This is a genomic window from Arthrobacter sp. UC242_113 (genome assembly GCF_044054585.1).
GTDB lineage: Bacteria > Actinomycetota > Actinomycetes > Actinomycetales > Micrococcaceae > Arthrobacter.
On the sequence record NZ_CP171968.1, the window covers coordinates 2582301 to 2638447 of the forward strand.

The following is a 56147-nucleotide window of genomic DNA, read 5'->3' on the forward strand; positions in this document are numbered from 1 at the left end:
GCCGGAGCAGTTGCCCAGCGTGCCGTTGATCCACCGGCCCTCGGGGTCGGCCACGGTCTTGACCAGGTTCGAGCCGGCGACAGGCCCGGTCAGCTCGTAGCGGGTCCTGTTCAGGTAGCGGCGGTTCAGCGGCGCGCCCTGGACGTAATTCCATGGCATGTTCTTGTTCTTGCGCTCCAGCTCGACGACGGTCAGGCCGTGGGCGGCCGCACCCACCGCACGCATCTGCTCGGCCGGCATGCTGGCCGGGAACATGATGTTCTCGTTCGTGTATTCGTGGTTCGCGAACAGCAGAGCGCGGCGACCCTTGCTGCCGGGGATCTCGAGGATGTCCGAGTAGTCGTTGTTGTAGCCGAACTGTCGCTCCTGTGCTGCCGCGGTCTGGTTGCCCAGCTCAAACGCCGGGGCGTCCTTGAAGATCGGGTCGCCCCAGCGGATCACCGGCTGCCACGTGAAGCCCGCCGGCACCGTCACGGCGTCGACGTCGGACGCAATGGCGGGGATGGCGGTGAACTGGAGCTTGGACGCACCCGGGCCAAAACCGTTCTTCGCGGCGGCCGTCAGCCCGGTCCCGCCGTCGGCGACGGCCTTCTCGCCGGAGGTTACGGCACCGCCGAGTACGACGGCGAGGGCACCGGCGGCGCCGAAGCCCAGGGCGGCGCGGCGGGACAACGTGGTGGAGGCAATGTCGCGGAAGTAGCTGTTGGAGCTCGTGTTGCAGACGTCGCCCGCACAGGCGTTGTCGCACTTGAGCGCACAGGTGACAGGGCTGCGCTTGCCTTTGGTGTGGCCGAGCATGGGCAGCAGTGCGAACTTGCGTCCGGAGATTTCAGACATGGGAGAGAGACCTTCCAAGGGTTTAGATGCGGCACCGCCACCCTGTCAGCGAAAGCCAACCGGAAGCCGACACTCGGATGAAGATCCGGTGAACTCGGCATGCGGGTGAGGACGCGTCGGTGAAAAACCCGCAGGAGGTGAGGACGCGTCGGTGAAAAACCCGCAGGAGGTGAGGACGCGTCGGTGAAAAACCCGCAGGAGGTGAGGACGCGTTTGGGAAAAACCCGCAGGAGGTGAGGACGCGTTTGTTTGGGAGGTGGCTAGGCCGGGGCGGGGAGGTGTGCGTACGCGCGGCGGAGCCGGGCGAGCCACCATTCCCGGCGCTCGGAGGGGGCAGCGTACTGCTCAAGCAGCCCCTCGTCGGCGACGGCATCGCGCAGGGCGATGGCGCCGTCGTCGGCCACTAATGGTTCGGTAATCACGTCCGCGGCGAGCAGCGACACCGTTCCCAGCCCGCACGCATAGGGCAGTTCCGGCAGCACGCCAGCGAGCGCGAGCCCGGCCCGGATCCCCACGGACGTATCCAGGGCGGAACTCACGACGGCGGGCATCCCGGCCTGCGCCACCAACTCAAGTGCGCGCCGGACTCCCCCGAGCGGCGCCACCTTCACCACGAGGAGATCCGCCGCACCGGCCCGCGCCACTTTGAGGGGATCGTCTTCCTTGCGGACGCTTTCGTCGGCCGCGATCAGCACCGGCACGCCCGCCGCGCGGAGCCGCCGCCGCACCTCCGCCAGGCCATCGATCTCAGGCACGGGCTGCTCCGCGTACTCGAGCCCGACGTCGGACAGCCGGGTCAGCGCCTGAACGGCAGCCGGAACGTCCCAGCCGCCGTTGGCGTCAACGCGGATGGCAGCGTCCGGAAGCGCGGCGCGGACAGCAGCGACGCGGGCTGCGTCGTCGTCGAGCGTCTGGCCGCGTTCTGCCACCTTGACCTTGACGGCGTCCACGCGGCCGAACCGTCCCAGTATTTCCGGCACCCTGTCAGCCGCGATGGCGGGAACGGTCGCATTGACGGGGATGCTGGTCCGCAGCGGCTCCGGGAACCCGTGCCAGCCGGCCTCGATGGCGGAGGCCAGCCAGCGGGAGGCCTCGGCGTCGCCGTACTCGGGGAACGCGCCGAACTCGCCCCATCCCATTGGACCGCGGAGGAGCAGCGTTTCGCGTTCCAGGATCCCGCGGAACTTCACGCGCATGGGCAGAACCACCACGCGGGTGCTGTGCAGCAGTTCCTCGAGGGGCGGGTACGGGAGAGGCATGGATTCACTGTACCGGCGCGCCCGCCACCCTTCAGGGAGTCAAGCTGAGGGAACGGGTGCCTGTTCGTGCTCGACGGCGGCCGGAAGCTTGGTGCCCCCGACTCCGAAGCGCGCGATCACCGTGGTGCCCCGTCCGGGAGCGGACATCAGCTGGAGCGTGCCGCCGGCCTCGCCGATGGTGTCCTTCATGATGCGCAGGCCGAAGTGTCCTTCCGGCGACCCCTGGCTTTGGTCGAAGCCGCAGCCGTCGTCCTGGATGCGGATCTCCGAACGGTGGCCGTCCTGATGGAGGTGGAGCTCAGCCTTGGTCGCCCTGGAATGCTTGGCGGTGTTGGCCAGGGCCTCACGGGCCACCCGGTAGAACAGTGCCGCGCGGTCCCGGTCCAGCTCACACTGCTCCGGCAGGTCCAGCTCAAGGCTGATCCCGCGTTCCTCGAGCGGGTCACCGAGCCGGGCAAGCGCCCCGGGGAGGCCGAGGCGGTTCAGGTCCGGCGGGTACAGCTCGCTGGTCATGGCGCGCAGGCTGCGGACGTTGTCCTGCAGGATCCGCCGGGCGTCGGAGAACAGCGCACGCTGTCCCACCGGGCTGTGCAGTTCCTCGGACTCCATGACGTAGGACAGGCCCGAGAGCTCCTGGATCACTTCATCGTGCAGGTCCCGGGCAATGCGCTGGCGCTCGAGTTCGGAGGCTTCGATAGCACGGCGCAGCAGGCGGCTTCGGCCGGCTTCGTAAGCCTGGATCCTGCGTGCGAGCTGGACTGCCGGGAACAGCTGCGCTAGCTGCAGGACGGCAAGTGACAGCAGGAACGGCGGGGCCATGCCGAACAGAACGGCAGCCTGCTCCTGGCGGACACCATCGTCGTCGTAATAGCACTCAAAGATCAGTTTCTGCCCGTCGGGAGCCACGACGGGCACGTAGACCTCCACGAGCTCACCGTTTTCGACGTCGGGCGTGTTGACCTCGTCCTTCTGCGTCTCCAGGTTGGCGGGGACGTCCCCGCCGTCCAGGATTTCCTTGGCCTCGTGCGGCAGGTCGAAGGTCTTGCCGATCAGTTTGGGATCTTCAGAATAGACAATGCGCCCGTCCTTATCCCAGAGCCTGATCTCGAACACCGAGGTCTCCCCCATCCAGGGGCGGAGGCGCTCGTCGAGCCGCTCAACGGCGGTGGGGTCACCGGCCAGGACTTCCTTGTCCAGCAGCGGCCCCACCACGTTGTTGGCCAGGTGGTCGGTGGCTTCCTTGGAGTTCTCCAGCGCGTGGCGTTCAGCCTCGGACCAGATCCAGAAAGCCACCGGGGTGGTGACCACCACCAGGGCAACCAGCCCCATCAGCAGGAACCGCCGGACAGCCTTGAAAACCTCGGAATTGTGGTAGGCCGGCGATTCGAATGGGCGGAACAGAGCAGGTTTGCGGAGCGATGGCCTAGCCATTAGATGGCTGCTCGAGCATGCCGCGCCGGGACGCTTCCATGACCGATTCGAGCTGCGAGTGGGTTCCAAGCTTGGCGAAGATCGCCTTCACGTAGCCGCGGCAGGTGTTGAGGGAGATGTCCAGCTTGCTGGCCACTTCCTTCGATCCATGGCCACCGGCCATCAGCCGCAGCACATCCAGTTCCCGGGGCGTCAGGACGGGTCCGCCGGGCTCCACTTCGCGGACCACGGGCGCCGGAGCGGGGGTGGACATGCCCAGCTGGGCCACCAGCGAAGGGTGCACCACCATGTTGCCGGCCCGCGCATAGCGGAGGGTGTCCAGCAGGGTGGACAGCGATCCGCCCTTCGGCAGGAAGGCGCAGATGCCCATGGAGGCGGCGGTCCGCAGCGCTTCAGGCGTCGGGTCGCCGGTGAGCATGACAATCCGGGTGTTCGGGGCGTCAGCCAGGATGCGGGCGGCGGCGGTGAGGCCGTCGCCGTCGGGCAGGTGGAAGTCCATGATCACGACGTCGGGCTTGAGGGCGATGCTCTGCTCCACGCCGCTCTTGGCAGTGGTGGCAGAAGCGACGCTCCGCAGGTCGGGCTCGCGGTCGAGGGCTGCCGTCAGCAGTTCAGTGAACGTGCTGTGGTCGTCGATTGTCAGGATGCTGATTTCCCGGGTGATCTGGGAAGTTGCCGGTGTCTGGGCACCCGAATCTGTGAGGTCCATGTCATCCTCGCTGGCGGCTGTTGCCTGGAGCAGCCGGGCGTGCGCTTCCCGGAGCGGGCGTCCGGGGAGGCAGCCGATCTCCTGGTCCATGACCCGGCGGCAGCGCCCGTAGGCCCGCAGTGCTTCCATGTACTGCCCGGACTCTTCCAGGCCCAGGATCAAGGCGGTCCAGGCGCGCTCGTTGATGGGATCGTCCACGAGCAGTTCGCTGGCGAGGGCCACTGCGCGCTCCGGGTGTCCGACGGCGACGGCAGCTTCCGCGGCCCGTGCCTTGATGCTCGCAACGCGGGCTGAGTGGAGCGAACGCTCTTCCTCTGCCCAGCCGGCCAGCAGCTCATCGCCGAGCAGTGGCACGGATGCGATGCCGAGGGCCTTCTCGAGCAGCCGGAAGGATTCCTCTGGTGAGGCGTGCCCCGCCTGCTTCAGAAGATCATCGAACCGATCGAGGTCCAGGTCAACCATGGTGCGGTCGATCATGTAGCCGCCGGTGACGGTGCGGAGGGCTCCGCCCTTGCCGCTTCCGGGCTGAAGGTGGCGGCGGAGGACGCTGACGTAGCTTTCCAAAGTGGATAGTGCCTCGGACGGCGGCTGGCCATTCCACAAAACTTCGATCAGGTGGTTCTTGGAGACCGGGGTCCCCAGCTTGAGCAACAGGATTTCAAGGACCTGGCGGGGCTTGGGCCCACCAAGCTCGTGGGATCCGATCTCCACGCCGCCGCGGCGGACACGGAGCGGGCCCAGGATGTTGATGGACAACTTCGTCGTTGTTCCACCAGCGTCTTCCATTGAGTTCGGAAGGTACTCCTCGTCGTTAACTCTCCTGGCCCAACGAGTATCTTCTGCAACAGTTTGTACCATTTTGTGCACCTACTATCCCCATGAACTGCATTCCCCATGAATGGCTTGGATTCATACTTGTCACTCGGGCAAGTATGGGCACGAGTAGCGAGTACTCGAATTTCGGCTCGGCCACTACTTGGTTCCTTTCCCCTCAGGCGGGCCACCACCAGGTTGGGGTGACCCACGGCTCCCCTGGAACCTGTTGCCGGGAACGCAGCGCCGCCGCAGACACCAAGTTTTTCCCAAGAACCCGGGGCTAGATTCGAATTACCGCAGTAACAGCGGTGCTATTGCGATCCTCGTCCCCGGAGGACCGCCGAATCAGCGTGAAATGGGTGATCCGATGAGACAGACCATGGCCGGGCCGGGTACAACCAAGTATTCCGAGTACTCGGCGATGAGCGTCTTTGCCGGCGACCCCGGATTTCAAAAAAATTTTGCGTGGCCGGCCCTGCCCCGCGACGTGTTACGTGCATCACACGTCGGATTCGGCCGGGTGGTCCCATGAATACGGCCGGCGCGCTGCGCACGGAAGTCCACTCCGTCCGCTTCCGGCTGCTGGCCACGCTGCTCGTCTTCATGGCCGTGGGCCTGTTTGTCGCCGGCGCCGCCACCCACGCCGCCCAGCTGAACAGCCTCAATGACCGCGTCAATGCCGAGCTCCAGGTGCCGCGCAAGAACCTGGACGCACTGGCCAAGCGCGGCCAGCCCAATTCCGGCGCAGCTTATGCCTCCCTGAACAGCCTGTTTACAACTTATCTGCGCAGCGGTGCTCCCGGGGGTTACGTGTCGGTGATGACCGTGGTCCGCGGCAGGAACGTCATCCTGCCCCTTGGGGAGCAGCCGACCAAACTCAACACGGACGCCATCACCGACAACATGTGGGACTGGAGTGTGCCCCGTCAGACCGTGATGCGGGACATCGACCTCGACGGCCGGCAGGTCCGCCTGGCCATTACGTCGGTGTCCCTGCCGGGCGGCCGTCCAGACCAGGGCCTTCTGATTGTCTCGAGCGAGATCGGAGCCCAGCGCGCTGAGGTTTTCGCTTCGATGTGGACCTTCGCCCTGGCGTCCACCGCGACGCTCGCAATGACCGGACTGGTGGGCTACGTGGTCACCGGGCGGCTGCTGCGCCCCGTCCGGCGGCTCCGCGAGGCCACAGAGGCCACGACATTTGAGGACCTGACCAAGCGGGTGGAAGTGCCGGACAGCACCGACGACATCGCTCAGCTGGCCATGAACTTCAACCGAATGCTCGAACGGCTGGAGTCCGGGTCGGAGAACCAGCGCCGCTTCGTCCACGACGCCAGCCACGAACTGCGCACCCCCATGACGATCATCCGCGGCTACCTGGAACTGCTCCGCACCGGGGACCCCGACGACGTGGACCAGACCCGCGAGCTGCTCCTGGACGAGCTTGACCGGATGCAGGTGCTGGTGGATGACCTGCTGCTGCTTGCCCGCAGCGGCCGGCCCGACTTCGTGACGCCCGGCTGGGTGGAGGCGGATGACCTCCTCGAGGACGTCCTGAACCGCGTCAGGGTCCTTGGCGAGCGCCAGTGGCGGCTGGAGGCCAGGCCCGGCGGCCTGATCCGCGCTGACCGCCGCCGGCTCACCCAGGCGCTGGAGCAGCTCGCCGCCAACGCGGTCAACCACACCTCCGAGTCGGACCAGATATCCGTTGGCGGCGCCTGGGTGGAGGACGACGGCGGTACTCCCCAGGGCGGGCGGGCAGTAGTTGTGCGGGAGCTGGCAGCGCGCCACTCCGCGTCGAGGGTACTGGAAATTTGGGTCGCGGACACCGGCACTGGGATTCCGGCAGACGAGCATGAGCGCATATTCGAACGCTTCGGCAAGGGCAGCAACTCGGCAGCCATGGAAGGCTCGGGCCTGGGCCTGTCCATCGTCAAAGCCATCGCCGAGGCGCACGGCGGCACGGTGCTTCTGGAGTCGGAGGAGGGCAAAGGCAGCCGCTTCGCGCTCCGGATACCATCCGGCGGCACAGATGAGAGCGATGAAACGGATGGCTCCGTCGCTGCAGACGCCGGCGGCGACACCGAAGGTTTCGGCGCACAGGACGATCCGCGGCCCAAGAAGCGGCACCGCGGCGGCAAACCGAAGCTGGCCGGACCGGCGTCGGGCATTGAACTGGCCATCCGGACGGGAGGCACGCCTTGACGCGGATCCTGATCGCTGACGACGAGCCCCGCATTGCTGCCTTCCTCGCCAAAGGCCTCACAGCGGCCGGCTACACCACCACCCAGGTCTTCGACGGGGTGAAGGCGCTGGATTACGCGACGTCCGGGGAGTTCGACCTCCTCATCCTGGACATCACCATGCCGAGGATGGACGGCCTTACCGTCCTCAAGAACCTCCGGAACATGCACTCAACGATTCCGGTGATCGTGCTAACGGCGGCGGACAGCCTTGAGAGCACTGTGGCGGCGCTCGACGGCGGTGCGGATGACCACATGACCAAGCCCTTCCGGTTCGAGGAACTGCTCTCCCGCATCAAGCTCCGGCTCCGCGGCGCGCAGGTGGTTGCTTCCGCCCCGACGTTCGTCTGCGGCGACCTGTCCCTCGACGTGAACCTCCGCACGGCAGAGATCCGCGGCCGCGTGATCGACCTGTCCGCAAGGGAGTTCGTGATGGCGCGGACATTCATGGAGAACGCCGGCAAGGTGCTCAGCCGAGAGCAGCTTCTGAGCCGGGTGTGGGGCTACCACTTCGAGGGGTCGTCCAACGTGGTGGACGTATACGTACGGTACCTGCGGCACAAGCTGGGCGCGGACCGCATCCAGACCGTCCGGGGCGTGGGGTACCGTCTCGTGTGCCTTGGCGATGATGGCACGAACGGCCATAGCGGCCCCGTTCCAACCCCTTAACCGCGCTAAACCCGGCCCCGCCCGGCGATGAGAAGACTCTCATCCGCGTCTCATCACTGCCTCACCTTCACGCCTCACAGTGAAAGCACGAAGGAGGGCCGGCCAATGAAGAAGTGGTCGCTGCTGAGCATTCCGCTGGTGGGTTTCGCCGGAATAACTGTCTGGGCGCAGGCTGTTGTCGGGGCGCCAACCGGCCTGGGACCGGGCGTGATTGTTACCGAAGGGGCCCCCCGCCACTCGGTCCAGGAGCTCGAGGGATCCACCGGGAATCGGCGGCTGACGCCAGCCACCGACCCCGCTGCCACGCCCAGGACCACGTCACCGGCACTTAAGTCACCGGCACTTAAATCGGCTCCGCTGAGCGAAGCCACCCCCTCTCCGCTCTCCCCAAAAGCAGAGGAACCCGGCGTCGAGTTCGTGGAACCGGCCCAGGTCACTTCCCCGGCACCGGCACCCACCGACGATTCAGTGTCCTCGAGCCAGCTCGATGACAAAGGCGGTCTCTCCAGCAACAACGGCAGGAGTGGCAGCAGCAATGGCTAGGCGTACCCGGAGGCAATCCGCAGAAGCAGTTTCTCCCCGCAAGAAGGAGCCAGTGATGCATACGGAATTCCGCGATCTGTATGAACCCATCCCGCCGGAGCGGTGGGGGACGACGGTCGACGCAGCCTTTGGCGAGCCGACGACTGTGATGGTGGACGACTCCGAGCTCCATCAACAGGTCCTGGATATTATCCACAACGTGCTCGCCACGGCTGACCCGCGATCGGAGGTCCGGCGCCGGCTCCTGCGCCATTTGGCCGAGAACCCCGGGCACCCTGAACAGGCGCTGCTGGACCACCTGCGGGACCGGAACCGGCGCGGCGGACGTCCCGCACGCGCCGGCCGGGCTGCAACAGTGGATCCGCACGTCTAGCAGGTGAATAACGCAGCTCTGGCTGCCCCCACAGACCGGGTGCCCGCCGCGGCACGGGTACCCGACGCATGTCCGGCCCGGGTTGGTTCATCCGGGCCGGGCTTGTCCGGGCCCCGTCCCGTCCCAGGGCCGTCCGAGGACCGGTCCCGTACGGGGACCAGTCCCTCAGAAGAGCAGCAGCACGAAGCCCCCGACGGTGCTCAAGATGCCCACTCCAGTAAGGATCCAGCCGAGGACCAGCATGACGTTGTCGTGCTTGGGCGGTTTCAGGCCCCAGCGTGAAGGGTGGCAGAGGTCGTAATGGAGCTCCACCTGCGTGCCGGCCACGAGGCCCCGCGCAACGTCGGAGTCCACCAGGGTCTGGCGCGGGACGTTCTCCTGGTCGGTCCAGCGGAAGCCGGTGAAGCCGCCGGCGGTGTAGACCTCGCCCGTGGTCTTGGTCCAGGCGCAACGGCGCCGTTCGATAATGAGTCCCCACACGAGCAACGGCACGCCGGGGAGGAAGCCCACCCACGTCATCATTTCCAGGATGGGGCCAAGTACATCCGCGAGACCGCCCATGCACCAACTTTAGCGGTCAGCTGGCCTGCGTTTAGCCCCGGCACGCGCCCCGGTTCGTGCCCCGGTTTAGGGCGTCAGCTGCCGGTTTCCTCGGGATGCTCCCGGGCGCGCCTGGCCTCGGGGGTCTCGCCCTGCTGCGGGATGAAATCCGGGTCCAGCTTGGTGCTGAGGTCGGTTTCGCCGCGGCCAGTGTCGGGCTTTGATTCTGCGCCGCCGGGCTCGTCGGAAACAGTGCGGGTCTCGTCCGGGTTTTCGGTCATGCCCCCAACGTAATCCCCCTGCGCCATGGAGTCGAGCATCCGGGATGAACCTGCGAACAGGACGCAGTCACGCGTTGGACAGGCGGCTCGCAGCAAACTGTGACACCCTTGTTACGATGACTTTCCAGCTCAGGGACCCCCGCCGTAAGAAACAGGGCCGCCAGCAGCAGGGCCGTCAGAAGCCCCGCCGGCCTGCCGGACGGATGCGCCTCGCGGCGGGCACCGGCTTCCTCTTCACCGTGGCCACCCTGGCCTGCGCCACGGGGCTCGCGGCCACCTATTACTACTTCGTCCGCACCACGACGGGCCAGTTCATTGACGAGTCGGCCCTGGTGGAGGCCGTGGACATCCACGGGCCCGCGGGCAAGGTGACCACCCGGTTCCTGGACTGGCTGCCCACCATCTCCCTGGTGATGGCCGCCGTCGTCGTTCTTCTGGTAACGGTGATTCACCGCCGATGGCGGGCCGCGGGCATTGCCGTTGCGGCGTGCGTCGCGGCGAACATCGCAACTCAGGTGCTCAAGGACCTGCTGCCTGTACGGCCGGACCGGGGCGTGGAGACGCTGGAGCTGAACTCGCTGCCGTCCGGTCACACCACGCTGGCGGCGTCCGCGGCGGCGGCCGTGTTCCTGATGTCGTCCCCGCGGTGGCGGCCGCTGGCCGGCTTTGTCGGCGGCACTTTTGCGATCGCCTCGGGCATGTCCACACTCGTGAACCAGTGGCACAGGCCGGCGGATGTGGTGGCCGCATTCCTGCTGGTGGGCTGCTTCATGATCCCCGCGGGCTGGCTGATTCTCCGCAATGACGGCCACGAATGGAACGTCTGGGACGGCTTCGGCGGTCACTGGGGTTCGGCCCGGCTGTGGATCGGGCTGCCGATGGTGCTGGGGCTGGCCTCGGCTGCGGTGTCCGTCTACTCGCTGGTCATGATCGCCCCGGGCATCGGCCACGAGGCCAGTACCACCAACTACTTCTGGGCGGGCATCTCGCTGATCGTGATCGCCGGGTACCTGGCCACAGTGGCCACCACGTCGCTGTTCGCGTATGCGGTCCGACGCCGGAACTAACCGGGGCGCTGACCTCCCCTCCCCCTGTCCCCACCGCCCGCAACCTTTACAACCCCGGCCGGGGAGCCCACAATAAGTCGCACCACAGCCTCCACTGACTCAACAGTGCGCTGAAACTGTACCTGCGAAAGCAGAGGTGCGCGGACATGAACGACCAGACCGGGGCGGACAAGGCCCTGAAGGAAAAGCACCGGGCCATGTGGGCGCAGGGCGACTACCCGGCCCTCGCCGCCGAGCTCGTTGCGGATCTGGGCGCCATCCTGGTGGAGGCCTGCAACATCAAACCGCGCCAGCGCGTCCTGGATGTCGGCGCGGGCGCCGGCAATGCGGCCATCCCGGCGGCAATGATGGGTGCCAAGGTGGTGGCCAGCGACCTCACGCCGGAGATGTTCGACGCCGGCCGCCGGCAGGCTGCCGATCGCGGCGTAGAGCTCGAGTGGGTGGAGGCCGACGCCGAGAATCTCCCCTTTGCGGACGGCGAGTTCGACGTCGTCATGTCCTGCCTCGGCGCCATGTTCGCCCCGCACCACCAGGCGAGCGCCGACGAACTGGTGCGTGTCTGCAGGCCGGGCGGGACCATCGGGCTGCTGCACTGGACCCCGGAGGGCTTCATCGGCCAGATGTTCGCCGTCATGAAACCGTTCGCGCCGCCCCCTCCGCCCGGCGCGCAGCCTCCGCCGCTGTGGGGCAGTGAGGACCATGTCCGTGAGCTGTTCGGCGGCCGGCTGGGCGACATCCGGGCCCAGAAGCGAACTGTTGCTATCACGAGCTTCCGCCAGCCCGAAGACTTCCTGCACTATTTCAAGTCGCACTACGGCCCCACCATCTCCGTGTACAAGTCGCTGTCCGGCGACGACGGGAAAGCCAAGGCTCTGGACGATGCCCTCACGGAACTTGCCAGCACGTACATCGAAGCCCACGGCGATACGCCCGCGCAGATGGAATGGGAGTATCTGCTGCTCACGGCGAAGGCCAACACCAAGCCCCAGGAAACCGGGCTGTGACGGACTCCCCCGCCTCGCGCCGCGCCCTTGAGGTGGCCTCCATTCCGTCCTTCCAGAGGATCTCCGAGCACCTCAACCATTCCACCTACGCCCGCCGCAAACATCTTCCCGGCATCTGCGACTTCACCCTGGGCAACCCGCACCAGATGCCGCAGGACGCCTACGTGGATGCCCTCCGGGACGCGCTCCACCCGCACGACGACCAGTGGTTCGCGTACAAAACCAATGAGGTGGATGCCCGGGAGGCGGCCGCTGACTCGCTGAGCCGGCTGCTGGACGTTCCGTTCGAAGCCGAGGACCTGTACCTCACCACCGGCGGCTTCACTGCCATCGCCCTCGCGCTGAAGGCGGTGACCGATCCCGGCGACGAGGTCATCTACAGCCTGCCGCCCTGGTTCCTCTACGAACCGGTCGCTGTGGAGGCCGGACTGGTCCCGGTCAAGGTCCGGATCGACCTCGAGACCTTCGACCTCGATCTGCCCGCCATTGAAGCGGCCATCACGGAGCGGACCCGCGTGGTGATCATCAATTCGCCGAACAACCCCACCGGCAGGATCTACCCGCCCGAAGTCCTCCGCCAGCTGGCGACCCTCCTCGACGAGGCATCGGCGCGGATAGGGCGGCGGATCTACCTGGTGTCCGATGAGCCCTACAACAGGATCGTCTTCGACGGCGCCCGCTTCCACAGCCCCGCGGAGTTCTATCCCTACACCCTCCTGGCCTACTCCTACGGCAAGACCCACCTGGCGCCGGGCGAGCGGATCGGGTATCTGGCGCTGCCGCCGAGCATGCCGGACCGCAAGGAGCTCGGCGCCGCCGTCGAGGCGATGCAGCTGGCCATGGGCTGGATCTACCCCAACGCCGTGCTGCAGTACGCACTTCCGCGGCTGGAGACATTCACCATCGACGTCGGCCAGCTGCAGCAGAAGCGGGACCGGCTGGTCCAGGAATTGGGCGGGATGGGATACCGTCTCCGGCCGCCCGAAGGCACCTTCTACCTGTTCATCCATTCCCCCATTCACGACGACGAGGCCTTCACTGAGGCGCTCGGCCAGGAGGACGTCTTTGTGCTTCCGGGCGTCCTGTTCGAGACACCGGGGTTTTTCCGGATGTCCCTCACGGCCAGCGAGGACATGGTGGAGCGCAGCTTGCCCCACTTCCGGGCGGCCATCGAACGGGCGGGGCAGGACCGCCCGGAAGACGCCGAAATAAAGCTGCCCACAGGACTTATCCCCGTCATCCCCGCCAACCCAAGGAAACTGCTATGACCGTCTTGCGGACCACTCCGGAAAGTGAGGCGTCCGGCCTCACCGCCAAGATTTACGACGACGATATCCAGTCGCTGGGCTACGTCACCACGCACACCAAGACCATGGCGGTGAATCCGCAGGCGTACGAGGCGTTCGAGGCCCTTCTGGGCACCATCACGGCAGGCATGGACCCCCGCCGGTACGAGCTGGTCACCCTGGCGGCAGCAGCGGCCATCGGATCCACGCACTGCAGGCTGGCCCACGGACGCAAGGCCCTGAAGACCATTCCGGAGGCGGAGCTGCTGCGGATCGCCCGCGATTTTCGGAATGCCGGGTTGCCGCCAGCCGAAGTAGCCATGATGGAGTACGCAGAGAAGCTCAGCAGCAATGCTGCGGACATGACCAAGGCAGACGGCCTCAGGCTTCGCGAGCACGGCTTCAGCGACAAGGAAATCATGGACATCACGCTGGCGGCGGCGGCCCGGAACTACTTGAGCCGTTCCGTGCTGGCCCTCGGCGTCGAGCTCGACCGGCCTCCCACCTTGAGCTCGGAGCTGCAGGAAGCCCTCTTGGCTCCGCTGGGAACGCCCCGGGCCTAGCTGCATCACCGCCGACAGAGTTGCGGGCCAGCGGCCCCCAAAGGATTGGGGTCGCCGGCCCGGCACGTCAGGGGGGTGCAATGCCGGGCCGGCCAGCTGGCTGAACGACCACTCGCGGCTGTGGCTTCGGACCAGATGGAAAAAGAGTGCCAGCGGTTCCTAGGAAATTCCCGGTCAACCTTGGAGAATCCAGACCCCCCCACCCAAACGGCGGCTGCTCGCCGCCGCGCACTCCTAACGCGTTCTCCGGTTTGGGGGGACCTCACCCTCTTCGGCGGTCCAAGGTTCACCGGTAAATCCACCATGACCTGCAGCAACAATTGCCCCAGACGGCACTTCCCCTTCACACCGGGATGTTGCCGGCAACGCCGCCGGTCTCAGCGCATGCCGGAAGGGCCCGCGGGGCGGCGAAGGTGGAAGGTGAATAAGATGATGACCCCGGACCCGCACTCAGCCGGTGACAGCCACTGGCAGTCCCACACCCCCGAGAGGCTGCCTGCTCATCAGGCTGCCGGCGGCCCAGCAGCTCCTGACCCGGCCTGGGTCAGCCGCCGGCCAGCACAGCGCACTCCCCAAGGCGGCATACTGCAGCGCCAACTGATGCGGCTCATCGGCGAAATCCTCGGCGACGAAGATCTGAGGTCGGACCTCCGGTTGTCGCTGCTCAGGCACATCTCCGAGCATCCCGGACACCCCGAACAGGCAATGCTGGCGCATCTGCACGAGATCCAGGACGGAGGATGATGGCTGCCGGTTCCTGACTTCCCAAGAAGCAATTTTTCCCGGCGACCCCTTGGAGGATCCATGAAAACCAGAGCAGCCCTCGCGCTTTCCGTGGCCGGGATCCTCGTGACCGGATCCGCCGCTCTCGCCGTCAACACGCAGGTACTGAGCACTACGCCGTCCGGGACCGGCAACGCGAACAGCGTCCTCCTGCCCAGCAACTCAAGCAGCACCGCGGCACCCACCGCCGCCGTCGGCGCGAAAGTTACGTCGAACGTGGCGTCAGTGGTCGACGGCGGCAGCACAGTTCCCGCCCCCGCGAAGACCACCGCGTCGCCGGAATCCGGTCACGGCAAGGGCGGACGGCGGACGACGCCGTCCCCCTCCCCGTCGCCGTCGCCGTCGTCCGGGCCTCGCGACGATCGGAACGTTCGGGCCGGCACTGTTGCGGGCACGTCCGACGCCGGCCCTGCCGTGTCCCAGCCCGGCGGCACCTCCGGTTCCACGCCAGGCGGCACCGGCGCTGCCGGGGAACCCGCCGTTGTTCCCGTCCAGCCGGGCGGCGACAAGGGCGGCCTGCGGACCGCCCGGGAACCGGGCGATGACAAGGGCGGGCAGCGCAAGGCTTCCGAACCCAAGGAAGACAGCGGCGGCCACGGTTCGGATGACTGAAGGGTGAAAATCTTCCGGGCGAAAACCCCATGAGCGGGCCTTCTGCACTCACGCGGAAGGCCCGCCCACACGACTCGGCCCGTACCCGAAATCGGTCGCAATTCAGAACCGCCACGCCGTGGAATAGGAAACTCTTCCTTTGCTTATTCCACAAATCAACCTGTATCGTATTCATTTAGGTAGACCGAAACTCCTCTGGAGCCACCGCCTCCAGAGGCCTCGCCCTGCATCGCAGCGCGCCGGCCACTCCCGGCCCCTCAAAAAATCCCCAATCAACCCCAGCAATTCCCTGCTGTCCGGAACGCCCCGGTCAGCCCAGCTCCCGGCACCATTCTCAGGGGAGCACAACAGTGATGAAAGGCCGGCATTATGTTCGCCGACACCCGCACCACCTTGACCCGCCCTGAAACCCGTACCGCCGCAAACTCCGCACCCAGGTATCAACCCCAGCGCCGACCAGTCCCGGCCCGCCGCAACCGCGCCGCGCTGAGGACCCCCACGTCCCGCAAGCAGACCCTCCGGCTGTTGCTGCTGGGCGTCCTCTGCACCGCAGGCTGGCTCGCCTCCTTGCTGGTGGGGCACTTCGTGGAGTTCGGTCCGCTACTGCACCGCATCGGGCTTGCCGGACACATCCTCTCCCTGGTGCTGGCCTTCGGCACCATCCTCGTCGTGGACTGGCTGGGCCTGCTGTGGCTCATGGGCAAGGTGCACATGCATGCATCTCCCAAGCTGGAACGCGCAACAAAGCCGCTGATTTGGGGCGGCCTGGCGCTGCTGCTGGCATCGGGAGCGCTCATCCAGCCCGACATCACCAACCCGGTGACCGCCGTGAAACTCGGCTGTGTGCTCATCCTGATGCTGAACGGCCTGGGCATCGCGCCTGCCATGCACAAAATGTTCGCACTTCCGCGGGAAACACGCTTTAGCGAACTGGGCCGCCGGCTGCGCACCCGCCTGCTGATCGCACTCAGCATCTCGCAGGCGTGCTGGTGGACGGCCGTGCTGATCGGCCTCGTGAACAGCACACTCCGCCGCTGGACGGGGATGTAACCAGGTCCCCGGCGGCCGCCCTCCCCGCGCAGCCCGCCCATCTGACTCGCAGTTGTTGTCGTTTTCAGCCTCGAAAACGACAACAACTGCGAGTCAGTTGGGTATGAGGGCCGCGTCCGTGGCCGTCCCGAGGGCGCTGGTGCGGTGGATCCCGTGCAGCAGCCGCGGCAGTATGAGGGCAGCCACGATCGCGAGGCCCACCATCGGCAGCCAGGGCGTTCCCGGCCACCAGTGGTTCCGGTCCGTCAGATCCAGCAGCCAGCCCAGCAGTGCATTCCCCGCCAGCACGGCAACGCCGCCACAGGTGGCCGACAGCCCGTAATACGCTCCCCGCCCCGAGGCCGCCCCTGCCGGCGGGATGAACCGCGGGATCAGCGACAGGATGGTCGGCCTGAGGAGCATGTGGCCGAGGATCAGCGCGCCGACGATGCCCGCCATCAGCGCCACAGAGCCGGCCTCCGCAGGACCGGTCGGCACGGGCCCTCCAACTCCAGAACCTCCCGCCACAGAACCGCCGGCTTCCGCCTGGACGGACGTCAAAGCGGCGGCCGCCAAGGCAGCTGCCACCAGCAGGAAGCCGGCCGACATGGCCCGCCCCGGCCCCAGCCGCTGGCCGGCCGCCGCCACCGGCAGCTGCAGCACCAGTGTCAGCACGGAGGCGAGCAGGAACAGCATGGCCAGCCACGAACCGTCCAGCCCCCGCCGGTCCAGCTCCAGCGGGAACGCGAAGTAGAGCTGGTTGTAGGCCACCATGTTGGTGCTGGCGAGCAGGCAGAACGCCACGAAGCGCCGGTTCTTCAGGCACCCGAGCGCGCCGCGGGACTGGCCCGGCGCGGCTTCCGGTTCCCCCGCTCCCGCAGCCTTCGGCTTCCCGGGTGGCCCGGCGGGGAGGCGGAACCACAGCAGGACCGTCACTGCAACGAAGATGGCGATTCCGGCCGCCAGCGCCGCGTCAAAGCCCCACCCCAGCAGGGCGGCCCCGAGCAGCGGGCCGGCGAGGGCGCCCATCTCCCCCGTGATGGCCAGCCAGACGAACACCGAGCGCCGGCCCTTGCCCGGAGCCCGACCCTCCGTTTCGTCGGCATGGGCACGGTCCGCATGGGACAGCTGGGACTCCAAGGCCGGCGAGAACAGCGCACCTCCCGCGCCGGTGAGCACGGCGCCGAGGAGGAACAGCGTGAAGTCCGAAGCGGCCGCCAGGGTCGCGTATCCTGCGATGCGGACCAGGCAGCCGGCCAGGATCGCCCGCCGGGCACCCCACCGGTCGGCCAGCAGGCCGCCGAACAGGAACATCCCCTGCTGGCTGAAGGTGCGTGCGCCCAGGACAAGCCCGACGGCGGCAGCGTCCAGTCCGTAATCCCCGCCCATGGCGCCGGCCAGGAAGGGAATCACAGCGTAGAAGCCCAGATTGAACACCATCTGGGTGCCGAGCAGGATGCGCGTTTCAGGCAGGTATGTCTTCAAAACCAGGCGTCCTCAGGCGTCCGGCGCGCTGACGAGTTCCAGGGAACGCGAGGTACCGGGCCGGCCGGCGGCCACATTCGCGCCGAGCATCCGGTGGGCGCAGGCCGCCAAGTCACTGCAGGCCACCGGAGCAGCGCAGGCCGCCGGATGCGCGCGGGCCGCCGCCACCAGCTCCTGGCTGTGCCCGTGCCGGGGGTCGGCGAAGAACTCGGAGGTGCCAGCCAGTTCCACCAGGGCGCCCTGGTACAGCACTGCCACCCTGTGGCTCATGTACCGGATGACGTTCATGTCGTGCGAAATCATGATCAGCGAAAGACGGCGGTCCCGGTGCAGGCGCAGCAGCAGATCCAGGACCTTGCGCTGCGTGACGGCATCCAGCGCCGACGTCGCCTCGTCGCAGATCAGCACGGCCGGGTCCAGCAGCAGTGCCCGGGCGATCGTCAGCCGCTGCAGCTGGCCGCCCGAGCACTGGCTGGGGTACCGGTCCAGCAGGTCAGGGTCCAGCTCAACGTCCCGGACGGCCTGGTGGACCCGCTCCATGCGCCAGTCCGCCGTGCCCGTCCGCTGGCGGAGCAGCGGGGCTTCCAGGCTGGCGGACAGTCTCATCCGGGGGTCGAAGGCGTCGTGCGGTTCCTGGAAGACGAGCTGCACGTCGGTGCCGGGGACACCGCGACCGGCACTACCGCCGTCGGCCTTGCTGCCCCCTCCCGGCAGTGCCCGGGTGATGCTGCCGCGGTCCGGGGCCTCAACCTCCACCAGAAGCCGGGCCAGGGTGCTCTTCCCTGAGCCTGACTGGCCCAGGACGCCGAGAATCTCGCCTTCGCGGAGGCTCAGCGAGACGTCATCCAATGCTGGCCGGGCGCCGCGCCCCTTGGCGAACCGCTTGGTGACGCGCTCCAGCGCCAGGATGTCCCGGGACGGCGCGCGGCCGAGGGCCTCCCCTGCAACCACGATGCGGCGGCGGGTGAGGGCGCACGCCTCCAGCAGCTCCCTGGCACAAGCAGTTTGGGGTGCGCCGAGGACGGACCTGGCCGGGCCTTCCTCCTGGACGCGGCCGGCATCCATGACCACCACGCGGTCAGCAAACGCGGAGACGGTGGCGAGGTCGTGCGTGATGTAGAGGACGCCGAGCCCGTGCTGTCGCCGCTGCGTGTCGATCAGTTCCAGGATCTGCCGCTCCAGCACCTTGTCCAGCGCGGACGTGGGCTCGTCGGCGAGCAGCAGCTCGGGCTGGCCGGCCATGGCCACGGCCAGCATGGCCCGCTGCGCCATGCCGCCGGACAGCTGGTGCGGATACGCCCGGGCGACCCGCTCCGGGTCCTCGAACCCGGCGCTGGTGAGCAGTTCCAGGGCCTGTGCCCTGGCCTGGCGTCCGCGCAGACCGCGGTGCAGCTTCAGCGGTTCGGCCAGGTGGCTGCCAATGGTCATGCGGGCGTTGAACATCCGCTTGGGCTGCTGGTACAGCATCCCGATCCGGCCGCCCCGCAGACGGTTGAGCTCCGCGCCGCTGGCTGCAAGCAGGTCGGTGCCGCCCAGGGTGATGGACCCCGACGCGGCCCGGATCTGCGGCGGCAGCAGCCCCAGGACGGACAGCGCGGTCATCGTCTTTCCGCTTCCGGACGCCCCCACCAGCGCGACGAACTCGCCGGGCGCCACGGTGAGGCCGACGCCGGAAAGCACCGGACGGGCGGACGAGCCGGAGGAACTGCCGGAAGAACCCCCGGCGGACGCCCGCAGGCTGACGTGCAGGTCCTCGATGATCAGGCCCTCACGCATGGGTGGCCTCCGGTGCGGGGGCGGAAGCCAGCAGCAGCCGGCTGCTGGACATGCGCGCCAGGTGCTGGCCGATGAGCGTGACGCACAGCGCCACTGTGAAGATGACCAGGCCGGGCGCGAGGATGGTCATCGGCGACCTCACGGCGTACGGCTGGGCGGCGGCGAGCATTGATCCCCAGTCGGACTGCGGGGGCTGCACGCCCAGGCCCAGGTAGGACAGGGCGCCGACGCTGATCAGGAACTGCCCGAACCGGAGCGTGGCCTGTCCCAGCAGCGGCCCGGCCAGGTGCGGCAGGATGTGCCGCCGCACCGTGAACCAGGGCGAGCAGCCCAGCACGCGGGCCGCCTCGATGAAGCCGCGGGCGGAAACGTCATAGGCCAGTGCCCGGGCCAGCCGGGCGAAGGGCGTCCAGCCGGTGACGGTCAGGGCCAGCAGCAGGGACGGGTAACCTGCTCCCAGCGCGGCCACCAGGAACAGTGCCACCACCATCTCGGGCATGGCCAGCAGGATGTCGTTGGTGCGGGTGAAGAACTCGTCCAGCCACCCCCGGCGGCGGGCGCTAATCACGCCGATCGCGGTGCCGATGACGGCGGTGAGCACCGTGGCCAGGGCGGCGATGGTCAGGGAGAAGCGGCCGCCGTCGAGCAGCCTGCTGAGCGTGTCGCGGCCCAGGTGGTCGGTGCCCAGCCAGTGGGCCCGGGTGGGCGCGGACAGCCGGGAGGCGAGGTCCTGTTCGGCGGACGGATAGGGCGCGATCCAGCCGGCCAGGGCCACGGACAGCACCACGACGGCCAGCACGCAGGCGGCAAGCCGGACGTGCACGGGAAGTTTACGCATGCCGCATCCTCACTTGGGGGTTGAGGAGCCCGTGGACCAGGTCCGCAGCGGTGGTCAGCAGGACGGCCAGCCCGACGACCACCACCACTGCCCCCTGCGCCAGCGGAATGTCGCTGTTCAGGACGCCGTCGAACAGCAGCCGCCCCATCCCGGGGATCGCGAAGATGACCTCGACGATGACCGATCCGCCCAGCAGGCCCGCGAACCACACGGCCGCGAGCGTGGTGAGCGGCAGCAGGCCGTTGGGGATCACGTGCTTCCGCACGGTGTGGAAGTAGCTCAGTCCCCTGCCCCGTGCGGCGGTGACGTGGTCGGCGCCCAGCGCGTCGAGCATTCCCTCGCGCACCGCGGACGTGAAGTGGCTCGCCGGACGCAGGGCAAGGACCGTCACGGGCAGCACGGCCGACGTCGGGCCTTCCCACCCGGCGGACGGCAGCACGGACAGTTCGAGCGCGAAGACCAGTACCAGCATGGGCGCCAGCCAGTATTCCGGCATGGCGATGAACGCCTGGGAGACGGCGGTGATGGCCTTGTCCGCCGCCCGCCCCTCGTTCAGCGCGGCGGCAATGCCGAGGATCACCGCTATCACAGCCGCCACGGCCAGCGTCATGACCACGAGGCTAAGCGTGACCCAGAGGGCGGGCAGCACCTGCTCCACCACGGGCGTGCGGCTGGTGTAGGACAGGCCCATGTCGCCGCTCGCGAAGCGCCCCAGCCAGCGGAGGTACTGGGTCCACAGGGGATCCTGGAGCCCCAGCTGGGCGGTCAAGGCCTGGACGGCGGAATCATCGACGGCGTCACCCGCCACCCGCGAGCGGATGATCTTGCGCACCGGGTCGCCAGGGGTGACATACGGAATAAGGAACACCACGAAGGACGCCAGGAGAACGGCGACCACCAGGGCCGCCGTTCTCCTGGCGAGGAACAGCATCATGCCGGACCCTGTGCTTCGGGTTCGCGGTACGGGGACATCACGATCCGGACTTGGCCGTTTCGGCCCGGAGCACGTAGCGGGCCAGGGGGTCCTGGACGTGCGCCTGCAGGTCGGTGCGGACGGCGTCAGTGGCCTGCTCGTTGACCAGCCACACGTTCACGGCCTGGTCCTGGAGGATCCGTCCTGCCTCGGCGTACAGCTTGTACCGCTCCTTGGCGTCGGCCGTTGTGGCTGCCTGGGCGATCTTCTTGTCGTACTCCGCGTTGCAGAAGTGGCTGAGGTTGTAGGTGCCGTCGCAGGTGTAGTCCGCGGTGAGGAAGCCGATGGGGTCGGCGATGTCGATCAGCCGGTTGCGCTGGCTCAGCACCATGTCGTAGTTGCCGGACAGCAGGTCCGGTTCCACGGCGGCGTACTCCTTGGTGGTGATTTTCACCGGAACGCCCACGGCCTTCAGGTTCTCCTGGATGACGGTGGCCACGTCAGCGAACTCCGCACGCTCCACGATCGCGATGATCTCCAGCGGCCGGCCCGCGGTATAGCCGGCGGAGGCGAGCAGCTTCTTGGCGGCGTCGAGGTCCTGCTTCGGCGTCTGGGCACCCTCGATGGCCCAGGGCTCCGACGGCGCGAACGGACCGGTGGCCGGAACCGCAGCGCCTTCATAGACGCTGGCGGCCAAGGCGTCCAGATCGAGAGCCGAGCGTACCGCCTTGCGGAAGTCCACGTCGTCGAACGGGGCCTTGCCGTTGTTCATGTACAGCGTGGCGGTGCGCGGCGAATCCGCCTTGAGCACCTTGACGTTGGAGTCCGACTCCAGCGCGGCCAGGCCGGAGACGGGGATGGAGAGGGACACGTCCGCCTCGCCGGTCTGGACCTGCGCGGTGCGGGTGGCGCCGTCGGTGATGAACCGGATCTCGGCGCCGGCAAGCTGTACCTGCCCGCCCCAGTAGTTTTCGTTGCGGTCCAGGGTCAGGGACTGCTTCGGCTTCTCGGACACCGGCTTGAAGGGGCCGGTGCAGTGGCCGAAGGGATCGACGGCCTCGCCCTTGAAGGCGGCCGGGGACAGCACGCCGGTGTTGACGCTCGCCAGCCGGTAGGGAACCAGCGGGCTCTCGGTCGGAGTGGTCACGCGGACCGTGTTCTCGTCGAGGGCCTTGACCGCCTTGACCACCTTCGGGCTGAACGCGCGGGCGGGGACTTCGGCGTCAAGGACGTTCTGCAGCGAGGTCACCACCGCCTTGGCGTCCAGCGGGGCACCGTCCTGGAACTTGACGCCCTCGCGGATCTTAAAGTCCCACTCGAGGTCCGAGACCTGCTTCCACCCGGTAGCGAGCGACGGCACGATCTTCCCCTGCGCCTCGTCGTAGCGCGTCAGCGTCTCGAGGCACCCGGACAGGGACAGGATGTAGGCGGCGTCGCTCTCCAGGGCCCAGTCCGCCACCGGTGCGCGGAAGTTGTCGACGACGATCCGCTGGTCAGGGTCGGCCGCCTGGCTGGACTTGCCGGACTCGCCGCTGAAGCCGCAGGCGGACAGTGAGAGAAGCGCCACGAGCCCCACGGACACGGACAGCGGGAAAGAAGAGCGCAACGAAACCACCTAGATATGAGTGCCTGCGACGCTGCAGACGGAGTGAAACGGCAAGAACGGCCAAGCTGAGTGTAGGCTAACCTAACTTCTCCGCCAAAGCGGGCCGTCCCGCCGTCGTAATATATCAGCGCCCCGGATTGGCCCGGCGTCAGTAGTTCCGCCGGTGCCTGAGCTTGGGAAGCACGACGGCGAACACACCTGCCGCCGCGAACCCCAGCGCCCCGGTGGCCGTCACGCCGGCGCCGAGGGAGGCCACGGCCGTCACCGCGGAGAGGAGCACCGGCCCGCCGGTGGAGCCGGCGTCGGCCATGAACCGCCAGAGGCCCAGGAACTGCCCGCGGCCGCGGTCGGGCGAGAAGTCGGCGCCGAGCGTCATCACCAGGCCCGAGCTGATTCCGTTGCCGAAGCCGATCAGCAGGGCCGCCAGCAGCAGGCTGGTGAACCCGGCGGTGAGCGGGATCAGCACCAGCGCCACGCCCATGATCAGCGTGGACGGGATGGCCACCCACTGCCGCCCGCGCCGGTCCATCACCTTGCCCGCGGGATAAAAGACGAGCATGTCGATCGCCCCTGAGAGCCCGTAGACCAGCGAAGCGTGCGTGGGGTCGAGGCCCAGGTGGTCGGCCCACAGCGGAATCACCACCTGCCGGGAGGCGCGCAGGGCGCTGAGCAGCAGGATGCCCATCCCGGCAGTCAGGAAAACGCCCGCATGCGAGACGGCCACGCCGCGCAGGGTGGGCTCCGGTCCGGTCCTGCCGTCAGTTCCCTGCACCGACACCAGGTCGGGGACTGCCACGGCCAGGACGGCGGCCGCCGCCATGCCGGCCACGCCCACCCAGTACGCGCCGCTGATGCCAACGAATGCCATGGCGGCGGCGCCGATGAACGGGCCGATGAAGGTTCCGATGCGGTTCACGCCGCCCAGTGTGGACAGCGCACGGGCGCGGAATTCCACAGGAACCGCTTCGGTGAGGTACTTCTGCCGGGCCAGGCTGAAGACGGCTGCGGACAACCCGACGACGGCCATCGCCACCGCGAGCAGCCAGAGCCCATCGCTGATCACCAGCGACAGTCCGGCGGCCAACAGCGCGAGCGCCCCCGCTGCGGCCGCGCCCACGATGGACCAGCGTTCGCCGAACTTCAGGGTGATCATCGACGCCGGCAGGTTGAAGAACCACGAGCCCAGTCCCATGAGCGTGACGATCAGGGCGGCCACGGCAACGGATGCGCCCAGTTCACGGGCGGACAGCGCCACAACAGGCAGGATGGCGCCCTGGCCAACGCTGAACAGGAGGGCAGGGCCGAACGCCGGAACAGCAATGCCGCGAAGACTGAAGGGCGGCGGGCTGTTCGGAGTCATCACCTTTATCGTAGGCGGGGGCCGGGGCGGCACGCCGGAAACGCGGGCTCCACGAGGCCAGAATCACAACGATTTGATTTACATCCCGCCGGGACCTGAATCGGGCTTGGCGAAAGTACTAAGCGTGCTTAGCCTTGGATCAGGGCGAGGCGCGCGGACCCCAACTGGACATCAAGCATGGTTCCGAGACAACTGAACAGCCGCAGGAGTGATCATGGAAGTCTGGCCGGGCAGCGCGTATCCACTGGGTGCGACCTTTGACGGGATGGGGACGAACTTCGCGCTCTTCAGCGAGGCGGCCACCGCCGTCGAGCTGTGTTTGATAGCCGACGACGGCACCGAAACGCGCGTGGAGCTCCTCGAAGCCGACGGGTATGTCTGGCATTGCTACCTGCCCCAGATCCAGCCCGGGCAGAAGTACGGGTACCGAGTCCACGGGCCGTACGACCCCGCCAAGGGCCAGCGCTGCAACCCGAACAAGCTCCTCCTGGACCCGTACGCCAAGGCCATCGCCGGGCAGGTGCACTGGCACCAGGCGATGTTCTCCTACAACTTCGGCGATCCCTCCTCCCGCAACAACCAGGATTCGGCGCCGCACACCATGCTGGGCGTGGTGATCAACCCGTTCTTCGATTGGGCCGGGGACCGGCCGCCCCGGATCCCTTACCACCGTTCGGTCATCTACGAGGCGCACGTCAAGGGGCTCACCGAGCTGCACCCGGAGGTGCCCAAGGAGCAGCGCGGTACCTTTGCCGGCGTCGCCCATCCCGCCGTCATCGCGCACCTGCAGCGGCTGGGGATCACGGCAATCGAGCTGATGCCGGTGCACCAGTTCGTCAATGACGGGACCCTGCAGGAGAAGGGCCTCAGCAACTACTGGGGCTATAACACCATCGGCTTCTTTGCGCCGCAGAACACCTACAGCTCGATCGGCCAGATGGGCCAGCAGGTGCAGGACTTCAAGGCGATGGTCCGTTCGCTGCACCGCGCCGGCATCGAGGTCATCCTCGACGTCGTCTATAACCACACGGCGGAAGGCAACCACCTCGGGCCCACCATGAGCTTCAAGGGGATCGACAACGCCGCGTACTACCGCCTGGTGGAGGACGACAAGCAGTACTACGTCGACTACACCGGCACCGGAAATACCCTCAACGTGCGGCAGCCGCACTCCCTGCAGCTGCTGATGGATTCGCTGCGGTACTGGGTCACCGAGATGCACGTGGACGGGTTCCGTTTCGATCTCGCCGCCGCTTTGGCACGGGAATTTTACGACGTCGACCGGCTCTCCACGTTCTTTGAACTGGTGCAGCAGGACCCGATCGTGTCGCAGGTGAAGCTGATCGCGGAGCCGTGGGATGTCGGGCCCGGCGGCTACCAGGTGGGCAACTTCCCGCCGCAGTGGACGGAGTGGAACGGCAAGTACCGCGACACGGTCCGCGACTTCTGGCGCGGCGAGCCTGCCACGCTGGGCGAGTTCGCGTCCCGGCTGACCGGCTCCGCCGACCTGTACGAGCGGTCGGGGCGGCGGCCGGTGGCCTCGATCAACTTTGTCACGGCGCACGACGGCTTCACGCTGCGGGACCTGGTCTCGTACAACGAGAAGCACAACGAGGCCAACGGTGAGGGCAACCGCGACGGCGAATCGCACAACCGCTCGTGGAACTGCGGCGTCGAGGGGCCGACGGCGGATCCGAAGGTCCTGGCCCTGCGGGCCCGGCAGCAGCGGAACTTCATCGCCACCATGCTCCTCTCACAGGGCGTGCCGATGATCCTGCACGGCGACGAGATGGGCCGGACGCAGCAGGGGAACAACAACGTCTACTGCCAGGATTCCAAGCTCAGCTGGGTCAACTGGGACGCCATCGACATGCCGCTCATGGACTTCACCGCCGCGGTGAACCGGCTGCGCGCCAAGCACCCGACGTTCCGCCGCAGCACGTTCTTCGACGGCCGGCCGGTGCGGCGCGGCAAGGGCGAGAAGCTGCCCGACATCGTGTGGCTGAACGAGGACGGCATGGAAATGCTCCCCGAGGACTGGGGACGCGGCTTCGGCAGGACCATCGGCGTGTTCCTCAACGGCGACGGCATCCAGGGCCGGGACGACCGCGGCCGCCGGATCACGGACGTGAACTTCCTGCTGTACTTCAACGCGCACGACGACGACATCAAGTTCACGCTCCCGGCCGGTGAGTTCGCCGAGGCCTGGGACATGGTGATCAACACGGCCGGGACCGGCGTGGAGCGCGGGCCGATCGACGCCGGCTCGGTGCTGAAGGTGGCCGCCAAGTCCATGGCGGTCCTCCGCGCCCGCGACCTGACCCAGCCCCAACCCAACCTCTCCATTGCCCTCGGCCTGCAGTCCCCCGGCCCCGCGTAAAACCCTTCCTCACCTCCCGCCGCCCACACCCAAACCCTTCCTCACCTCCCGCCGCCCACACCCAAACCCTTCCTCACCTCCCGCCGGCCACCGGCCGACGCGGCACCAGGTCACGCGGAAATCACCCGGTGGAAACCGCCCGGCAATGTGGCGGCCCCATCCTGAAGATGCGCAAGTGGCGCAACAGGACCAAGGCGCTGACTGCGCTAGGACGGAGCCCGCCATGGCTGAACCGGCCGCGACCGACGGATCATTCGGGCGCATCATCGACTGCCGAAGCCTCTCCCCCGGCGACCTGGTGGAGGCGCGTTACAACGGCCGCCTTTATTACGAGGGAAAGGTGACGGAAACAGTTCCCGTGCTTGGCATGTTCTGGATCCTCGAAACCAGGACCGGCACCCGGAAGCTTCTGGACCCGCTGGCCGTGCAAGTGGTCCGTGTTGGCGGCGGCTGAGGGGACTGGACCCGTGCGCTAGGGAGTCAGTGATGTTTGCCACAGCTGAAATTGCTCGGTACTTTAGCCTCACAGCGATCTTTCGGGCGGCATTCAGGCAACTGGGGTCTCGCCGTCGTACTACGGATGATCAGCAGTACGAGCGTCTCTTCTGCACGGCCCTGCCGGACTCTTCGGAGCCTCCGCCCTGAGCCGCTCTGCCGCGTGCTGAAACCGCCGGGGCCGTCCCGGCGGCCGCTTCGTGTATTGGGGGACGCACACACTATGACCGCTGCATCTAAATGGGTCGCTGCGGGTTCGTCGGCAGCAGTTCTCGCCGGCGGCCTTTTTCTGGGAGTCCCGACAGCCGCCGCGGCACCCGGCGACGCCGCCTGCCAGCAGGCCTTCAACCAATACGAATCGGCACTCGGTGCCGCGGGCATCACCCAGGCAACCGTTGCCGATCTCGAGTCCGCAGTCGATGCGGCCGAAGCTGCGTACGTGCCCGTTCAACAGGTTGTTGACGACGCTGAGGCTGCCCTGGCCGCGGCCGAGGCGCAGCTCGCTGATGACGAGGCCGCCAAGGACGCCGCGGAAGAGGCACTGGAGGAAGCCCAGGAAACTGGTGATCCCGAGGCAATCGAGGCCGCGCAGATCGCCTATGAAACGGCGGACGAGGCTCGTGGAGACTCCAGGGACGCCGTGGAGCTGCGGGAGTCGGAGTTGAACGCGGCCACGGTTTCACCGGAGCTCATCCAGGCCCGGGACGCCCTGAATGCAGCGGTCGCCAACTTCGAAGCCCTGCTGGCAGCCGTCTCGCTCGACGAAGCTTCCGCCACCAGCCTCATGGGCCTTTTCGAGGGGTACCTGACGGCCTGCGACCCGGACTCGCCCGGCGTTGATCCCGTGGTGCCGCCGGTCACTCCCCCAGTGGTTCCGCCTGTCGCTCCCCCAGTCAACGCACCGGGAAGCACGCCGGTCAATGCGCCGGGGGGCACGCCGGGCAATGCACCGGGAAGCACGACGCCGGCAGTTGCCGGTGCGGTCAGTGCGACTCCCGCCGGGGGCGGCACGGGCGCTGTCGCAACGAACAAGGGCCTCAACGTACAGACCGCGGTCGAAGCCGAGCCGAACAATGACCCCGGACTTGCGCTCCTCGCCGGGCTCCTCGCGGCGGGAATTGCTGTTCCGGCAGCGGTCGCCAGGAGGTTGCGCCGCATGGAGCGCACCCGCAAGTAGGCACGTCACTTGGAAGCGCCCAAAACCTCCGGCCGGCACCGGCGTCCGCGCCGGCCCATCCGCTGGCGCTGGTTCGCTGTGCCCCCGGTCGCCGCCGCGGGCTTGGCAGCCGCCCTATTCCTGTCCCCGTCGAACGCTGTGGCCCCGAACGATGGCGGCAGCGCCGGCGTCGTGCCTTCCGCCGCTCAGTCGGCGGTGGCTGCTTCCCCGAGCACCCCCGCCGCCCGAAAGCCGCTGCGGCCGCTGGCCGCAACGCCGACAGCGGTGTCGATCGAGGCTGCCGATCTGGATGTTCGCGTCCTGCCGCTGACGCCCAGCGCGGACGAGATGGCTTCGGAGTCGCTGGTGCCGCCGCTGACCCTCGATGCCTACTGGCTGACCAGCTACGGCGTGCCCGGCACAGGGTCGACCAACACAACGTACATCGTGGGGCACAGCTGGGACGGCAGGGACGCCCCGTTCAACCGCCTCAGCGACGAGTCCCTCGTGGGCAAGGCGGTCACCGTGACCACGGCGACCGGCACACTGAAGTACGTCGTGGATTCCGTGACCATGCACGACAAAAACACGCTCAAGGACAGCGACATCTGGGACGTCGTGCCCAATCGGGTGGTGCTGATCAGCTGCTACACCGAGGACCCGTGGGGCAAAAACGTGGTGGTCGCGACCTCCCCAGCGCCGTAGGTTCCGGACGCGTCCTCAGCTTTCGCCGCGTCTAGCCGAACGCGTCCTCAGCTTTCTCCGCGTAACCCGATCAGCGGTGAGGAAGCGTCAGGGAACAACCGACGAGACGTGAGGAAGGGTCCGGGGAAAGGCGACGAAAGGTGAGGAAGGGTTTGGGTGGTGCCGCGCCGGGCTAGCCGACGTGGATGCCGGGGCGGCGGGCGGGGTCGGGCTCGTTTTCGCGGATGATCTCGCGGACCACAGGGGCGGTGTCGCCCCGGCCCAGGAGCAGGTAGCGCATCAGGTGGGCCAGCGGGTTGCCCTCGGCCCACTCGAAGTAGGCGTGCGGCCGGACCCCGGTGGCGTCGTGCAGGGCCAACAGGATCGCGGCGATGGCGTTGGGCGCGGCCGGGCTGGTGGCACGCAGGACGCGGTGCCCGGCCACCTCGACGCCGCGCACCGTGAGCACGTCACTGAAGCCCGACGGGTCCGTGACGTCGATCTCCAGGAACATCACGTCGGCCGTGCCGGGCACGGGGTTGTTCTCCCGCTGCGCCGCCTCCTTCTCCGCGTACTCCTTGGCGTCCCTGGCCTGCGGGCGGTTAGCGATGATGTTGATCCGCCCGTCGTAGTCAATCGTGTCCGTCACGAAGCGGCGCGCGGCCTCATCGAACTCGATCCGGTCCACCCGCAGCTCGGTGGTCCGCGAGACCCTGGACACCAGCGACACCACCACGATGCCCAGGATGAACAACCCGGAGATCGCCAGGCCGTCCGGCTTCTCGATTACGTTCTCCGCGAGGGCGTAGAGCATCACGAGGGTCAGGACGGTGAAGCCGACGGCGGCCCCGCGCTTCTTCTTGCGCGCGGCGGAGATGCTCACGGCCACCGCGCCGGAGACCATCATGAACAGGATCCCGGTGGCGTACGCGCCGGCCTGGGCGTTGACGTCGGCCTTGAAGCCGAGGGTGATGAGGATGCTGATGGCCGTGTACACCAGGACCACGGGCCGCACCGCTCGCGACCAGTCCGGCGCCATGCCGTAGGACGGCAGGTACCGGGGCACGATGTTGATCAGCCCTGCCATCGCGGAGGCGCCGGCAAACCACAGGATCAGGATGCTGCTGACGTCGTACACGGACCCGAAGCCGTTGCCGAGCCGCTCGTGCGCCAGGTATGCGAGCGCGCGGCCGTTCGCCGGCCCGCCCTCCTGGAACGCCTCGGCCGGGATCAGCACGGTGGTCACGAAGCTGCTGCCGATCAGGTACACGCTCATCACGACGGCCGCCGTCGTGAGGAGCTTGCGGGTATTCCGGATCCGGTTCCGCAGCGTCTCCTCCGGAGATGCCCCGGATGCCTTCACCAGGGGCATCATGCTGACGCCGGTTTCGAAGCCGGAGAGGCCCAGCACCAGGAGCGGGAACGCCAGGATCGCGGGCCCGGCGATGTTGCCAAAACCGCCGCCGAAGGAGCTGAGTTGCGCCATCCAGGGGGCGACGCCACCCGGCTGGGTGACGGCGTCGTAAATTCCGGTGCCAATGATGACTGCGTTCAACAGCAGAAAGACGCCTACCAGAGGAATGGCCACGGCCACCGCCTCGGAGAAGCCCAGCAGGAACACCCCGCCCAGGATCAGCAGCATCACCACGGTGATGGGGACGGCCTGGCCCTCCAGGAACGGCGGCAGGTACGGGTTCTCCAGCATGTGCACGGTGGCGTCCGCGGCGGACAGGGTGATGGTGATGATCCACGACGTCGCCACGAACCCGAGCAGCACCAGCACGAACACCTTGCCGCGCCAGAACGGCAGCAGGTTTTCGAGCATGGCCACGGAGCCCTGGCCGTGCGGGCTCTCGTGCGCCACCCGGCGGTACATCGGCAGCATGCCCAGCAGCGTCAGGGCCACGATCAGCAGCGTGGCCAGCGGCGACAGTGCCCCGGCGGCGAGCGCGGCGATGCCTGGGAGGTAGGACAGCGTGGAGAAGTAGTCCACGCCGGTCAGGCACATGACCTTCCACCAGCTCTGCTGGTGGCCGGTGCCCTCCGCGGATTCCGGCCCCACCGGCTGGTGCACCTTGTGCTCCAGCAGCCAGCGTGTGAACGCGCCGCCGGGGCCGTTCTCCCGCTCGGGGTTGGGCACGCTGGCCGGAACGGAGTAGTGGGCTGGTGCGGTCATGGAGTGTCTTTCTGGATTTCAGGGAAGGTCCGCCGTCGGGCCGCTGGAGAGCAGCGGGAGGTTCGGCGTCAGCGGCTAGAGGGTTCCGCCGTCGGGCGGCGGGACGGTGTCCGACGGCGGGGGCTACTTCGTTGCTCTGATGAGCCGGTAGATCATGTAACCGGTTGCGCCAATCCCGAGGATCAGCCACAGCAACGGGGCGCTTTGGGTCAGCATGGCAGGACACGGCCTTGCGTGCTTGAGGTGGCCACGGGGTCCTTCGATTCACATGGGCAGTTTGCTGATGACCACGGGAGCCTAGCACCGGCCGGAATCCGTAAAGCGCCCAAACCGGCGATCTTAACGCTTTCTTAACGCCTCCCTCTTCACACCGGCTGCAGGGAACACCGCGGTGGTAGCGTGACGCGTATGCGCGACGTTCCTGCCCCGAAGGCCCCGCCTGCGGCCGGAACAGACCGCAGGTTCAGCGGGCTGTGGGCCGCCGGAGGCTCCAAGGTTTTCCCGCGCATCCTCAACGTCTTCGCGCCGCAGCACCCGGCCCAGGTGATCGTGCTCGGGTTCGCCGTCGCCGTCGCGGTGGGCACAGCGCTGCTCATGCTGCCCATCTCGCGGAACGGCCCCGAGGGTGCGCCCTTCCTCGACGCCCTGTTCACGTCCACGTCCTCGGTGTGCGTCACCGGGCTGATTACCGTTGACACGCCGGTGTACTGGAGCGGCTTCGGCAAGGTGGTGATCATGGCCCTGATCCAGATCGGCGGGTTCGGGGTCATGTCCTTCGGCACCCTGCTGGGCGTGCTCATGGCCCGCCGGCTGGGCCTGCGGTCACGGCTGTCGGCGGCCGCGGAGACCAGGAGCACCGGGTTCGGCGACGTCCGCCGCGTGCTACTCGGCGTGCTGGCCATCAGCCTCACCGTGGAGATCGTGCTCGCCGGCATCCTGGCCGCGAGGCTCGTCGCCGGCTACGGCTACGAGCCCGGGCGGGCAATGTGGCACGGCGTCTTCCACTCGGTGTCCTCCTTCAACAACGCCGGGTTCGCGCTGCATACGGACAACCTCATCGGCTTCGCGGGGGACCCGTGGATCTGCCTGCCCATCGCGGCCGCGGTGATCATCGGCGGCCTCGGCTTCCCCGTGCTGTTCGAACTGCGCCGGCAGTACCAGCGGCCGATCCACTGGAGCATGAACACCAAGCTGGTCCTGGTAGGCACGGCCGTGCTCCTGGCCGCGGGAACCGTGTTTGTAACCGCCGTCGAATGGTCCAACCCGGCCACTCTCGGCCGGCTGAACCCCGGTGAGCGCATCTTGGCCGGGTTCTTTCAGTCCGTCATTACCCGCACAGCCGGGTTCAACAGCGTCGATATCGGGCAGATGCACGAGGTGTCCTGGCTGGGCATGGACATCCTCATGTTTATCGGCGGCGGCCCGGCCGGCACCGCGGGCGGCCTGAAGATCACCACCTTCAGCGTGCTGTTCTTCATCCTGCTGACGGAGCTGCAGGGCGGCACGGCCGTGAACATTTTCGGCAAGCGCCTGTCCCGCGCCGTGCACCGGCAGGCGATCACGGTGGTGCTTCTGGCCATCGGGCTGGTGGTGGGCTCCACGATGTTCCTGATGGTCATCACCGACTTCGGCCAGGAGCGGATCCTGTTCGAGGTGATCTCCGCATTCGCCACGGTGGGGCTGTCCACCGGCATCACGGCCGCCATGCCGCCGGCCGGCCAGGTGGTGCTGATCCTGCTCATGTTTATTGGCCGCCTCGGCCCCGTGACGCTGGGCGCCGCACTGGCGCTCCGCGAACGCCCGCTCCTCTATGAATACCCGAAGGAAAGGCCCCTCATTGGCTAAGAACTTCTTCTCCCGTTCCTCCGAATCGGGAGCGCAGGCTGACACCGTTGTGGTCATTGGCCTCGGCCGCTTCGGCGGGTCGCTGGCGCTCGAGCTCGAGGCGCAAGGGACCGAAGTCCTGGGCATCGACTCCAGCGAGGACACCGTCCAGTCCTACAACGGCCGCCTCACCCATGTGGTCCGGGCGGACTCCACCAAGGAAGAGGTGCTGCGCCAGCTCTCCGTCCACGAGTTCGACCGCGCCGTGGTGGGCATAGGCAGCGACATCGAGGCGAGCATCCTGACGACGTCGCGCCTGCTTACGTTCAAGAAGCCGCAGATCTGGGCCAAGGCCATCAGCGAACCGCACGCCGAGATCCTCAACCAGCTCGGCGTGGACCACGTGATCCGCCCCGAGCACGACATGGGCAAGCGGGTGGCCCACCTGGTCCGCGGCTCGCTGCTGGACTACGTCGAGTTCGAGGACGACTTCGTGATGATCCGCACCAGCCCGCCCACCGAGGCCCGCGACCGCCCGCTCGGCGTGCTGGGCCTGCGCGACAAGTACGGCATCACCATCGTGGCGGTCAAGCGCCCCGGCGGCATCTGGGGCCACACCACCGCGCAGACCGTCCTGTACGACGACGACCAGATCATCGTGCAGGGCAGGAAGACCCAGGCGGAACGGTTCAGCAACCTGCCCTGACGCTTACCGCGTAGCCGGTTATCGTGTGGGCGCCTACCGTGTGGCCGGCGCCTCAATGAAGACCACCTGGCTCAGGCTTCTGACAGGCCCTCGCCTCCGGGCCCGTTTGCCGACGGCGTTAGCCGGGGTCCCGGCGTCGGCGGACTTCAGTCTCCCGGCACCAGCGGAATGCCCGACGGCGTTAGCCGCCTCACCGGCCGCGACCCGCCGCACGCTGAGCTGCTCGAGGTCCAGCAGCCGGCGCGTGCCCGTTCGGGCGTCGATAATCCAGAACAGGTCGATGTCCTGGAACGTGCTGCTCACGGTCCCCCGGTGGGCCAGCCTGCCCCGGTGCCAAGCCTCGATCTCATCGCCTACAGCCAGCTCGGCACCGGACCGCACTTCAAACATTTCTTGTTCAACCATCTCTGGGCCCCTTCCCCCGAACAGCTTCGTGGGCCCAGCCTGCACCAGGTTGTTTTCTAAAAAGTTTCGAGATGATGATGAGCTCGTGTCAGGCCCGGCGTGGCGGAGACTGCCGGGCAAGGTAACAGCTCCGGCCGGCGCTCTTGTTGCCTTCTCTGAAAAATGCGCCCTTCTTGATCCAATCCTGTGGAATTCTTGAGCATGGATTTGAATTCCAGCCCTTTGTTACGACTGAGGCAATACATGCCGCCGGGACTAACAAATTGTTGATTACTTACCGTTCTTCCACTCGGTTTATATACCTTTGCAGGCGGGTTACACTAAGGCGTTATTTGACAATTGAATGATGCAGCCGCGCCGCTGCCGTACCCGTGGGGGGATGGAAAATGCTCGCTAGGAGCAGGCGATTCCGCATGAGAATCGCGATATTGTTATCGGTGCTTTCGGCACTCATAGTTACGGGCTTAACGCCTGCGGCGGCAGTAGAGGTTGGAGGCGCCACTGCCTCCATCAGCGGAAAAATAACCGCTGACTTCTCTGGAGGCAGCCAAGGATACACAGGCGTTCACGTGAGCAACGCCGCAACTTCCGAATATGTAACCAGCAGCTACGCTGATGCCGAAGGAAATTACACTGCCTCAAATCTTCCTGCGGGCTCCTACAAGCTGCAGTTTTTTGACTACGGCGGCCTGAACCTCGGACAGTGGTACGGCGGCACCGCGGATCAAGAAGGCGCCACGGTTGTGGTGGTCGCCGCTGGCCAGCAGCTCAACGGCATTGACGTAACGCTCGCCAAGGGCGCAACAATCAGCGGTCACGTAAAAGCCTCCGCTGGAGTTGACCTCAGCGGAATTGAGGTCAGGGTCCATGCTGCGGACGGCATGTCAACGCCGGGGTATTCGGCTGTGGCGGGGGACGGCAGCTTAAGGTCTACGGCCTTCCGGCGGGGTCGTACAAAGTCCAGTTCGGCGGATACGGCTCGGGAGCGCTGGACCAATGGTACGGGGGCGCCGATTCTCTTGAGGCCGCCACCCCTCTTACGCTTACGGCAGGCCAGGATGCCACGGGAATCGACGCCAGCCTGATCAAAGCTGCCACAATCAGCGGACGCGTCAGCGCACCCGAAGGCGTCGACCTCGGCGCCGTGACAGTCGCGGTTCACGAAGCCGACCGCATCTCCTACACCGGGTTCGACTGGGTCAAGCCGGACGGCACCTTCAAAGTCACGGGTCTCCGCGCGGGAACATACAAGCTGCAGTTCCAGGGAAGCAACTCCGGGGCACTGGACCAATGGCACGCAGAAGCCGACTCAATTGAAACTGCCACGGCAATTACACTCGCCGCGGGCCAGGACCTCACCGGCATCGATGCCGCCCTGGTGAAGGGCGCGACAATTAGCGGCCAGGTCACCGTACCGGCGGGCACTGAGATTAGTTCCGTAAGTGTCTTGGTCAGCCAGGCGGACAACGTGTACTACTTCAACAGGTATGCGTCCGTGGGCCAGGACTGCAGCTACAAGGTCACCGGCCTTCCTGCAGGAACCTACAGGGTTCAGTTCCAGGGGAATGACTCCGGTGCAGTCGACCAGTGGTACGCCAATGCGGAATCGGCCGAGACCGCAACACCTGTGAGTGTCACCGCAAACCAGGATCTTGCCGGAATCGACGCGACGCTGGTCAGGGCCGCGACGATCAGCGGCAAGATCACGGCGCCAGCAGGGGTCAACCTCAGTGACGTAAGTGTCAAGGTCCACAGGGCTGACGGCATGACGATCCCCGCATCCGTCTCGGTGAACGCAGACGGCAGCTATCGGATCGGAGGCCTGGCGGCGGGTAGTTACAAACTTCAGTTCGATACAGGCAACTCGGGGGCTCTGGAGCAGTGGTATTCCAGTGCTGGCACCTTTGAGGCCGCCACCGTGTTGGCACTCGAAACAGGCCAGGACCTCACCGGAATTGACGCGGCCCTGGTCAAGGGCGGATCCATCAGCGGATCGGTCACTGCACCCGCGGGCGTCGATCTGACCTCTCTGCGCGCGTACGTTTACCCGGCAGCGAACCAGTACCGTAGCTGGTCTGCCAGGGTAATGGGCGACGGAAGCTATAAAGTCCTCGGGCTCGCCGCAGGAAGCTACAAGGTCGAGTTCTCGGGCTACAACACGGGAACCCTGACACAGTGGCACGCCGGGGCTTCGTCATACGAAACGGCAACCCCCGTTGCACTTTCCGCCGGCCAGGACGTTACTGGCATCGACGCCGACCTCGTAACAGGCGCCTCCATCAGCGGCCGCGTTAGCGCACCCGCTGGAGTCGACTTGGCCCGAGTGCAGGCTTACGTGTTCCCGGACGGTACGGACTGGAACTGGTTGGCAGCAGTCGACCTTGGTGCCGACGGCTCGTACAAGTTCAGCGGACTTCCTGCCGGCCCCTACAAGATACGGTTCACTGCGGGCAACTCCGGCGCCCTAGACGTATGGTACGGCGGCGCGGCGACGTCAGCCGGCGCTACCGTCATTGCGCTCACAGACGGCCAAGCCAAGTCGAATGTCGACGCCACGCTGACAAAGGGCGCATCCATCAGCGGCAAGATGTCGGGAGCTCCCGGCGTCGACATTTCCGCAGTCAACGTGGAACTGCACAACGTTGATAATTTCCGCGCCTACCCGGTCAATGCAGATGTCCGCCCGGACGGAAGTTTCTCACTGGTCGGGCTCCAGGCCGGCAACTACAAGATCCGCTACTACGGGCCAAATGCTGGCGCCCTGGAGCAATGGCACGAGAATGCCACCAGCATGGATTCCGCGACTGTCGTGGCACTGGCCCCGGGACAGGACGTGACAGGGATCAACGCCTCGATCGCCAAGGGCGCCTCCATCAGTGGCACGGTCAAGGCACCTGACGGTGTCAGCCTGACATCGACCTATGTGCGGGCCGTCTCCGAGGCAGAGCCGAACGGACCGAGTGCAAACGTCCGCGCCGACGGGACCTACAAGCTGCGCGGCCTCCCGGCCGGAACCTACAAACTGCAGTTCTACGGCAACGGCTCGGGGGCCCTGGAAGAGTGGTACCAGGATGCCCGGACCTCCGCCGACGCAACACCAGTAACAGTAACGGCAGGCCAGGACCTCACAGGCATCGACGCGACTTTGGCCAAGGGCGCCAGCATCAGCGGCAAAATCACGCTCCCTGAAGGCGTTCCCGCCTACTCGGTGTACGTCAGCCTGTACCAGGGCGGCGAGTTGACGCCTCTGAGCACCGTCTCGCTCAATCAGTATGACGGCTCCTATTCTTTCCGCGGGCTCGCTGCGGGAAGTTACAAGCTGCAGTTCCAGAGCTACGGTTACGCGGGACTCGTTCAGCAGCAGTGGTACAGCGATGCTTCCTCCATTGACACCGCTACGGAAGTGGCAGTCACAGACGGCCAGGACCGCACGGCCATTGATGCGACCATGAAGAAGAGCGCCTCCATCAGTGGCAAGATCACGGCCCCTGACTCAGTGAACCTCAGCAAAGCGTTGGTCTACGCGACACGGGCCGAATCACCGGACCAAACCGCAGCTGTCGCATCGGTGGGAGTTGACGGAACCTACACTCTCAACGGCCTCGAACCGGGTACCTATAAGGTGCGGTTCTCAGGCGAACAGAGTGGAGCCACAGACCTCTGGTACGGCGGCACCACTCCGGACACCGCAACCCCGGTGGTCGTTGCGGCGGAAGAAGCCAAGGCATCGGTCAACATGACAGTGACCACCGGCGCTTCCGTCAGCGGCACTGTGACGGGTTCCGGAAGCCTTTATGGCTACCCGGTTACTGTTTATGATCTGGCAGGTAAGACAGCAAGGACTACGCAGACGGACGCGGCCGGCAGGTACAGCGTGGTGGGCCTCGCTGCAGGGTCCTACAAGATTGGCTTCAATCGCTCCAACGGGACATACCAGGACGAAGCGCAGTTCTACGCGAACAAGCCGGAGTCCGCGGGCCTGAACCAGGCCGAAGTCATCACCCTCGCCCAGAACCAGTCGCTGCAGAATATCGACGCAACTCTGAAAACGGGTGGGTCAGTAACCGGAACGTTGCTGGACAACGCCGGAAAGCCCCTGCAGTACGCCTACGTTGAGGCGTACACCCGCGACGGTTCATTCGTCAGCCGGTATGGAAGCTCAGATGCCACTGGAAAATTCAGCATTGGGGGCCTCACGACAGGAAAGTACTTCCTGCATGTCTTCCGGGACGCAATACGCGGCAACCTGTACTCGGGCAACACCGCCGAGGAAGCCAGCGCCACCCCGGTAGCCGTGACCAGCGGGAGTGCCACAACGTTCGACCTGTCGTACGCGGTGCCCCAGCTCACCGGGCCGGTGCCCACCATCAGCGGCACCCCCAAGGTGGATTCCACACTCACCGCGGAACCGGGCACATGGGGACCTTCACCGGTGACACTGAGTTATCAGTGGAAGGCCGACGGCGCAGACATCGCCGGGGCCACTGCCAACACCTACAAGGCCACGGCAGCGACGGTAGGCAAGGTCCTGACCGTAAGTGTCACGGGCTCGAAGGCTGGCTACGGCACGGCAACGAAGACCTCGGCCGGAACCGCCAAGGTTGAGGCAGGCACCCTGACCGCACCAACGCCCACGATTTCGGGCGCCGCGGCGGTGGATTCCACGCTAACCGCGGTACCCGGTACGTGGGGACCGGCACCGGTGGCGCTGGGTTACCAGTGGAAGGCCGACGGCGCCGACATCGCCGGGGCCACCGCCGCCACCTTCAAGCCCACGACGGCGACGGCGGGCAAGACCGTGACCGTCACCATCGTTGGCACCAAGGACGGCTACACGACTGAGACCAGGACGTCCGCGGCCACGGCCAAGGTAGCGGCAGCCGCCCTGACCGCCCCCACCCCCACCATCAGCGGCACGGCCAAGGTGGATTCCACCCTGACCGCGGTACCCGGCACGTGGGGACCGGCACCGGTGACGCTGACGTATCGGTGGAGCGCGGACGGCGTCAGCGTCGCAGGAGCCACGGCTGGCACCTACAAGCCCACCGCAGCGACGGTCGGCAAGGCGCTGACCGTCACCGTTACTGGCTCGAAGGCTGACTTCGCCACGGTAAGCAAGACCTCGGCGGCCACCGCCAGGGTCGCAGCCGGAACCCTGACCGCGCCCACCCCCGCAGTCATGGGCACGGCCAAGGTGGGTTCCACGCTGACGGCAACCGCCGGTACATGGGGGCCTTCACCGGTTGCCCTGAAGTACCAGTGGAAGGCCAACGGCGTCGCCATCACCGGCGCCACCGCCGCCACGTTCAAGCCGGCCGCGGCACAGGTGGGCAAGACGCTGACCTTCAGCGTGACGGGCACCAAGGCCGGGTACACCACGGCAACCAAGACCTCCGCCGCCACCGGCACGGTCATGGCCCTCAACCCGGTCCTCACGGCCCCGACGCCAAGGATCACCGGAACCGCCAAGGTGGGCTACACCCTGACAGCAGCTCCGGGAACCTGGGGACCGGCGACGGTCACCCTGAAGTACCAGTGGAAGGCCAACGGCGCCGCCATCGCCGGAGCCACGGCAAGCGCGTACAAGCCGGCCGCCGCTGTTGTGGGCAAGACCATCAGCGTCACGGTCACCGGCAGCAAGGCCGGCTACAACACGGCGGCCAAGACGTCGGCACTCACCGCAAAGGTCGCCGTCGGAACGCTGTCCGCACCGGCTCCCAGGATCACCGGAACCGCCAAGGTGGGCTACACCCTGACGGCGGTTCCCGGCGCGTGGGGACCGGCGCCGGTCACCCTGAAGTACCAGTGGAAGGCCAACGGGGTCTCGATCGCCGGCGCCACGGCCAGCACGTACAAGCCGGCCGCGCCCGTGGTCGGCAAGGCCATGAGCGTCACGGTCACGGGAAGCAAGGCGGGCTATACGACGGCGGCCAAGACGTCCGCGGCAACCGCAAAGGTCGCAGTCGGGACCCTCACGGCACCGGTCCCGGGGATCAGCGGTGCTGTCAGGGTGGGGTCCGTCCTCACGGCAACAGGGGCCTGGGGGCCGGCGCCGGTCACGCTGAAGTACCAGTGGAAGGCGAACGGCGTTGCCATTACGGGCGCCACTGCCGGCACCTACACCCCGTCTACCGCGGTGCTGGGCAAGACCCTGACGGTCACGGTCAGCGGTTCGAAGTCCGCCTTCACCACGGTTACCAAGACCAGTGCGGTGTCTGTGAAGGTGGCGGCCGGCGTGCTGACCGCTCCCGTCCCCACCGTCTCCGGTACTGCCACAGTGGGCTCGGTGCTCACAGCGGTTCCGGGCACGTGGGGACCGGCGCCGGTCACGCTGAAGTACCAGTGGTACGCCAACGGCGTGGAAGTCACCTCTGCCACGGCCAGCACGTACAAGCCGCTGGCAACCGACGCCGGCAAGACGCTGACGGTAACCGTCACGGGATCCAAGGCCGGATTCACGACGGCGGCGAAACCGTCCGCCGCCACGGCGGCGGTGAGCTGACACCCTCGGTGAGCTGACCGTCGTCGTACGTCAGGCGCACCAAACGGCACGGCCGCTGCAACTCCAACCGGGTCGCAGCGGCCGTTCCGCTTTAAGGGCAGGAGCCTTCCGGCCCCGCCGCCGATAAACTGGGAGTGGCCGCCGCGGCAGCAGGCCGCCCCGGCTTTCCCGTACAGGAGGTCACGATGGGTTTGGGTGACAAGATCCACAATGCCGCCGAAAAACTCCACGGCAGAAGCAAGGAAGCAGCCGGACGCGCCACCGGTGACAGGCGGCTCAGGGCTGAGGGCAGGGAGCGCCACATCAGGGCCGACCTCAAGCAGGCCGGCGAAAAGGTCAAGGACGCCTTCAGGAGGCACTGACCAAGGTCCCGCTGTAATGCTCGAGGCCCTGTCCGGTAAGAGCGGACAGGGCCTCGTTGCGTTTGGCGCTCCGCCAGTTCCGGCGCTCCGCCAGTTCCGGCGCTCCCCCACGCCGGCACCGCGAGGACGCGGCGCCCCGGCAGACGGGGCTCAGCCGATAAAGGTGTCCCTGGCGATCATGATCGCGGTGATGGCTTTGGGCCAGCCGGTGTAGAACGCGAGGTGGATGATCGCCTCTTTGATCTCGTCTTCGGTCAGGCCGTTCTTCCGGCCGAGGGAGATGTGGTACCCGAGCTGCTCGCTGTTGCCGCCTGCAACCAGGGCAGTGATGGTCACCAGGCTGCGGTCGCGCGGTGACAGCTGGGGGCGCTCCCACACGTCGCCGAAAAGCACGTCGTCGGTGAGCTGCGCAAGCTTCGGGGCAAACCCGCCGAACATCTTCTGGGCGCCGGACGGTTCGTTCTCAGTCATGCAGTCCTTCCCTACTTCGCTACCGTGCGGGGGCCGTTGTATTCCTCGTCGGTGACGTGCTCGAACCAGCCGCCGTCGGCGGGGTCCCCACCGCTTTCCAGCATGGCCAGGTGCTCCATGTAGCTGTCCGGGGCGGCTCCGTGCCAGTGCAGTTCTCCGGGCGGCGTGTAGATGGTCTGGCCGGGGTGAACCTCGAGGAGCTCCCCGCCCCGGGACTGCACCAGCCCGATCCCCTCGGTGATGTGCAGGGTCTGGCCGTTGGAGTGGCTGTGCCAGGCAGTGCGTGCGCCTGGTGCGAAGCGCACCTTGGCAACGACCATGCGCTGGCTGTCGTTCTGCGGGCCGGCGATCATGTCCAGCCACACGTCGCCGGTGAACTGCTCGGGCGGGTTCTTGACGGTGGGCGGCTTGGGCGCAATTTCCACGTGATACTCCTTTTGGTCGTTCAGTTACCAGACAACCGCAGACAGGCCAGGCAAGGGAGTCACTGTTCTTAGGGGTACCGGCAGGGACTCCCACACAGGACGGGAATGCCCCTAGCGTTATAGGCATGGACAACCGCACCGAAATCCGCGACTTCCTGGCCTCCCGCAGGGCGAGGATCACCCCGGACAGGGCCGGTCTGCCGGACTACGGCGGCAACCGGCGCGTGCCCGGTCTGCGCCGCGGGGAAGTTGCCTCCCTGGCGGGGGTCAGCATCGAGTACTACACCCGCCTCGAACGGGGAAACCTCGGAGGAGCCTCCGATGACGTGCTGGAAGCGGTCGCGAGGGCACTGCAGCTGGATGAAGCGGAACGGGAGCACTTGTTCGACCTTGCCCATGCGGCCAGCGCGGGAGGCAAGGCCCGTCGTCGACCTGCCCGGAAGCAGTCGGTCCGCCCCAGCCTGCAGGCGATCCTTCACGGGATGACCGGGTCTCCGGCCTTCGTGCGCAACGGACGCCTGGACATCCTGGCCATCAATGACCTGGGCCGGGCCCTGTATTCTGAGGCGTTCGGCGGCGCGGAGCAGCAGGTCAACCTGGCCCGGTTCTGCTTCCTCGACCCGCGGGCCCGCACGTTCTATCCGGCGTGGGAAGACGCAGCCAACACCACCGTGGCCCTGCTGCGCACCGAAGCCGGCAGGGACCCCTATGACAAGGCCCTGCAGGACCTCATCGGGGAGCTGTCCACCCGGAGCGATGAGTTCCGGGTCCGGTGGGCAGCCCACAACGTGCGCCTGCACCGGACCGGCCTCAAGCACTTCCACCACCCGGTGGTGGGCACCCTCGCCCTCGCCTTCGACGCCATGGATCTGCCGGCCGATCCCGGACTGACGCTGACCGCCTACAGCGCGCAGCCCGGCTCGGCCGAGGAAGACGCCCTCAAACTGCTGGCGAGCTGGGCCGCGAGCCAGGAGCAACCCGCGGCTGGCTCGTCGCGGCAGGCCGCACCCGAGCCCAAGGCCGCCAACGGTTGACCCGCCGTCGGGGTGACCCGCGGTTTTGCCAAAAAGGGCTGCTTCGAAGCCTTTCAAGCGGCCCTTTTTGGCAAAGGACGCACGCCACAGGTTCCAGCCGGGACGAACGGACACATTAGCCCAACCGTCAAGCGATGGCGGCGAGAGTTGAGGCCAGCGCCACGTGGGCGGCCGTACCACCAAGGACACTGACGACGGCGTTGCCGCGCCAAAGGTGAAGCCCGGCAGTGACAGCGAATCCCGCTGCGACGGCGACGCTCCCCGGAGTGAGGGACATGGGGGTATGGCGGACGGTGTAGAAGACCAAGATGGTCATGATGCCCACGGGCATGTGGTCGTTAAGGTACGGCAGCACGGAGCTGTGGCGGATCGGTGCAAGGAGTGCGAACGGCGCGGCCCTCAGTGCCCATGTGACGGCAGAGCTGATCAGGACGGCGGCAAGAATATAGCCGGGCTCAGGCATGACGTGTTTTCCTCCGCTCGATGGCGTAGCGGACCAGCAGAAGTGCCACGAACATAGCCATGGCAGCGACCAGCATGCCTTCGCCAAAGACCAAGTAGCCGGCCAGAGCACAGCCAAGGGCCATGATGGGGACCGGGATGCTCCTGCGGACGCGATAGGCCTCCATGCCCAGGACCAGAAAGAACGCCGTCAGCGCGAACTCCAGGCCTACAACGCCATCGGGGATTAGGGTTCCGCCAAGGGCACCCGCGGTGACGGAAACCACCCAGCTGACCTGAAAGGTAGCTTGGACGGCAAGGATCCGGCGCCGGCTCCAGGACTGCGCTTCAGGTGATGCGGTCAGAGCCCATGCCTCGTCGGTGAGCGTGAACGTGCTGTAGGTGCGGGCGCCGCGGCCGTGGACGCGATGCAGCGGGAAGGAAAGCGCATAGAAGACATGCCGGAAATTCACCAGGAACGCTGTCACCGCGACCGAGGCCAGCGGCGCCAGTGAGACCACCATGCCTAGGACAAGGAATTCGAGGGAGCCGGCGAAGATGACTGTCGCGAACACGGGTGCCCACCACCACGGGAGGGTCGATTGTGCCACGACGACGCCGAACGCGATCCCCATCGGCAGCACGGCCAGCACCGCAGGAAGGGAGCCCCGGACGGCCATCCGGACGTCACCTGAAGCGGCCGGCGCAGCGCTGGCTCCGTCTGCGCTTACGGCTGTTGGGAGCGCCGTCGTCGGTCCCGTCGGGAGGGCTCGCGGCGCGGTGTTTTCGGTCATGCCGCAATGGTAGAGAGATTTGCCGGCTTTATGGTTGCCATATTGCACCCTAAAATGGCCCGGTGAGCAACCAACAAAGGCTTGATGCCATTGATCGAGAAATAATATTGCAGCTTTCTGAAGACGGCCGTCTGACTAACCTCGAACTGGCCCGCAGGGTGGGCCTCACGCCCGCTCCCTGCCTGCGCCGCGTCCAGCGTCTAGAAAACGACGGGATCATCGCCGGATACCGGGCGGTCGTCGACCCGGTCGCCGCGGGACGAGGGTTTTGCGTCATCATGTCGGTCGAGATCACCATGACCGACCGGCAGACCGTGGAAGACTTCGAAACGGCCGTGGCCGCACTTGAGGAGGTGACGGAAGTCCGGCGTGTTTACGGCGTGCCGGACTACATTGTTCGGGTCGACGTGGCGGACGGCAACGAATACGAGCGTTTCCAGACCCAGAAGATGACCAAACTCCCTGGAGTCCACCGGATCATTTCCCATCCCATGATGAAGCTCATCAAGAGCCGGTACTAAGCCGGGCCGGGGCCCTCGCGGGTCCGGGCCTCAAACGCGGCAAGACGTTAGAAAACCGTTAAGATTTGCGCCACCACAAAGGAAATGCTGTCGGGGCGAAGCACGGCACAGTACCGTTGATCCATGCCGTCCTGCGATGGCCCCCAACACCGCAGGGCGGCATTTCCATGCCCTCGGTCGGGGCCCTCCGGCGGTACTTCCGGTGCCGCTCCGGCCGCGCACCCAATGTCGGACAGCGGAAGAAAAGTAAGCCAACTCACTTTTACGCCCATCCGGCCCCTGAGCTGCTCCGAACTGCCTGTGTCCCATCCACGGGAGATCCACCACCACTCGCACGAGGAGAACGCTTCCGATGAACAAGACTTTGCGGCTTTTGGCCGTCCCCACCCTCGCTCTCGGCGCACTCGCCCTGTCCGGCGCACCCGCCATGGCCCACGACGGCGACCACACCTACCAGGCCGCCCTCGGCCAGGTGAACGGCAGCTCCGCCTCTGGCAACGTGACCCTGCACGTCTCAGGCGACCAGGCGCACGTGGTTCTCAACGTGTCCGGCCTCGCCACGACGTTCAACAACGCCCCGTACCCGCATGTGCAGCACATCCACGTCGGCGCCAAGGGCCAGTGCCCCACCCCCTCTGCCGATGCCAACGGCGACGGCGTCATCTCCACCACCGAGGGCGCCCCGGCCTACGGCAAGATCGGCACCACGCTCTCCACCAGCGGCGATACCAGCCCTGCGGCCGGCCTGGACCTTAAGGTCGCTGGCCAGGGCGGCGCCTACACCATCGATCGCAGCTTCCCGCTCAACGCCGAGACCAAGGCAGCACTGCATAACGGCACCGCCGTTGTGGTTGTCCACGGGCTGGACCCCGCAACCCTGAGTGCCGCCGGCCAGGCTGCCAAGAGCGACCTCGTGCCCAGCCTGCCGCTGGCGGCCACGTCGCCGGCCCTCTGCGGCACCCTGACCGCCGGCCAGATGAACATGCCGGTGGGCGGTGCGGACACCGGGGTTGCGCAGACTCCGCAGAAGACCGACGCCGGTGTGCTGGCTTTGGGCGGCGGCCTCGTCCTCGCCGCCGCAGCGGGCGGAACCTACATCGTCCGCCGCCGCAGGGCAGCCGACGCAGCATAGCTTTTCCGGCACGGACTCCGGCGCCGCGGATGCCTTCAGGGCCTGCGCGGCAGCCGGAGTACCCCGGCCGCACCGACGAACCACGCTTCAGGACAGGACGCTGAGGATGATCAGAGCAACGAGAAACCGCAACCGCGCGCTGGTGTCGGTGGTGTCGCTGGCCGTGGCGTCGCTGCTGCTGTCAGGCTGCGCCGCAGCCGCGGGAAGCACGGGGCGGGCTGGAACAGCGAGCGCACCGCCGCCGCCGTCGAGCCGTGCAGCCACGCACTCCGGTGACCAGCACGCCCAAACCCAATCATCCGGCCCCTCGGAGGCCTCCAAAATGGTCTGCGGACAGGAAACCAAGGACGATATTTCCTCCATCCTGGCCCTGGAGCAGGCTCCGCACGCCGTGGACGAATGGGCGGACAGCACCTACACCTGCACGTACCACCTCGCCGACGGCCTGCTCGTGATCTCCGTGAAGGAATCCCCTGCCCCCGCCGCAGCACGCAAATACTTCGACGCCCTGCAGGGCAAGCTCGAAGCGGCACCCATCAAGGGCCTCGCCAACCTCGGCTTCCCGGCGGCCCAGACCCCCGACGGGTCGGTCGTCTTCCTCAAGGACAGCAGCACCCTGCACGTCAACGCCACCGGGCTGCCGCCCGCCGTCGGACCCCAGAAGGTGGCTCCCACCGACTTCGCCTACCAGGTGGCCACCACCATCCTGGCCTGCTGGAAAGAACACCACTGAGCCATGGATTCCTCATTCCAGCGTCAGCGCAGCGCGGCTGTCCTCCTGCTGCTCGGCAGCCTGGTCCTGGCGGGCTGCGGAACCATAGCGCCGTCGTCGGCCCCCACCACAACGGCACCGCCGGCAGCGTCCCCGGCACCCTCGCCGGCACCTACCAAGGCGCCGTCCCCAGCCAAAAGCACGACGGCGGCGGCCGGCCGGACAGCGATTGTGCCCTCGCCTGCCCGGCCGGCCCCCGCTCCCGTGTCGGTGGCTGTTCCGTCTATCGGGGTCCAGTCCCCGGTCGTGAAGCTGAAGCTCCGGGCCAACGGGTCGCTGGAAGTGCCGCCGGACGGGCCGGGCGCGCCTGCCGGCTGGTACTCCGGGTCGCCGTCGCCCGGTGAGACCGGCCCGGCCGTTTTCCTGGGGCACGTCAACGCCACTGACGGCGGTCCCGGCGTCTTCGCCAACCTCCGTGGCCTGAAGACGGGCGCGGAAATCAGGGTGCAGCGCGCCGACAAGAGTGCTGCCGTCTTTACGGTGACGAGGGCGGCCGCGTACCGCAAGAACGACTTCCCCACTTTCGAGGTCTACGGCAATACCAAGGGCCCGGAACTGAGGCTCATCACCTGCGACGGCTACGACCCCGCCACCGGCCTGTTCAACGACAACTACGTGGTGTACGCCAAGCTCAAGTCGGCGGGCTGAGGCAGACGCCCCCTATGGTCCGCCGCCGCACTCCTCCAGCGATCTGCTCGGTGGTTTTGCTAAAAAGGGCTGCTTGGAGCGGCTGCGATGCGGCCCTTCTTGGCAAAACGTTACTCAGCTGGGCGTATCCGGCAGGCGGAAACGGCGTACGCTCGTTGATATATGAGTGCTCCCAGCAAAGCCGTGTGACCATGCATCATCTGAGTAAGTTGGCAGTTATCGGAGCCGGGCTTTTGCTCGCTCTGTCTGCAGCGGGCGGCCCACCCCAGCCCGCAACAAGCAAGCCCCTTTCAGCAGCAAGGGCCGAGGTCCTCCCCGCAACGCCCCGGCCCGCCGTAAGCCATCCTTCAACAAACCAGCCCGCAGCTGTCCCCCATCCCGTGCCAAAGCCCGTCGCCAGCCATACTGCCGCTGCGACGGCGGCAGCCACTCCGGCGGCACCCACTCCGGCGGCACCCACTCCGGCGGCACCCACTCCGGCGCAGCAGCTCGCCCGGCTCACGCTGGCGCAGCGTGTCGGCCAGCTGTTCATGGTGGCCGCAACGGCCACCGGAGCGGACGCCAACACCATGGCCGGCCTCACCAGGTACCACGTCGGCAATGTGTATCTCGCCGGGCGCAGCCGCGCGGGCACCGTGGCGACGGCCGCCGTCGTTCGCCGGATGACGGCAACCGTGTCTGCGGCCACCACCGGCGGCATCCGGCTTGCCGTGGCCACCGACCAGGAGGGCGGCTTCGTCCAGGTCCTCGGCGGCCCGGGCTTCTCGACGATACCCACAGCACTGTCGCAGGGCACCCAGACGACGGCGGCCCTCCAGGCAAACGCGCGCGCGTGGGGAAGCCAGCTGCACGCGGCCGGGCTCACCATGAACCTGGCGCCGGTTTTGGATACAGTGCCGAGCAGGCAATTCGCCCCGCGCAACGCGCCCATCGGCTTCTTCGCCCGCGAATACGGGTTCACGCCGCAGGCGGTCTCGACCCACGGCGGCGCTTTCGCAGCCGGCATGCGCCAGGCAGGCATCGCCCCCGTCGTCAAGCACTTCCCCGGTCTGGGCCGCGTCACCCTGAACACGGATACCACCCGGAATGTGAAGGACACCGTCACCACACGCTCCGACCCTTACCTGCTGCCCTTCAGGACAGCGATACAGGCGGGCACCCGGTGGGTGATGGTCTCGAGCGCCTACTACACCCGCATCGATGCCGGCCACATCGCCCCGTTCTCGCCGCTGATCATGCGGACGATGTTGCGCTCGGACCTGCACTTCACCGGCGTCGTCCTGTCCGACGACCTGTGCAACGCGGCGCAGCTGGCTCCGTGGGCGCTGGGCACCCGGGCCACGAGCTTCATCCATGCCGGCGGAAGCATGCTGCTGTGCGCGAACCCCCGGGCCATTCCCGCCATGTACACCGCGGTGCTGCAGCTCGCCCAGCACAATCCTGCCTTCGCCGCGGAGGTCAACGCCGCCGCGCTGAAGGTGCTGACGGTGAAGGCCGGGCACTAAGGGCGCCTTCAGCAGGGCGGCCGGGCCGCCGATTGGCAATTCGACGCCGGGCGCAGAACGCAGGAGGCGCGAACGGACACTTGGCGCCCCCGCAATGAAGGGCCTCAAGTGTCCGCTCGCGCTCGACTGTCGTCTCTAAACCAAGCCGCGCTAGCTGAGCGCGGGCACCTGCACCTGCCCAGGCTTGAAGCGTGCGCCGTAGCCGGGGGCGGCAGGCACCTCGATCCTCGCGTGGGTGTGCACCTCGGAAACGGTCGCCTTGGTGTGCTCCGCGATCTGCTCCAGTGTGGTCACCCACATGCCATCCATGCCCTTGACCCGCTCAATCAGCCGCTCCAGGGCCACGGCTTTGGACGGCCGGCCCGAGATGAACGGGTGGTTCGTGAGCACGAAGCAGCTTCCCTGCGAGTGGTGCGCCTCCGCCTCGAGGGTCCACATCTCCAGCACCTTCGCCGGGCTTTCGATCACGCCGCTGCCCGTCACGCCGGGGTAGAACGCGTACTGCTCCCAGTCGTCGAGGGTCCAGTCCACGGGGATCTCCACGATGTCGCGGGTGTCGCCGGCGCCGGAGGGAGAACCCGAGGCAACCGACATCCGGTACGGCGCGTCGCCGTCGAGCAGGCTCGAATCGTAGAGGAAGCCGCGGTCCGCGAGCAGCGCCGGGGAGTGCCAGTTCAATTCCCACCACGGTGCCCGGTAACCCACGGGACGGATGCCGGCGACCTTCTCCAGCGCCTCCAGTCCCCGGTCCATGTAGCTCGCCTCGGTGGCGGCGTCGATCCCCTGCATCGGCTCGTGCAGGTAGCCGTGGTGGGCAACCTCATGGCCGCCGTCGACGATCTGCCGCGCCACGTCCGGGTAGCTTTCGGCCGTGAAGCCGGGGATGAAGAACGTCCCGCGGACCTCCTGCCGCGCCAGGATCTGCAGCAGCCGCGGCACCGCCACCTTGGGCCCGTACGACTGGTGGCTCATGAGCGACATGCGCCGGGTGCTGGCGGGGTCGTGCGCGATGACGCACGATTCGGCGTCGACGTCGAAGGTGAAGGACGCTGCGGCGGTGAAGCCGGCCGGCCAGGTGATGGGGTGCTGGGAATCCGCGAAGGCGCTGGTGCTCATGCCGGAGTTCCTTTCGTCAGAGGGCGAAGTGGAGAGGAAGAGAAGGATTTAGTGTTCGACGGCGGGAACCGGCTGGGGTGCCTCGGCAGCGTCAGGTGCGCTGGAAGCAACGGCCGCGGTGCCGCCGTCGGACGTCACCGTCACGTACGGCCGGTGCAGCCGGGGGCCGAGAACCGCGTAGACAGCGGCGCTGGTGAGGCCGCCGGCCAGCCAGGAGAGGTCCCAGCCGCCCAGTGCCACCGCGATCGGGCCCTGCATCACGGGGACCAGACCGTACATGAACAGCCAGGTGGCGAAGATTCCGGCGAGCAGCGACGTCACGCCGGCCCAGTTGACCACCGGCAGGCGGCGGGTGCCGACGCCGTCGAACAGCCGTTCCACGTTGCCGGGCCAGCGCTTCTCCAGCCAGAAGAAGTGCACCAGCATCACGCCGCCCCAGGCAGCCACCCAGGCCACCAGGCCGATCAGCCAGGCGTCCAGCACGGCCGCGAAGTCCTCCTGGAAGATGAAGTAGACGACGGCGATAAGTGAGAAGACGCCGACGAACAGGTTGAGTTTGCGGCGGCTGATGGTGATGTCGAGCGCCTGGGTGGCCACCGAGAAGGTGTAGATGTTCAGGATGTTGGTGGCGATGGGGCCGTGCAGCACCATGAGGAGGACGGGCAGGGCCATGGCGCCGAAGTTCTGGACGATGAGCTTGCCGGGGTCGACCTCGCCGCTGTTGGTGGCGAGGCTGGCGCCCAGGACGCCGAGCCAGACGACGGGGATGAACTGGCCCAGGACCGAGGCCAGGTAGACCTTCTTCTTGGGCACGGTGGTGCTGACGAAGCGGGAGTAGTCGGCGGCGTAGGTGAACCAGGTGATGCCCCAGCCGATGCCGATGGCCGTCATCACCGCGCTCATTGCCGCGATGCGCTCGGAGCCTTCGAGGATGTTGCCTGCGGGGCCGGCGTAGGTCCAGTCGATCTTGAGGCCGAACCACGCGACGGCGGACATGACGACGAGGATGATGATGGTGGGCGGCACGGTCCACTTTTCGAAGGCGGCGATCGCCTTGTAGCCAAACCACGCGATGGCGACCTGGGCGGCCATGATGAACGTGGCGACGCCGATCTTCCAGGCGTAGTTGTGGGCCGCGGGATCCACCCAGCCCAGCGTGCCGAACAGCGCCATGACCAGGTCGAGGATGATCCAGGTGTTCACGGCGCACCAGCCCACCACCAGCAGCGCCTGGATGGCGGCCGGCAGGTAGTTGCCGCGGCGGCCGAACGCGGCGCGGGCCAGGACCATGCCGGTGGCGCCGGTCTTCTGGCCGAGCAGGACGAAGCAGCCGAACAGCAGCATGCCGATCAGGTTGCCCAGGACCAGGACGGTGACGGTGTCGGCGAACCCAAGTCCGAGGTTGATGCCCAGGGCGCCGAGGACCCAGTTGATCGGGGCGAGGTTTGCGCCGGCCCAGATCCAGAACTGGCCGGAGACCTTGCGGGTGCGCGCGGATTCGGGAATGGGCTGGAGCCAGGCTTCGATGTCCTCGGCCTGCTCCATTGCGGGCCCGGACTGCGGTGTTGAGGAGTTGTGCATCGGAAAAGCCTCCGTATGAGGAAGAAGAGCCTCCGTGAAGAAGGGATGAGTTAAGCCTATGTGCGCCACATCACAGCAACAAGGTACGATCCGTCTAAGAGAATCCCCTTTCTTATGACGGAGTGTCATGTTCCTCGACGAAGTCCTGAAGCACCGCAGCGTCACGGCGGCTGACCCGCTCCTGCGCGCCGGCGCCTCCGCCGTGGAGGGCCGGCAGGTGCGGTGGGTGCACTCGAGCGAGGTCCTGGACATCGCTCCCCTGCTGCGCGGCGGCGAGTTGCTCCTCAGCGGCGGCCAAGCCCTGGCCACGGCTTCCGATGAACGGCGGGTGGACTACGTGCGCGAACTGGCGGGCCGCGGCGTCGCCGCCTTGGCCATTGAGACCGGGCCTTCGCTGCCCGACATCCCTGAGTCGATGCTGGTTGCTGCCGAGTCCAACAGCCTGCCGCTGTTCGAGCTCCGCAAGGTGGCGCCCTTCGTGGGCATCATGCAAGAGATCAACTCGATCCTGGTTGGCCAGTCCGTGGAACTGCTGCAGCGCGGCGACGAGATCAGCCACGCCATGGCCGCCGAACTCGCCCACGGCGGCGGGCTGGATGAGGTGCTCGCCGTGCTCGCCGGGAAGACCGGGACCGGCGTCCGCCTGGTGTCGCCGTCGGGCCTGACGCTGGGGAGTGCGGGTTCTACGGGGAGTGCGGGAGCGGCCGACGGCGGCGGTTCCGCCGGCGGTCCGGAAACCGGCGGTTCGGCGACAGTCAGTTCCGGGACCGTTAGTTCCGCAGCCGTCAGTTCCGGGGCAGTAAGTTCCGGGACTTTGAGCACGACGGCGGTCGACGTTCCGGTCCGCGGTGTGCTGGCAGCGCGGCTGGAGCTGGAACTGCCCGAAGGTATCGACCCGACGTTTATCCGGGTGGCGGGCGAACGGTCGGTCGACATTCTTGGCCTGGCGCTGCTGCAGCGGATGCCGCCGGGCCTGAAGGAACTGGCGGGAGCGGAACTGATGCGCGCCGTGCATTCCGGCTCCCAGCCGTGGCGGCTGGAGCAGCTGGGGGCGGCGGCGGGCTTCGCCATCGACGGTCCGGTGGCCGCCGTCATGATTCGTTCCGCCGTATCGGGCCGGTTGCGCCCGGCGCTGGACGCGGTTCTGGCAGGGGCGGTTCCTCATGCCGCGAGCTATGCGGACAAGCTGGAGCTCATCGCGCTGGCCGGCCTCCCCCGCGAGGGAACCAGGGCCGCGCGGTCGTTGCTGATCGAGGCGATGGGCAACCTGGAAGTCCCGGAAGGTTCCGCGATCGCCGTCGGACCGCTGGGGCAGGGCATCGGCGAGGCGGCCTGGTCCATGGCGGAGGCCCGACGGACGCTGGACCTGGCGCCGCGGACAGGCCGTGCCGTCGGTCCTGCCCGGCAGGTGCGGGATGCGGATGCCTTTGCTGCCGAGCGACTGGCTGCCGACAGTATCGATGCCGCTGCCCGCCGAGACTTCGTCCGCAGGACGCTGGGGCCGGTACTGGAGCACGACGAGCAGCGGAACTCGCAGCTGCTGCAGACACTGAGCGTGTGGCTCGACTCCGGTTGCAACACGGCGCAGGCGGCACGCGAGCTGCACCTCGAACGGCAGTCGATGTACCACCGGCTGCAGCGCATCTTCGACCTCTGTGGCGGCGACCCCCGGGGAACCGGCCGGCTGGTCGGCCTGCACTTGGCAACCCGCCTGGCCCCTCTCCCCTAGCACCCCCGAACGCGTCCTCACATCCCGTCGCCCAAACCCACACGCGTCTTCACATCCCGTCGCCTCCCACGCAACGCGTCCTCACACCCCGTCGCCTCCCACCCAACCCTTCCTCACACCCCGTCGCCTCCCACCCAACCCTTCCTCACACCCCGTCGCCTCCCACCCAACCCTTCCTCACACCCCGGCGCCTCCCACCCAACCCTTCCTCACACCCCGTCGCCTCCCACCCAACCCTTCCTCACACCCCGTCGCCTCCCACCCAACCCTTCCTCACACCCCGTCGCCTCCCACCCAACGCGTCCTCACATCCCGTCGCCCAAACCCAAACGCGTCCTCACATCCCGTCGGTCCAGACTTGACGCTAACGAGGCTGACGACGAAGCTTGCCATGCAATCTAAGTAGTGGGACTATCTAGCTGTGCATGAAATCGACTGGCAACAGGAGCTGACCAGGGCAGCTCTGCCACATGCGGTACTCGCGGTGCTGGCCAACGGGGAGATGCACGGCTATGCCATGCTCGAAGTGTTGAGCTCCCGAGGGTTCCCAAAGATTAAGGGCGGAACCTTGTACCCGCTGTTGAAACGGCTGGAGGACCAAGGCCTGGTCGGCCATGAATGGCAGCACGACACAGCAGGGCCAGGACGCAAACAGTTCGCCACCACGGAACAGGGCCGCCGCGAGTTGGCAAGAGCTGCAAATGCGTGGTCTCAGATGGATGAAGTGCTGAAGAACTTTCGGGCAGACAGACAGGAAACTCCATGAAATACGAGCGTGACCTCGCCTTCAATCTCCGGATACGCGGATTCTCGGAACGTGAAATCGCCGAAACGCTGGAAGATGTTCTGGCTCATGAAGCGGCTACAGGGGAGCCGGCAAGAAATGAATTTGGCACCGCCGCAGAGTATGCCAAGCAGTTTCCGAAGAAGAGCCGCTGGTCACGGGGGAAGGTCGTCGGCGCCTTCGCCACGCTGCTGGCCCTCGCGTACGTGCTGCTAACCGTCATCCTGATGTTCGTCGGCGTCGACATCAGGACATATGTGGGTCCCGTATCGCTTATGCCGGCATTGGCGTTGGTCTTCGGCGGGAACCTCATCGGATTTTTTGTCGACTACCTGAGACCGGCCCCGCGGCTAACTCAAGGTGTGCCGGCGTAGACCCTGCCCTCACCTCTGCCCGGCGGCCTCGTCAGTGCATGCGTCCTACAGCACGGAAGCGGCTCCCCGTGCGTGAGCGTTATGCTCGACCAATGTTGCCCGATCGCCACCTTGCCGAACTCACCAGCAGCCTCGGCGCCCTCAAAACCCTGGCGCGCCAGCCAGACGTCGCACTTAAAAGCCCAGTTCCGGCCTGTCCGGGATGGACACTGGATGTGCTCTTCGGGCATCTCGGCTCGATGGAACGGTGGGCTGCCGCAGTGGTTCGTGGCGGCGAGTACGTCCAGGAGCCGGCACCACCAGCGGAGAAAGCAGCAACGTGGTTCCTCGACGGGGCGCCTGACTTTCTGGCCACGATGGCTTCCCTGGACCCCGGGGCGCCGTGCTGGAATTTCGGACCTCCCCCGCGCACGGCCGGTTTCTGGCTCCGCCGGCAGGCGCACGAACACGCCATCCACCTCGTCGACGCGCACCAGGCGTCAGGTCTGGCGGCACCGGAATTCACTGAGGACTTCATGCTCGACGGGATCGACGAGGCGCTGGCGACGTTTGCCCCGCGGCAGCTCCGGCTGCAGCGAATGACCGACCCGGGAAAGGCCGTGACCTTCCGCGTACCCGGCGGCACGGCATGGACTTTCGGAACGGGAGACGCCGCGGCATCGGTCACCGCAGCGCCACAGGACATGTACCTGGGCCTCTGGGGCCGCGCCAGCCTCTCCGAAACGGCCGTGCTCGACGGCGACGCCGGCCTCGCGTTGCGCGTCATCCGCGGTCCGCTCACGCCGTAAAAACGATCCGCCTTTTTCCAAGGCCGGGTGCAGTTTCGCGCCCTTTACCCGCGAGGCTCCAAGGCGTGCGAACTGTACCGAGCGCTTTCGTCTACGGCCCATCGGAGTGGTCCTGCCAGCCACTGCTCCACCTGTTGCTGAGAGCGCAGCCGGACCACCGCTACTTGGGGCGACGTCGCCTCGAGTGCCGAGACCTTGGCGCGGTACTTGAAGCGTGTGAAGATGGCCCAGCGGACAATGTGGTCGGGGTCCGTGAAGAACGTGTGCAATGGCGGCTCCACGTTGCCGTTCCAGAGGACTTCACGCTTAAGACGGCGGCGCAGCGTTCGTCGGACCAGGCGCGGCAGCGTCGTTGTCCAAAAGGGCAGGTCCAGCCACACGACCAGGTCGGCGCGCTCGGTCATGAGTGGGCGCGCTGCGGCATACTGCCATTCGGTAGTCCATGAGTCACGTGCAACCATCGAGCGAACATCGTCCAGGAAGGACTCGCGAGGCACCCAATTGGGTCCGTGGTACAGGGCATCGGCCTCAACGTGGGGTACACCGATGATGCCGGCGATCCGGCTCGCAAGGGTCGTTTTGCCGCTGCCGGCCACGCCTGCAACCGCTACGCGGAATGGGCGACGCGGCAGGGGCTCGTCGTGGGTCAGCACGTTACTGATGTTAACCACCTTGCTGCCTTTCTCAGCGAAATGGGAGTGAGCGTGCGGGAAAAATGGGCAAGCTACTCCCCGAGCGGCCACACCGGCCTGATCTCGATCTGTCCGAATTTCGCCATGGGATGCTTGGACGCCACCTCGATGGCCTCGTCGAGGTCGGCACATTTGATGATGTCGTAGCCCGCGATCCACCCCTGCGTCTCCGCAAACGGCCCGTCCGAGACCACCACTTCTCCCCCGCGAACCGTCACAGTGGTCGCATCCTCAACAGGGCGCAGCCTGTCCCCGTGCAGGGCCACACCGCGGCTTTCCATCTCGCCACCCCATTCCTCAATATTGTCCTCGGCGGCCACATACTTCGGCGCTGTGGGATCGGTACAGATGAAAAGCATGTACTCCACGATGACTCCTCTTAGCTGGCTCCGATCGGATATCCGCAAGATACCCCATCCGGAAGTCCGACGGCGGTGCTCGCCTGGATTTTCCACGTCCAGAAAAAGACGAGCCAGGTGAGGACGCGTCGGGAAAAACCCGACGAAAAGTGAGGACGCGTTGGAAAGGAAGCGACGAAAGGTGAGGACGCGTCGGGAAAAACCCGACGAAAAGTTAGGGAGCGTTGAGGACACGGAAGGGCCCGGCTGTGCTCTCGCGCGGCCGGGCCCT

General features: G+C 67.0%; 52 protein-coding genes (1 of these 52 only partly in view). 30 read left to right on the forward strand and 22 right to left on the reverse strand.

Annotated elements, in window-relative coordinates:
- The 4 genes from ACHMXB_RS11705 to ACHMXB_RS11720 form a co-directional block, all read right to left on the reverse strand.
- Positions 1-837 carry the 5' portion of a PhoX family protein gene (locus ACHMXB_RS11705; protein ID WP_395398489.1) on the reverse strand. Its footprint begins 1248 nt before the window's first position, so only the first 837 of its 2085 coding nucleotides appear in the window; its start codon is at positions 835-837; the stop codon falls past the left edge of the window.
- 260 nt (positions 838-1097) lie between these two features.
- Positions 1098-2096: an o-succinylbenzoate synthase gene (locus tag ACHMXB_RS11710; RefSeq protein ID WP_395398490.1), complete on the reverse strand. Its 999-nt coding sequence runs from the start codon at positions 2094-2096 to the stop codon at positions 1098-1100.
- Positions 2097-2135: 39 nt separating this feature from the next.
- Entirely contained in the window at positions 2136-3527 is a 1392-nt protein-coding gene (locus ACHMXB_RS11715; RefSeq protein WP_395398491.1) for a sensor histidine kinase, read from the reverse strand.
- On the reverse strand, positions 3520-5094 hold the full coding sequence (locus ACHMXB_RS11720) for a BTAD domain-containing putative transcriptional regulator (RefSeq protein ID WP_395398492.1): 1575 nt from the start codon (positions 5092-5094) through the stop codon (positions 3520-3522). Before ACHMXB_RS11720 ends, ACHMXB_RS11715 begins: the two co-directional genes overlap by 8 nt.
- Positions 5095-5580: 486 nt before the next feature.
- Here ACHMXB_RS11720 and ACHMXB_RS11725 point away from each other — a divergent pair, with 486 nt between their 5' ends.
- The 4 genes from ACHMXB_RS11725 to ACHMXB_RS11740 all read left to right on the forward strand — a co-directional run bounded on the left by ACHMXB_RS11725 (position 5581) and on the right by ACHMXB_RS11740 (position 8877).
- Positions 5581-7254: a sensor histidine kinase gene (locus ACHMXB_RS11725; protein WP_395398493.1), complete on the forward strand. Its 1674-nt coding sequence runs from the start codon at positions 5581-5583 to the stop codon at positions 7252-7254.
- Complete coding sequence (locus ACHMXB_RS11730) at positions 7251-7961, forward strand: response regulator transcription factor (RefSeq protein WP_395398494.1); 711 nt, start codon at positions 7251-7253, stop codon at positions 7959-7961. Before ACHMXB_RS11725 ends, ACHMXB_RS11730 begins: the two co-directional genes overlap by 4 nt.
- 105 nt (positions 7962-8066) lie before the next feature.
- The gene (locus ACHMXB_RS11735; RefSeq protein WP_395398495.1) at positions 8067-8504 is read left to right on the forward strand and encodes a hypothetical protein; all 438 of its coding nucleotides are present in this window, start codon (positions 8067-8069) and stop codon (positions 8502-8504) included.
- Between the two features lie 55 nt (positions 8505-8559).
- Positions 8560-8877, forward strand: coding sequence for a hypothetical protein (locus ACHMXB_RS11740; protein WP_111905064.1), 318 nt, complete (start codon positions 8560-8562; stop codon positions 8875-8877).
- Positions 8878-9042: 165 nt separating this feature from the next.
- On the opposite strand, the gene ACHMXB_RS11745 is transcribed toward ACHMXB_RS11740, so the two are convergent.
- Together ACHMXB_RS11745 and ACHMXB_RS11750 are read right to left on the reverse strand one after the other, a co-directional pair.
- Positions 9043-9438 carry a hypothetical protein gene (locus ACHMXB_RS11745; protein WP_395398496.1) on the reverse strand — a complete coding sequence of 132 codons (396 nt, stop codon included), beginning with the start codon at positions 9436-9438 and terminating at the stop codon, positions 9043-9045.
- A gap of 74 nt (positions 9439-9512) precedes the next feature.
- Entirely contained in the window at positions 9513-9698 is a 186-nt protein-coding gene (locus ACHMXB_RS11750) for a hypothetical protein (RefSeq protein WP_395398497.1), read from the reverse strand.
- Positions 9699-9814: 116 nt separating this feature from the next.
- Here ACHMXB_RS11750 and ACHMXB_RS11755 point away from each other — a divergent pair, with 116 nt between their 5' ends.
- From ACHMXB_RS11755 to ACHMXB_RS11785, 7 genes are all read left to right on the forward strand, one after another.
- Positions 9815-10765, forward strand: a complete 951-nt coding sequence (locus ACHMXB_RS11755; RefSeq protein ID WP_395398498.1) for a phosphatase PAP2 family protein — start codon at positions 9815-9817, stop codon at positions 10763-10765.
- Between the two features lie 146 nt (positions 10766-10911).
- On the forward strand, positions 10912-11769 hold the full coding sequence (locus ACHMXB_RS11760; RefSeq protein WP_395398499.1) for a class I SAM-dependent methyltransferase: 858 nt from the start codon (positions 10912-10914) through the stop codon (positions 11767-11769).
- Positions 11766-13037 (forward strand): aminotransferase class I/II-fold pyridoxal phosphate-dependent enzyme, encoded by a 1272-nt coding sequence (locus ACHMXB_RS11765; RefSeq protein WP_395398500.1) that lies wholly within the window; start codon positions 11766-11768, stop codon positions 13035-13037. The genes ACHMXB_RS11760 and ACHMXB_RS11765 overlap by 4 nt, the downstream gene beginning before the upstream one ends.
- On the forward strand, positions 13034-13618 hold the full coding sequence (locus ACHMXB_RS11770) for a carboxymuconolactone decarboxylase family protein (protein ID WP_395398501.1): 585 nt from the start codon (positions 13034-13036) through the stop codon (positions 13616-13618). The genes ACHMXB_RS11765 and ACHMXB_RS11770 overlap by 4 nt, the downstream gene beginning before the upstream one ends.
- Before the next feature lie 429 nt (positions 13619-14047).
- The gene (locus ACHMXB_RS11775; RefSeq protein ID WP_395398502.1) at positions 14048-14362 is read left to right on the forward strand and encodes a hypothetical protein; all 315 of its coding nucleotides are present in this window, start codon (positions 14048-14050) and stop codon (positions 14360-14362) included.
- A 60-nt stretch (positions 14363-14422) separates the two neighbouring features.
- Positions 14423-15013 carry a hypothetical protein gene (locus ACHMXB_RS11780; RefSeq protein WP_395398503.1) on the forward strand — a complete coding sequence of 197 codons (591 nt, stop codon included), beginning with the start codon at positions 14423-14425 and terminating at the stop codon, positions 15011-15013.
- Between the two features lie 369 nt (positions 15014-15382).
- A complete protein-coding gene (locus tag ACHMXB_RS11785) occupies positions 15383-16063 on the forward strand; it encodes a hypothetical protein (protein ID WP_395398504.1) in 681 nt (226 codons plus the stop codon).
- A gap of 93 nt (positions 16064-16156) precedes the next feature.
- Here ACHMXB_RS11785 and ACHMXB_RS11790 read toward each other — a convergent pair whose 3' ends face one another.
- The 6 genes from ACHMXB_RS11790 to ACHMXB_RS11815 all read right to left on the reverse strand — a co-directional run bounded on the left by ACHMXB_RS11790 (position 16157) and on the right by ACHMXB_RS11815 (position 24020).
- Positions 16157-17527, reverse strand: a complete 1371-nt coding sequence (locus tag ACHMXB_RS11790) for an MFS transporter (protein WP_395398505.1) — start codon at positions 17525-17527, stop codon at positions 16157-16159.
- Between the two features lie 12 nt (positions 17528-17539).
- Positions 17540-19303 (reverse strand): ATP-binding cassette domain-containing protein, encoded by a 1764-nt coding sequence (locus tag ACHMXB_RS11795; RefSeq protein ID WP_395398506.1) that lies wholly within the window; start codon positions 19301-19303, stop codon positions 17540-17542.
- Positions 19296-20141, reverse strand: a complete 846-nt coding sequence (locus tag ACHMXB_RS11800) for an ABC transporter permease (protein ID WP_395398507.1) — start codon at positions 20139-20141, stop codon at positions 19296-19298. The genes ACHMXB_RS11795 and ACHMXB_RS11800 overlap by 8 nt, the downstream gene beginning before the upstream one ends.
- The gene (locus ACHMXB_RS11805) at positions 20134-21075 is read right to left on the reverse strand and encodes an ABC transporter permease (RefSeq protein ID WP_395398508.1); all 942 of its coding nucleotides are present in this window, start codon (positions 21073-21075) and stop codon (positions 20134-20136) included. Before ACHMXB_RS11805 ends, ACHMXB_RS11800 begins: the two co-directional genes overlap by 8 nt.
- Positions 21076-21112: 37 nt before the next feature.
- Positions 21113-22660 (reverse strand): ABC transporter substrate-binding protein, encoded by a 1548-nt coding sequence (locus tag ACHMXB_RS11810; RefSeq protein ID WP_395398509.1) that lies wholly within the window; start codon positions 22658-22660, stop codon positions 21113-21115.
- 148 nt (positions 22661-22808) lie between these two features.
- Positions 22809-24020, reverse strand: coding sequence for an MFS transporter (locus ACHMXB_RS11815; RefSeq protein ID WP_395398510.1), 1212 nt, complete (start codon positions 24018-24020; stop codon positions 22809-22811).
- Between the two features lie 214 nt (positions 24021-24234).
- On the opposite strand from ACHMXB_RS11815, the gene glgX reads away from it, so the two are divergent.
- From glgX to ACHMXB_RS11835, 4 genes are all read left to right on the forward strand, one after another.
- Positions 24235-26400 (forward strand): glycogen debranching protein GlgX, encoded by a 2166-nt coding sequence (glgX, locus tag ACHMXB_RS11820; RefSeq protein WP_395398511.1) that lies wholly within the window; start codon positions 24235-24237, stop codon positions 26398-26400.
- 223 nt (positions 26401-26623) lie between these two features.
- On the forward strand, positions 26624-26854 hold the full coding sequence (locus tag ACHMXB_RS11825) for a hypothetical protein (RefSeq protein WP_395398512.1): 231 nt from the start codon (positions 26624-26626) through the stop codon (positions 26852-26854).
- 264 nt (positions 26855-27118) lie between these two features.
- Positions 27119-28072 carry a hypothetical protein gene (locus ACHMXB_RS11830; RefSeq protein WP_395398513.1) on the forward strand — a complete coding sequence of 318 codons (954 nt, stop codon included), beginning with the start codon at positions 27119-27121 and terminating at the stop codon, positions 28070-28072.
- Between the two features lie 9 nt (positions 28073-28081).
- Entirely contained in the window at positions 28082-28756 is a 675-nt protein-coding gene (locus ACHMXB_RS11835) for a class F sortase (RefSeq protein WP_395398514.1), read from the forward strand.
- A 172-nt stretch (positions 28757-28928) separates the two neighbouring features.
- Here ACHMXB_RS11835 and ACHMXB_RS11840 read toward each other — a convergent pair whose 3' ends face one another.
- Positions 28929-30911, reverse strand: a complete 1983-nt coding sequence (locus ACHMXB_RS11840) for an amino acid transporter (protein WP_395398515.1) — start codon at positions 30909-30911, stop codon at positions 28929-28931.
- A 408-nt stretch (positions 30912-31319) separates the two neighbouring features.
- On the opposite strand from ACHMXB_RS11840, the gene ACHMXB_RS11845 reads away from it, so the two are divergent.
- Together ACHMXB_RS11845 and ACHMXB_RS11850 are read left to right on the forward strand one after the other, a co-directional pair.
- Positions 31320-32756, forward strand: a complete 1437-nt coding sequence (locus tag ACHMXB_RS11845; protein ID WP_395398516.1) for a TrkH family potassium uptake protein — start codon at positions 31320-31322, stop codon at positions 32754-32756.
- Positions 32749-33441 carry a potassium channel family protein gene (locus ACHMXB_RS11850; protein WP_395398517.1) on the forward strand — a complete coding sequence of 231 codons (693 nt, stop codon included), beginning with the start codon at positions 32749-32751 and terminating at the stop codon, positions 33439-33441. The genes ACHMXB_RS11845 and ACHMXB_RS11850 overlap by 8 nt, the downstream gene beginning before the upstream one ends.
- A gap of 33 nt (positions 33442-33474) precedes the next feature.
- On the opposite strand, the gene ACHMXB_RS11855 is transcribed toward ACHMXB_RS11850, so the two are convergent.
- Positions 33475-33846 (reverse strand): hypothetical protein, encoded by a 372-nt coding sequence (locus tag ACHMXB_RS11855; RefSeq protein WP_395398518.1) that lies wholly within the window; start codon positions 33844-33846, stop codon positions 33475-33477.
- Positions 33847-34259: 413 nt separating this feature from the next.
- Between ACHMXB_RS11855 and ACHMXB_RS11860 the strand changes: the two genes are divergently transcribed.
- The 3 genes from ACHMXB_RS11860 (at position 34260) to ACHMXB_RS11870 (ending at position 40710) form a co-directional block, all read left to right on the forward strand.
- Positions 34260-34931, forward strand: a complete 672-nt coding sequence (locus ACHMXB_RS11860; protein WP_395398519.1) for a carboxypeptidase-like regulatory domain-containing protein — start codon at positions 34260-34262, stop codon at positions 34929-34931.
- Between the two features lie 59 nt (positions 34932-34990).
- A complete protein-coding gene (locus ACHMXB_RS11865) occupies positions 34991-40348 on the forward strand; it encodes a carboxypeptidase regulatory-like domain-containing protein (RefSeq protein ID WP_395398520.1) in 5358 nt (1785 codons plus the stop codon).
- Positions 40349-40533: 185 nt separating this feature from the next.
- Complete coding sequence (locus ACHMXB_RS11870; RefSeq protein WP_395398521.1) at positions 40534-40710, forward strand: CsbD family protein; 177 nt, start codon at positions 40534-40536, stop codon at positions 40708-40710.
- A 150-nt stretch (positions 40711-40860) separates the two neighbouring features.
- On the opposite strand, the gene ACHMXB_RS11875 is transcribed toward ACHMXB_RS11870, so the two are convergent.
- Together ACHMXB_RS11875 and ACHMXB_RS11880 are read right to left on the reverse strand one after the other, a co-directional pair.
- Positions 40861-41181, reverse strand: coding sequence for a carboxymuconolactone decarboxylase family protein (locus tag ACHMXB_RS11875; protein ID WP_395398522.1), 321 nt, complete (start codon positions 41179-41181; stop codon positions 40861-40863).
- Positions 41182-41192: 11 nt separating this feature from the next.
- Positions 41193-41606: a cupin domain-containing protein gene (locus ACHMXB_RS11880; protein ID WP_395398523.1), complete on the reverse strand. Its 414-nt coding sequence runs from the start codon at positions 41604-41606 to the stop codon at positions 41193-41195.
- Between the two features lie 125 nt (positions 41607-41731).
- On the opposite strand from ACHMXB_RS11880, the gene ACHMXB_RS11885 reads away from it, so the two are divergent.
- Positions 41732-42640 carry a helix-turn-helix transcriptional regulator gene (locus ACHMXB_RS11885; protein ID WP_395398524.1) on the forward strand — a complete coding sequence of 303 codons (909 nt, stop codon included), beginning with the start codon at positions 41732-41734 and terminating at the stop codon, positions 42638-42640.
- 127 nt (positions 42641-42767) lie between these two features.
- On the opposite strand, the gene ACHMXB_RS11890 is transcribed toward ACHMXB_RS11885, so the two are convergent.
- Together ACHMXB_RS11890 and ACHMXB_RS11895 are read right to left on the reverse strand one after the other, a co-directional pair.
- Entirely contained in the window at positions 42768-43103 is a 336-nt protein-coding gene (locus ACHMXB_RS11890) for a branched-chain amino acid transporter permease (protein WP_395398525.1), read from the reverse strand.
- Positions 43096-43875, reverse strand: a complete 780-nt coding sequence (locus ACHMXB_RS11895; RefSeq protein WP_395398526.1) for an AzlC family ABC transporter permease — start codon at positions 43873-43875, stop codon at positions 43096-43098. The genes ACHMXB_RS11890 and ACHMXB_RS11895 overlap by 8 nt, the downstream gene beginning before the upstream one ends.
- A 62-nt stretch (positions 43876-43937) precedes the next feature.
- Between ACHMXB_RS11895 and ACHMXB_RS11900 the strand changes: the two genes are divergently transcribed.
- From ACHMXB_RS11900 to ACHMXB_RS11920, 5 genes are all read left to right on the forward strand, one after another.
- Positions 43938-44396 carry an Lrp/AsnC family transcriptional regulator gene (locus ACHMXB_RS11900; protein WP_395398527.1) on the forward strand — a complete coding sequence of 153 codons (459 nt, stop codon included), beginning with the start codon at positions 43938-43940 and terminating at the stop codon, positions 44394-44396.
- 352 nt (positions 44397-44748) lie between these two features.
- A complete protein-coding gene (locus tag ACHMXB_RS11905) occupies positions 44749-45528 on the forward strand; it encodes a hypothetical protein (RefSeq protein WP_395398528.1) in 780 nt (259 codons plus the stop codon).
- A 106-nt stretch (positions 45529-45634) separates the two neighbouring features.
- Positions 45635-46261 (forward strand): hypothetical protein, encoded by a 627-nt coding sequence (locus ACHMXB_RS11910; protein ID WP_395398529.1) that lies wholly within the window; start codon positions 45635-45637, stop codon positions 46259-46261.
- A gap of 3 nt (positions 46262-46264) precedes the next feature.
- Positions 46265-46948, forward strand: coding sequence for a class F sortase (locus ACHMXB_RS11915; protein ID WP_395398530.1), 684 nt, complete (start codon positions 46265-46267; stop codon positions 46946-46948).
- A 380-nt stretch (positions 46949-47328) separates the two neighbouring features.
- Positions 47329-48453, forward strand: a complete 1125-nt coding sequence (locus tag ACHMXB_RS11920; RefSeq protein ID WP_395398531.1) for a glycoside hydrolase family 3 N-terminal domain-containing protein — start codon at positions 47329-47331, stop codon at positions 48451-48453.
- Between the two features lie 150 nt (positions 48454-48603).
- Here ACHMXB_RS11920 and ACHMXB_RS11925 read toward each other — a convergent pair whose 3' ends face one another.
- A complete protein-coding gene (locus ACHMXB_RS11925; protein ID WP_395398532.1) occupies positions 48604-49569 on the reverse strand; it encodes a polysaccharide deacetylase in 966 nt (321 codons plus the stop codon).
- Positions 49570-49617: 48 nt separating this feature from the next.
- Complete coding sequence (locus ACHMXB_RS11930; protein WP_395398533.1) at positions 49618-51150, reverse strand: purine-cytosine permease family protein; 1533 nt, start codon at positions 51148-51150, stop codon at positions 49618-49620.
- Positions 51151-51277: 127 nt separating this feature from the next.
- Here ACHMXB_RS11930 and ACHMXB_RS11935 point away from each other — a divergent pair, with 127 nt between their 5' ends.
- The 4 genes from ACHMXB_RS11935 (at position 51278) to ACHMXB_RS11950 (ending at position 54825) form a co-directional block, all read left to right on the forward strand.
- Positions 51278-52879 carry a PucR family transcriptional regulator gene (locus ACHMXB_RS11935; RefSeq protein WP_395398534.1) on the forward strand — a complete coding sequence of 534 codons (1602 nt, stop codon included), beginning with the start codon at positions 51278-51280 and terminating at the stop codon, positions 52877-52879.
- Between the two features lie 421 nt (positions 52880-53300).
- Complete coding sequence (locus tag ACHMXB_RS11940) at positions 53301-53645, forward strand: PadR family transcriptional regulator (RefSeq protein WP_395398535.1); 345 nt, start codon at positions 53301-53303, stop codon at positions 53643-53645.
- Positions 53642-54037, forward strand: coding sequence for a hypothetical protein (locus ACHMXB_RS11945; RefSeq protein WP_395398536.1), 396 nt, complete (start codon positions 53642-53644; stop codon positions 54035-54037). The genes ACHMXB_RS11940 and ACHMXB_RS11945 overlap by 4 nt, the downstream gene beginning before the upstream one ends.
- Before the next feature lie 92 nt (positions 54038-54129).
- Entirely contained in the window at positions 54130-54825 is a 696-nt protein-coding gene (locus tag ACHMXB_RS11950; RefSeq protein ID WP_395398537.1) for a maleylpyruvate isomerase family mycothiol-dependent enzyme, read from the forward strand.
- A 44-nt stretch (positions 54826-54869) separates the two neighbouring features.
- Here the strand turns inward: ACHMXB_RS11950 and ACHMXB_RS11955 are convergent, their stop codons facing one another.
- Both ACHMXB_RS11955 and ACHMXB_RS11960 read right to left on the reverse strand, forming a co-directional pair.
- The gene (locus ACHMXB_RS11955) at positions 54870-55496 is read right to left on the reverse strand and encodes an AAA family ATPase (RefSeq protein ID WP_395398538.1); all 627 of its coding nucleotides are present in this window, start codon (positions 55494-55496) and stop codon (positions 54870-54872) included.
- Between the two features lie 53 nt (positions 55497-55549).
- A complete protein-coding gene (locus ACHMXB_RS11960) occupies positions 55550-55876 on the reverse strand; it encodes a YciI family protein (RefSeq protein WP_395405246.1) in 327 nt (108 codons plus the stop codon).
- Positions 55877-56147 lie beyond the last annotated feature (271 nt).

What these genes read in the sequence shown, in the direction of transcription:
- ACHMXB_RS11710 (WP_395398490.1), bottom strand. Translation starts at nt 2,096, where the DNA reads ATGCCTCTCCCGTACCCGCCCCTCGAGGAACTGCTGCACAGCACCCGC.
- ACHMXB_RS11715 (WP_395398491.1), bottom strand. Translation starts at nt 3,527, where the DNA reads ATGGCTAGGCCATCGCTCCGCAAACCTGCTCTGTTCCGCCCATTCGAA.
- ACHMXB_RS11720 (WP_395398492.1), bottom strand. Translation starts at nt 5,094, where the DNA reads ATGGTACAAACTGTTGCAGAAGATACTCGTTGGGCCAGGAGAGTTAAC.
- ACHMXB_RS11725 (WP_395398493.1), top strand. Translation starts at nt 5,581, where the DNA reads ATGAATACGGCCGGCGCGCTGCGCACGGAAGTCCACTCCGTCCGCTTC.
- ACHMXB_RS11735 (WP_395398495.1), top strand. Translation starts at nt 8,067, where the DNA reads ATGAAGAAGTGGTCGCTGCTGAGCATTCCGCTGGTGGGTTTCGCCGGA.
- ACHMXB_RS11740 (WP_111905064.1), top strand. Translation starts at nt 8,560, where the DNA reads ATGCATACGGAATTCCGCGATCTGTATGAACCCATCCCGCCGGAGCGG.
- ACHMXB_RS11745 (WP_395398496.1), bottom strand. Translation starts at nt 9,438, where the DNA reads ATGGGCGGTCTCGCGGATGTACTTGGCCCCATCCTGGAAATGATGACG.
- ACHMXB_RS11750 (WP_395398497.1), bottom strand. Translation starts at nt 9,698, where the DNA reads ATGACCGAAAACCCGGACGAGACCCGCACTGTTTCCGACGAGCCCGGC.
- ACHMXB_RS11755 (WP_395398498.1), top strand. Translation starts at nt 9,815, where the DNA reads ATGACTTTCCAGCTCAGGGACCCCCGCCGTAAGAAACAGGGCCGCCAG.
- ACHMXB_RS11760 (WP_395398499.1), top strand. Translation starts at nt 10,912, where the DNA reads ATGAACGACCAGACCGGGGCGGACAAGGCCCTGAAGGAAAAGCACCGG.
- ACHMXB_RS11770 (WP_395398501.1), top strand. Translation starts at nt 13,034, where the DNA reads ATGACCGTCTTGCGGACCACTCCGGAAAGTGAGGCGTCCGGCCTCACC.
- ACHMXB_RS11775 (WP_395398502.1), top strand. Translation starts at nt 14,048, where the DNA reads ATGATGACCCCGGACCCGCACTCAGCCGGTGACAGCCACTGGCAGTCC.
- ACHMXB_RS11780 (WP_395398503.1), top strand. Translation starts at nt 14,423, where the DNA reads ATGAAAACCAGAGCAGCCCTCGCGCTTTCCGTGGCCGGGATCCTCGTG.
- ACHMXB_RS11785 (WP_395398504.1), top strand. Translation starts at nt 15,383, where the DNA reads ATGTTCGCCGACACCCGCACCACCTTGACCCGCCCTGAAACCCGTACC.
- ACHMXB_RS11795 (WP_395398506.1), bottom strand. Translation starts at nt 19,303, where the DNA reads ATGCGTGAGGGCCTGATCATCGAGGACCTGCACGTCAGCCTGCGGGCG.
- ACHMXB_RS11800 (WP_395398507.1), bottom strand. Translation starts at nt 20,141, where the DNA reads ATGCGTAAACTTCCCGTGCACGTCCGGCTTGCCGCCTGCGTGCTGGCC.
- ACHMXB_RS11805 (WP_395398508.1), bottom strand. Translation starts at nt 21,075, where the DNA reads ATGATGCTGTTCCTCGCCAGGAGAACGGCGGCCCTGGTGGTCGCCGTT.
- ACHMXB_RS11815 (WP_395398510.1), bottom strand. Translation starts at nt 24,020, where the DNA reads ATGACTCCGAACAGCCCGCCGCCCTTCAGTCTTCGCGGCATTGCTGTT.
- glgX (WP_395398511.1), top strand. Translation starts at nt 24,235, where the DNA reads ATGGAAGTCTGGCCGGGCAGCGCGTATCCACTGGGTGCGACCTTTGAC.
- ACHMXB_RS11825 (WP_395398512.1), top strand. Translation starts at nt 26,624, where the DNA reads ATGGCTGAACCGGCCGCGACCGACGGATCATTCGGGCGCATCATCGAC.
- ACHMXB_RS11830 (WP_395398513.1), top strand. Translation starts at nt 27,119, where the DNA reads ATGACCGCTGCATCTAAATGGGTCGCTGCGGGTTCGTCGGCAGCAGTT.
- ACHMXB_RS11840 (WP_395398515.1), bottom strand. Translation starts at nt 30,911, where the DNA reads ATGACCGCACCAGCCCACTACTCCGTTCCGGCCAGCGTGCCCAACCCC.
- ACHMXB_RS11845 (WP_395398516.1), top strand. Translation starts at nt 31,320, where the DNA reads ATGCGCGACGTTCCTGCCCCGAAGGCCCCGCCTGCGGCCGGAACAGAC.
- ACHMXB_RS11855 (WP_395398518.1), bottom strand. Translation starts at nt 33,846, where the DNA reads ATGGTTGAACAAGAAATGTTTGAAGTGCGGTCCGGTGCCGAGCTGGCT.
- ACHMXB_RS11860 (WP_395398519.1), top strand. Translation starts at nt 34,260, where the DNA reads ATGAGAATCGCGATATTGTTATCGGTGCTTTCGGCACTCATAGTTACG.
- ACHMXB_RS11870 (WP_395398521.1), top strand. Translation starts at nt 40,534, where the DNA reads ATGGGTTTGGGTGACAAGATCCACAATGCCGCCGAAAAACTCCACGGC.
- ACHMXB_RS11875 (WP_395398522.1), bottom strand. Translation starts at nt 41,181, where the DNA reads ATGACTGAGAACGAACCGTCCGGCGCCCAGAAGATGTTCGGCGGGTTT.
- ACHMXB_RS11885 (WP_395398524.1), top strand. Translation starts at nt 41,732, where the DNA reads ATGGACAACCGCACCGAAATCCGCGACTTCCTGGCCTCCCGCAGGGCG.
- ACHMXB_RS11890 (WP_395398525.1), bottom strand. Translation starts at nt 43,103, where the DNA reads ATGCCTGAGCCCGGCTATATTCTTGCCGCCGTCCTGATCAGCTCTGCC.
- ACHMXB_RS11895 (WP_395398526.1), bottom strand. Translation starts at nt 43,875, where the DNA reads ATGACCGAAAACACCGCGCCGCGAGCCCTCCCGACGGGACCGACGACG.
- ACHMXB_RS11905 (WP_395398528.1), top strand. Translation starts at nt 44,749, where the DNA reads ATGAACAAGACTTTGCGGCTTTTGGCCGTCCCCACCCTCGCTCTCGGC.
- ACHMXB_RS11910 (WP_395398529.1), top strand. Translation starts at nt 45,635, where the DNA reads ATGATCAGAGCAACGAGAAACCGCAACCGCGCGCTGGTGTCGGTGGTG.
- ACHMXB_RS11915 (WP_395398530.1), top strand. Translation starts at nt 46,265, where the DNA reads ATGGATTCCTCATTCCAGCGTCAGCGCAGCGCGGCTGTCCTCCTGCTG.
- ACHMXB_RS11925 (WP_395398532.1), bottom strand. Translation starts at nt 49,569, where the DNA reads ATGAGCACCAGCGCCTTCGCGGATTCCCAGCACCCCATCACCTGGCCG.
- ACHMXB_RS11930 (WP_395398533.1), bottom strand. Translation starts at nt 51,150, where the DNA reads ATGCACAACTCCTCAACACCGCAGTCCGGGCCCGCAATGGAGCAGGCC.
- ACHMXB_RS11935 (WP_395398534.1), top strand. Translation starts at nt 51,278, where the DNA reads ATGTTCCTCGACGAAGTCCTGAAGCACCGCAGCGTCACGGCGGCTGAC.
- ACHMXB_RS11945 (WP_395398536.1), top strand. Translation starts at nt 53,642, where the DNA reads ATGAAATACGAGCGTGACCTCGCCTTCAATCTCCGGATACGCGGATTC.
- ACHMXB_RS11950 (WP_395398537.1), top strand. Translation starts at nt 54,130, where the DNA reads ATGTTGCCCGATCGCCACCTTGCCGAACTCACCAGCAGCCTCGGCGCC.
- ACHMXB_RS11960 (WP_395405246.1), bottom strand. Translation starts at nt 55,876, where the DNA reads ATGCTTTTCATCTGTACCGATCCCACAGCGCCGAAGTATGTGGCCGCC.